General features: G+C 60.5%; 45 protein-coding genes and 1 riboswitch. Of the genes, 34 read left to right on the top strand and 11 right to left on the bottom strand.

The features are described from left to right. Positions 1 to 28: 28 nt before the first annotated feature. The 11 genes from KKO72_RS17685 (at position 29) to KKO72_RS17635 (ending at position 17,414) form a co-directional block, all read left to right on the top strand. Entirely contained in the window at positions 29 to 1,285 is a 1,257-nt protein-coding gene (locus tag KKO72_RS17685; protein WP_371736903.1) for a pyridoxal-dependent decarboxylase, exosortase A system-associated, read from the top strand. Between the two features lie 6 nt (positions 1,286 to 1,291). Beyond that, the gene (locus KKO72_RS17680; protein WP_214942028.1) at positions 1,292 to 3,253 is read left to right on the top strand and encodes a hypothetical protein; all 1,962 of its coding nucleotides are present in this window, start codon (positions 1,292 to 1,294) and stop codon (positions 3,251 to 3,253) included. A 64-nt stretch (positions 3,254 to 3,317) separates the two neighbouring features. After that, positions 3,318 to 4,640, top strand: coding sequence for a UDP-glucose/GDP-mannose dehydrogenase family protein (locus KKO72_RS17675; protein WP_214942025.1), 1,323 nt, complete (start codon positions 3,318 to 3,320; stop codon positions 4,638 to 4,640). A 71-nt stretch (positions 4,641 to 4,711) separates the two neighbouring features. Continuing rightward, entirely contained in the window at positions 4,712 to 6,082 is a 1,371-nt protein-coding gene (locus KKO72_RS17670; protein WP_214942023.1) for a TIGR03013 family XrtA/PEP-CTERM system glycosyltransferase, read from the top strand. A 13-nt stretch (positions 6,083 to 6,095) separates the two neighbouring features. Next, a complete protein-coding gene (prsK, locus tag KKO72_RS17665; protein WP_214942020.1) occupies positions 6,096 to 8,204 on the top strand; it encodes an XrtA/PEP-CTERM system histidine kinase PrsK in 2,109 nt (702 codons plus the stop codon). After that, positions 8,201 to 9,559, top strand: a complete 1,359-nt coding sequence (prsR, locus tag KKO72_RS17660) for a PEP-CTERM-box response regulator transcription factor (protein ID WP_214942017.1) — start codon at positions 8,201 to 8,203, stop codon at positions 9,557 to 9,559. The genes prsK and prsR overlap by 4 nt, the downstream gene beginning before the upstream one ends. A gap of 37 nt (positions 9,560 to 9,596) precedes the next feature. After that, positions 9,597 to 12,371 carry an XrtA/PEP-CTERM system TPR-repeat protein PrsT gene (prsT, locus tag KKO72_RS17655; protein WP_214942014.1) on the top strand — a complete coding sequence of 925 codons (2,775 nt, stop codon included), beginning with the start codon at positions 9,597 to 9,599 and terminating at the stop codon, positions 12,369 to 12,371. A gap of 143 nt (positions 12,372 to 12,514) precedes the next feature. Then, positions 12,515 to 13,192, top strand: a complete 678-nt coding sequence (locus tag KKO72_RS17650) for a hypothetical protein (RefSeq protein ID WP_214942011.1) — start codon at positions 12,515 to 12,517, stop codon at positions 13,190 to 13,192. 238 nt (positions 13,193 to 13,430) lie between these two features. Further along, a complete protein-coding gene (locus KKO72_RS17645) occupies positions 13,431 to 14,354 on the top strand; it encodes an HprK-related kinase A (protein ID WP_214942008.1) in 924 nt (307 codons plus the stop codon). Continuing rightward, complete coding sequence (locus tag KKO72_RS17640) at positions 14,336 to 15,370, top strand: nucleotidyltransferase family protein (protein WP_214942005.1); 1,035 nt, start codon at positions 14,336 to 14,338, stop codon at positions 15,368 to 15,370. Before KKO72_RS17645 ends, KKO72_RS17640 begins: the two co-directional genes overlap by 19 nt. A 79-nt stretch (positions 15,371 to 15,449) precedes the next feature. Then, complete coding sequence (locus KKO72_RS17635) at positions 15,450 to 17,414, top strand: ATP-binding cassette domain-containing protein (RefSeq protein ID WP_214942002.1); 1,965 nt, start codon at positions 15,450 to 15,452, stop codon at positions 17,412 to 17,414. A 56-nt stretch (positions 17,415 to 17,470) separates the two neighbouring features. Here the strand turns inward: KKO72_RS17635 and KKO72_RS17630 are convergent, their stop codons facing one another. Further along, complete coding sequence (locus KKO72_RS17630) at positions 17,471 to 17,959, bottom strand: MarR family winged helix-turn-helix transcriptional regulator (RefSeq protein ID WP_214941999.1); 489 nt, start codon at positions 17,957 to 17,959, stop codon at positions 17,471 to 17,473. A 119-nt stretch (positions 17,960 to 18,078) separates the two neighbouring features. After that, positions 18,079 to 18,831, bottom strand: a complete 753-nt coding sequence (locus KKO72_RS17625; protein ID WP_214941996.1) for a 4-hydroxy-tetrahydrodipicolinate reductase — start codon at positions 18,829 to 18,831, stop codon at positions 18,079 to 18,081. Between the two features lie 141 nt (positions 18,832 to 18,972). On the opposite strand from KKO72_RS17625, the gene KKO72_RS17620 reads away from it, so the two are divergent. Further along, the gene (locus tag KKO72_RS17620; RefSeq protein ID WP_214941993.1) at positions 18,973 to 20,310 is read left to right on the top strand and encodes a chloride channel protein; all 1,338 of its coding nucleotides are present in this window, start codon (positions 18,973 to 18,975) and stop codon (positions 20,308 to 20,310) included. Between the two features lie 159 nt (positions 20,311 to 20,469). Here KKO72_RS17620 and KKO72_RS17615 read toward each other — a convergent pair whose 3' ends face one another. Beyond that, the gene (locus KKO72_RS17615; RefSeq protein ID WP_214941990.1) at positions 20,470 to 21,330 is read right to left on the bottom strand and encodes a M14 family zinc carboxypeptidase; all 861 of its coding nucleotides are present in this window, start codon (positions 21,328 to 21,330) and stop codon (positions 20,470 to 20,472) included. Positions 21,331 to 21,414: 84 nt separating this feature from the next. On the opposite strand from KKO72_RS17615, the gene KKO72_RS17610 reads away from it, so the two are divergent. From KKO72_RS17610 to KKO72_RS17590, 5 genes are all read left to right on the top strand, one after another. Continuing rightward, positions 21,415 to 21,939 (top strand): flavin reductase family protein, encoded by a 525-nt coding sequence (locus tag KKO72_RS17610; RefSeq protein ID WP_214941987.1) that lies wholly within the window; start codon positions 21,415 to 21,417, stop codon positions 21,937 to 21,939. 113 nt (positions 21,940 to 22,052) lie between these two features. Then, positions 22,053 to 23,405 carry an HD-GYP domain-containing protein gene (locus KKO72_RS17605; protein WP_214941984.1) on the top strand — a complete coding sequence of 451 codons (1,353 nt, stop codon included), beginning with the start codon at positions 22,053 to 22,055 and terminating at the stop codon, positions 23,403 to 23,405. A 101-nt stretch (positions 23,406 to 23,506) separates the two neighbouring features. After that, positions 23,507 to 25,561, top strand: coding sequence for an elongation factor G (fusA, locus tag KKO72_RS17600; protein ID WP_214941981.1), 2,055 nt, complete (start codon positions 23,507 to 23,509; stop codon positions 25,559 to 25,561). A gap of 72 nt (positions 25,562 to 25,633) precedes the next feature. Beyond that, positions 25,634 to 26,182 carry a menaquinone-dependent protoporphyrinogen IX dehydrogenase gene (hemG, locus tag KKO72_RS17595; RefSeq protein WP_214941978.1) on the top strand — a complete coding sequence of 183 codons (549 nt, stop codon included), beginning with the start codon at positions 25,634 to 25,636 and terminating at the stop codon, positions 26,180 to 26,182. 10 nt (positions 26,183 to 26,192) lie between these two features. After that, positions 26,193 to 26,729, top strand: a complete 537-nt coding sequence (locus KKO72_RS17590; protein WP_214941975.1) for a DUF2799 domain-containing protein — start codon at positions 26,193 to 26,195, stop codon at positions 26,727 to 26,729. An 85-nt stretch (positions 26,730 to 26,814) separates the two neighbouring features. On the opposite strand, the gene KKO72_RS17585 is transcribed toward KKO72_RS17590, so the two are convergent. The 3 genes from KKO72_RS17585 to KKO72_RS17575 are packed head-to-tail and all read right to left on the bottom strand — an operon-like array spanning position 26,815 to position 28,636. Then, complete coding sequence (locus tag KKO72_RS17585; RefSeq protein ID WP_214941972.1) at positions 26,815 to 27,390, bottom strand: YceI family protein; 576 nt, start codon at positions 27,388 to 27,390, stop codon at positions 26,815 to 26,817. 44 nt (positions 27,391 to 27,434) lie between these two features. Beyond that, positions 27,435 to 28,007, bottom strand: a complete 573-nt coding sequence (locus KKO72_RS17580) for a YceI family protein (protein WP_214941969.1) — start codon at positions 28,005 to 28,007, stop codon at positions 27,435 to 27,437. 47 nt (positions 28,008 to 28,054) lie between these two features. Then, a complete protein-coding gene (locus KKO72_RS17575) occupies positions 28,055 to 28,636 on the bottom strand; it encodes a cytochrome b (protein ID WP_214941966.1) in 582 nt (193 codons plus the stop codon). A gap of 217 nt (positions 28,637 to 28,853) precedes the next feature. Between KKO72_RS17575 and KKO72_RS17570 the strand changes: the two genes are divergently transcribed. Further along, positions 28,854 to 29,714: a PAS domain S-box protein gene (locus KKO72_RS17570; protein WP_214941963.1), complete on the top strand. Its 861-nt coding sequence runs from the start codon at positions 28,854 to 28,856 to the stop codon at positions 29,712 to 29,714. A 114-nt stretch (positions 29,715 to 29,828) separates the two neighbouring features. On the opposite strand, the gene KKO72_RS17565 is transcribed toward KKO72_RS17570, so the two are convergent. The 4 genes from KKO72_RS17565 to KKO72_RS17550 form a co-directional block, all read right to left on the bottom strand. Further along, positions 29,829 to 30,083 (bottom strand): hypothetical protein, encoded by a 255-nt coding sequence (locus KKO72_RS17565; RefSeq protein WP_214941960.1) that lies wholly within the window; start codon positions 30,081 to 30,083, stop codon positions 29,829 to 29,831. A gap of 58 nt (positions 30,084 to 30,141) precedes the next feature. Next, positions 30,142 to 30,642, bottom strand: a complete 501-nt coding sequence (locus KKO72_RS17560; RefSeq protein WP_214941956.1) for a GNAT family N-acetyltransferase — start codon at positions 30,640 to 30,642, stop codon at positions 30,142 to 30,144. Positions 30,643 to 30,674: 32 nt separating this feature from the next. Next, positions 30,675 to 31,943 carry a CaiB/BaiF CoA-transferase family protein gene (locus KKO72_RS17555; protein WP_214941953.1) on the bottom strand — a complete coding sequence of 423 codons (1,269 nt, stop codon included), beginning with the start codon at positions 31,941 to 31,943 and terminating at the stop codon, positions 30,675 to 30,677. Positions 31,944 to 32,328: 385 nt separating this feature from the next. Beyond that, positions 32,329 to 33,522, bottom strand: a complete 1,194-nt coding sequence (locus KKO72_RS17550) for an acyl-CoA dehydrogenase (RefSeq protein ID WP_214941949.1) — start codon at positions 33,520 to 33,522, stop codon at positions 32,329 to 32,331. A 272-nt stretch (positions 33,523 to 33,794) separates the two neighbouring features. Here KKO72_RS17550 and KKO72_RS17545 point away from each other — a divergent pair, with 272 nt between their 5' ends. The 11 genes from KKO72_RS17545 to KKO72_RS17495 all read left to right on the top strand — a co-directional run bounded on the left by KKO72_RS17545 (position 33,795) and on the right by KKO72_RS17495 (position 46,721). Then, the gene (locus tag KKO72_RS17545; RefSeq protein ID WP_214941946.1) at positions 33,795 to 34,715 is read left to right on the top strand and encodes a LysR family transcriptional regulator; all 921 of its coding nucleotides are present in this window, start codon (positions 33,795 to 33,797) and stop codon (positions 34,713 to 34,715) included. Positions 34,716 to 34,902: 187 nt separating this feature from the next. Beyond that, positions 34,903 to 34,995: riboswitch (cyclic di-GMP riboswitch) on the top strand. A gap of 71 nt (positions 34,996 to 35,066) precedes the next feature. Continuing rightward, positions 35,067 to 37,376, top strand: coding sequence for a S8 family serine peptidase (locus tag KKO72_RS17540; protein WP_214941944.1), 2,310 nt, complete (start codon positions 35,067 to 35,069; stop codon positions 37,374 to 37,376). 47 nt (positions 37,377 to 37,423) lie between these two features. Continuing rightward, on the top strand, positions 37,424 to 37,729 hold the full coding sequence (locus tag KKO72_RS17535; protein WP_214941941.1) for a hypothetical protein: 306 nt from the start codon (positions 37,424 to 37,426) through the stop codon (positions 37,727 to 37,729). 71 nt (positions 37,730 to 37,800) lie between these two features. Continuing rightward, on the top strand, positions 37,801 to 38,934 hold the full coding sequence (locus KKO72_RS17530) for an aminotransferase class V-fold PLP-dependent enzyme (protein WP_214941938.1): 1,134 nt from the start codon (positions 37,801 to 37,803) through the stop codon (positions 38,932 to 38,934). Positions 38,935 to 39,046: 112 nt separating this feature from the next. Further along, a complete protein-coding gene (locus KKO72_RS17525; RefSeq protein ID WP_214941934.1) occupies positions 39,047 to 39,586 on the top strand; it encodes a MarR family winged helix-turn-helix transcriptional regulator in 540 nt (179 codons plus the stop codon). Then, positions 39,573 to 41,000, top strand: coding sequence for an efflux transporter outer membrane subunit (locus KKO72_RS17520; RefSeq protein WP_214941931.1), 1,428 nt, complete (start codon positions 39,573 to 39,575; stop codon positions 40,998 to 41,000). Before KKO72_RS17525 ends, KKO72_RS17520 begins: the two co-directional genes overlap by 14 nt. A gap of 95 nt (positions 41,001 to 41,095) precedes the next feature. Continuing rightward, positions 41,096 to 42,331 carry an efflux RND transporter periplasmic adaptor subunit gene (locus KKO72_RS17515; RefSeq protein WP_214941929.1) on the top strand — a complete coding sequence of 412 codons (1,236 nt, stop codon included), beginning with the start codon at positions 41,096 to 41,098 and terminating at the stop codon, positions 42,329 to 42,331. Positions 42,332 to 42,359: 28 nt separating this feature from the next. Beyond that, positions 42,360 to 43,928 carry a DHA2 family efflux MFS transporter permease subunit gene (locus KKO72_RS17510; RefSeq protein ID WP_214941926.1) on the top strand — a complete coding sequence of 523 codons (1,569 nt, stop codon included), beginning with the start codon at positions 42,360 to 42,362 and terminating at the stop codon, positions 43,926 to 43,928. A gap of 90 nt (positions 43,929 to 44,018) precedes the next feature. Next, the gene (locus KKO72_RS17505) at positions 44,019 to 45,716 is read left to right on the top strand and encodes a hypothetical protein (RefSeq protein WP_214941923.1); all 1,698 of its coding nucleotides are present in this window, start codon (positions 44,019 to 44,021) and stop codon (positions 45,714 to 45,716) included. A 13-nt stretch (positions 45,717 to 45,729) separates the two neighbouring features. Beyond that, complete coding sequence (locus KKO72_RS17500) at positions 45,730 to 45,897, top strand: hypothetical protein (RefSeq protein WP_158081268.1); 168 nt, start codon at positions 45,730 to 45,732, stop codon at positions 45,895 to 45,897. Positions 45,898 to 46,022: 125 nt separating this feature from the next. Then, positions 46,023 to 46,721 carry a glycine zipper 2TM domain-containing protein gene (locus KKO72_RS17495; RefSeq protein ID WP_214941920.1) on the top strand — a complete coding sequence of 233 codons (699 nt, stop codon included), beginning with the start codon at positions 46,023 to 46,025 and terminating at the stop codon, positions 46,719 to 46,721. A gap of 18 nt (positions 46,722 to 46,739) precedes the next feature. Here KKO72_RS17495 and KKO72_RS17490 read toward each other — a convergent pair whose 3' ends face one another. Beyond that, positions 46,740 to 47,210 carry an isoprenylcysteine carboxylmethyltransferase family protein gene (locus KKO72_RS17490; protein ID WP_214941917.1) on the bottom strand — a complete coding sequence of 157 codons (471 nt, stop codon included), beginning with the start codon at positions 47,208 to 47,210 and terminating at the stop codon, positions 46,740 to 46,742. Between the two features lie 238 nt (positions 47,211 to 47,448). On the opposite strand from KKO72_RS17490, the gene KKO72_RS17485 reads away from it, so the two are divergent. The 5 genes from KKO72_RS17485 to KKO72_RS17465 all read left to right on the top strand — a co-directional run bounded on the left by KKO72_RS17485 (position 47,449) and on the right by KKO72_RS17465 (position 51,885). Beyond that, positions 47,449 to 48,276, top strand: a complete 828-nt coding sequence (locus KKO72_RS17485) for an ABC transporter ATP-binding protein (protein WP_214941914.1) — start codon at positions 47,449 to 47,451, stop codon at positions 48,274 to 48,276. Next, entirely contained in the window at positions 48,269 to 49,165 is an 897-nt protein-coding gene (locus KKO72_RS17480; RefSeq protein ID WP_251140748.1) for an ABC transporter permease, read from the top strand. Before KKO72_RS17485 ends, KKO72_RS17480 begins: the two co-directional genes overlap by 8 nt. Continuing rightward, a complete protein-coding gene (locus KKO72_RS17475; protein WP_214941911.1) occupies positions 49,162 to 50,121 on the top strand; it encodes an ABC transporter permease in 960 nt (319 codons plus the stop codon). The genes KKO72_RS17480 and KKO72_RS17475 overlap by 4 nt, the downstream gene beginning before the upstream one ends. A gap of 31 nt (positions 50,122 to 50,152) precedes the next feature. After that, positions 50,153 to 51,169: an ABC transporter substrate-binding protein gene (locus KKO72_RS17470; RefSeq protein WP_214941908.1), complete on the top strand. Its 1,017-nt coding sequence runs from the start codon at positions 50,153 to 50,155 to the stop codon at positions 51,167 to 51,169. A gap of 62 nt (positions 51,170 to 51,231) precedes the next feature. Further along, positions 51,232 to 51,885 carry a TetR/AcrR family transcriptional regulator gene (locus KKO72_RS17465; protein ID WP_214941905.1) on the top strand — a complete coding sequence of 218 codons (654 nt, stop codon included), beginning with the start codon at positions 51,232 to 51,234 and terminating at the stop codon, positions 51,883 to 51,885. Positions 51,886 to 52,113: the final 228 nt, after the last annotated feature.

Here is a 52,113-nt window from a genome sequence, read left to right as displayed (position 1 = left end):
GCCCCACCCCCGTCCAGCCCCCTCAGACATGACCCTCACCATGCAAGACGCGCCACCCTCTTTGCCCCAGCATGCGCCCATGACCCAGTTTGTGGTGAGCCAGGGTGAGTTGATGCCCGGCGGTGACAGCCTGTCACGCTTGGCCGCGCGGGTCGGACAGACCCCGTTTTATGCCTATGGCCGCGCCCAGATACGCCAGCGTGTGGCCGAGCTGCGCCAGGCCTTGCCGTCCAAAATCAGGCTGCACTACGCCATGAAAGCCAACCCGATGCCCGCCTTGGTGGGTTTCATGGCAAGCCTAGTGGATGGCCTCGACGTGGCCTCGGCGGGGGAAATGAAAGTGGCGCTGGATGCGGGTGTCAACCCCAAGGACATCAGTTTTGCCGGCCCCGGCAAACGCGATGCCGAGTTGCGCCAGGCGGTGGCGGCCGGAGTGTTGGTGAACATCGAGTCGTTCCGCGAGGTGGATGTACTGGCCCAGGCGTCCCAGACCCTGGGTTTGCCCGCCCGCGCTGCGGTGCGCATCAACCCCGACTTTGAACTCAAAAGCTCGGGCATGAGAATGGGCGGCGGGCCACGGCCCTTTGGTGTGGATGTGGAGCAAGTCCCTGCCCTGCTGGCCAACTTGGGCCGCGCCGGTCTGGCGTTTGAGGGTTTTCACCTCTACCCCGGCTCACAAAGCCTGAGCACCGAGGCCATCTGCCAGGCGTTGCAGCAGTCGTTTGACTTGGCACTGCGCCTGTCGCAACACGCGCCCGACAAGGTGCGGGTGCTGAACTTAGGCGGGGGCCTGGGCGTGCCGTATTTCCCCGGGGACAAGCCGTTGCAGCTGGAGCCGATTGGAGAGCAGCTGGAACGCCTGCTACAACTTGCCCAGGCCCACTTGCCACAGACCAGTCTGGTGCTGGAACTGGGCCGCTACCTGGTGGCCGAGGCCGGTATTTACGTGACACGGGTGATCGACCGCAAGTACTCGCGCGACCAGCTGTATCTGGTGGCCGATGGTGGGCTGCATCAACACCTGGCCGCCACCGGCAACTTTGGCCAGCTGCTGCGCAAAAACTACCCTGTTGCCATCGGCAACAAGATGGGACATCCGGCCACACAGGTCACCACGGTGGTGGGGCCGTCTTGCACACCGCTAGATGTGCTGGCTGACCGGGTGCCGCTGCCCGAGGCGCAGGTGGGTGATCTGCTGGTGGTGTTCCAGTCCGGGGCGTATGGCGCCAACGCCAGTCCGCACCAGTTTCTGACACACCCGCCGTGTGTTGAAGTGCTGGTGTAACCCCAGATGCGACTGTCTGGCCTGCTCTGCTGGCTGCTAGCGGGTGTCTGCCTGGTGGCCGGAGCGGGTCTGGCCGGACATCACCCGGTGTCACCGATGCTGGCTCTGGTGCTGCTGTGTATGGCAAGCTGCCTGGTGGCCTGGCAACCCCGGCTATGGTTGTGGCTGGTACCGGCCTGCCTACCCTGGCTCAACTTTTCACCCTGGACCGGCTGGCTGATGTTTGAAGAGTTCGACATCTTGCTACTGGGCGCCCTGGCAGGGGGCTACGCCCAATTGGCATGGAACAAACCGGCAGGCCCCAAAAAGCTGCCCCGCAGTGCAGGGCACTGGCTGATGGTTCTAGTGCTGGCCTCAGGTGTGATCTCGCTGTGGCGCGGCCTGGCTGATGCGGGTGGGCTGTCTTTTGACTGGTTTGCCAACTACAGCGATGCATTGAACAGCTGGCGGATCTTCAAAAGCCTGGGCTTTGCCACCCTCTTTTTGCCGCTGCTGCGGCGTGAGTTGTCCCAGTCGACACGCCTGGCCACCACGACGCTGGCAACCGGTGTGGTCAGCGGGCTGGCACAGGTGGTGCTGGCCACACTATGGGAGCGGGCCGCTTTCCCGGGACTGCTGGATTTTTCCAGCCCCTACCGAACAGTAGCCTTGTTCTGGGAAATGCATGTGGGGGGTGCCGCCATCGACACCTATCTGGCGATGACCGCGCCCTTTGTGGTGTGGGCTTTGTATGCCACACGTCAACCCGCCTTGTGGGCCAGCCTGGCGATGCTGGCTTTTTGGGGTGGCTACATCTGTCTGACCACCTTTGCACGCGGCGTTTATCTGGCCGTGCTGGCACCGCTGTTGTTGCTGGCCGGTTTGCTATGGCTGCAAAACCAGGCTCGCCGTGGCCGCAGTGCCTGGCAGGGTCTGCGCCAACAGATGGGCGCACCGGGCTGGCGGCTCAAGGCCAGCGTGGTGTTGGTGCTGGCTTTGGTCCTGGAAGTGGTCGGTGTGCTCGAAGGCGGCAGTTTCATGTCGGAACGCCTGGCCAGCGCCGGACAGGATCTCTCCAGCCGGATGGCGCACTGGAAAAGCGGCGTTGGCCTGCTCAAACATCCGAGCGACTGGCTGCTGGGCAAAGGACTGGGGCGCCTGCCTGCCAACTACGCAGCCCAGGTACCTTTTGAGGAGTTTCCAGGTGACGCGAGGCATCAGCAGCAAACCCGGGACGGGCAAGCCGAGCAACAGTTTGTCACCCTCTATGGCCCCAAAACCCAGGAAGAACTTGGCGGCGTTTTCGAGCTGACCCAGCGCGTTGCGCTCACCGAACCCGAGTTTCACCGGGTGCGCCTGACCGTGCGGGTCAGACAGACGACCCGGATGGAGCTGTTTTTATGTGAACGCCACCTCTTGTACGACCGTGCATGCCAAGCCGCCTTCTTGCTTATCCAACCGGCAGAAGGTGTTGATTCCTTCGCCTGGCAGCCCATCACCGTGGCGCTGCAAGGCCCGTCTTTGGGCTCCGGGCGCTGGTTCGCACCCCGGCTCAAGATGTTTTCCATCTCAGTGATGGATGCCGGTGCTCAGGCCGATGTGGACAACATCGTGTTGACCGGCCGCAGACCACACAATCTGCTGACCAATGGCGATTTTTCTGCCGGTCTGGCACGCTGGTTTCCCGCAGCTCAGTCGTATTTTGTGCCATGGCATCTGGATAATCTGGTGCTGGAACTGCTGGTGGAGCGTGGTGGGCTAGGTCTGCTGGCATGTTTGCTGCTTATTGGTTATGCGTTGTGGCAGTTGGTGCTGGGGCGCGCCAGTTTGCAGCCAATAGCACCTTACCTGGCGGCATCTCTGGTGGCCGTTCTGCTGGTCGGACTGGTGAGCAGTGTGATGGACGTGCCACGGGTTGCGTTTCTTCTCTTCCTGCTGGTTTTCCTGACGATCTCATTGTCAGAGATGCCCCAGAACGCCGTGGGGTAGGCGGCATTAAATCGTTGTTTTGTTGTGATAATGTTCTGAAATAAAAGCTGTTTAGGGTTTGCTCATGAAAATCACCGTGATTGGCACCGGCTACGTTGGCCTGGTGTCTGGGACTTGTCTGGCTGAAGTAGGTAACGACGTGCTCTGCTTGGACGTGGATCCGGCCAAGATCAAAATTCTTGAAGATGGGGGCATCCCGATTTTTGAGCCTGGTTTGCAGGACATGGTCAAACGCAATGTGGCAGTTGGGCGACTGCACTTCACCACCGATGTCGAGCGCGCAGCGCACTTTGGCACGGTACAGTTCATTGCCGTGGGCACGCCGCCTGACGAAGACGGCTCGGCCGACATGAAATATGTCACCGCCGCCGCACGCAACATCGGCAAGTTCATGACGGACTACAAGGTGGTGGTTGACAAGAGCACGGTGCCCGTGGGTACAGCCGATGCCGTGCGGGCAGCTATTACCGATGAACTGCAAAAACGCGGCGTTGACACGCCCTTCAGCATCGTCTCCAACCCCGAGTTCCTCAAGGAAGGCGCAGCCATTGAGGATTTTATGAAGCCCGATCGGATCATCGTCGGTTGTGACGACGAGCAGGCCGCCCACAATATGCGGGCCCTGTATGCCCCGTTCCAACGCAACCACGACCGGATGATCCTGATGGACATCCGCAGCGCGGAACTCACCAAATACGCCGCCAACGCCATGCTCGCCACCCGCATCAGCTTCATGAACGAACTGGCCAACCTGGCCGAGAAACTCGGTGCTGACATTGAACATGTGCGCCGGGGCATCGGCTCGGACCCGCGCATTGGCTACGATTTCTTGTACGCCGGTGCCGGTTACGGTGGCTCGTGTTTCCCCAAGGACGTCAAGGCATTGATCAAAACAGCCGCAGTGGATGCGGGCATCCACCTCAAAGTTCTTAACGCGGTGGAAGAAGCCAACGACCTGCAAAAACATGTTCTGGGCAACAAGATCAAGGCGCGTTTTGGCGCTGATCTGACGGGCAAACACTTTGCGCTGTGGGGCCTGGCCTTCAAGGCCAACACCGACGACATGCGCGAAGCCACCAGCCGCGAAGTGATCAAGGATCTGATCGCTGCTGGCGCCACCGTCACGGCCTACGATCCAGTGGCCGGCACCGAGGCCAGACACTGCTTCCCCAATGAGCCGCGTTTAAGTTATGCCGACAACCAGAATGCTGCCCTCGACAATGCGGACGCACTCGTCATCGTCACCGAATGGAAGGAATTTCGCAGCCCCGACTTTGACAATCTGAAAGCCAAACTCAGGAACCCGATCATTTTTGATGGCCGCAACCTCTACGACCCAAAAACGGTGCGCGGGTTGGGGTTTGAGTACTTGGCCATTGGGCGCTAGGGACGTGCTGTCGGCGCGCCATTCGGCGCGCCCAACAAACGGCCGACCTGGTTGATGCTGCAGAGGACTCCATGATCAAAATATTCAACCACTATTTTCACAAACGAACCCTGTTCCAGATTGGTCTGGATCTGTTGCTGTTGCTGTTGATTGCCTTGATCACCTCAACAGCGCATGAATCACAACACACCGTCCTGGGGTCCAAAGCCGCCATGACCTTTTTGGTCCTGACCGGCGCCATGATGGTTCTGAACGCCAGTCTGGGTTTTTACCAACGTGTACATAACCGCTCATTAGGACAAACCAGCGCACGCGCGGTGCTGGCCTTGTTGTGTATGGCTCCAGTGATTCTGGGCTTGGCGACCCTCTATTTCGATGCAAGATCTTTCGCCTTGACCCTTCTTTCCGCGATTGCGCTGATGTTGCTGCTACGTGTGTATGTGATGCATTTCACACCACGTAACCTGATGCGCCAGCGCGTCCTGGTATTTGGCACGGGCTCACGCGCCCGCTTGGTGGGCACCGCCTTGCTCAAGTCCGACCCGACCGTGGACCTGGTTGGTTATTACGCCGGCCCGAACGAACAAGAAGCCATGGTGTCCGCCTGGGGCTTGCTGTCCATGTCGAATTCACTGACCGACATCGTCAAGGACCAACAGGTTGATGAGATTGTGGTGGCCCTATCCGAGCGGCGTGGTGGCAGCATGCCGCTGCGTGAGTTGCTCGACTGCAAGCTGCAGGGGGTCAAAGTGGTGGACATTGCCACCCACTTTGAGCGAACCCTAGGTCAGATCCGGCTGGAGTCCCTGTCAGCCGGTTGGTTGATTTTTGGTGATGGTTTTGGTACTGGCTGGTTCAGGGCCTTCATCAAACGGGTGTTTGACATCGTCTGCGCCAGCATCCTGATAGTACTGGCTTTGCCGGTGATGCTGATCACCGCGCTGCTGATCGTGCTGGAGGATGGTTTCCCAATCCTGTATTTTCAAGAACGTGTGGGACAGAACGGACGGCTTTTTAATGTGGTGAAGTTTCGCAGCATGCGCACCGATGCCGAGAAGGATGGCAAACCCCGCTGGGCAGCGGCCAAAGACGACCGTGTGACACGTGTTGGCCGGGTGATTCGCAAGCTGCGTATTGACGAGTTGCCGCAATTGTTCAGCGTGCTGGCTGGCGCCATGAGCATGGTCGGCCCGCGCCCGGAGCGCCCCTTCTTTGTCGACAAGTTGACGCAGGAAATTCCATACTACGCGATCCGTCACAGTGTCAAACCAGGCGTCACCGGCTGGGCTCAGGTGCGCTACCAATATGGCTCTTCGGTTGAAGACGCGGCCGAGAAGTTGCAGTATGACCTGTATTACGTCAAGAACCACTCCTTGCTGCTGGACATCGTGGTGATGTTCGAGACCATTGGTGTGGTGGTGATGCGCAAGGGCGCTCAGTAGGCCTTCGGCCATCATGAACAGCGGCAACCTCGATTTGACCGCCTGGAGCGGTGGGCTGGCTGGGGTGTGCTACACGGTCTTTGCATTGCGCTTGCTGCAATCGGGCTACCTGAAGACGCTGCAAGAAACCTCCAAGCTTGCAGTGCTGGGCGCGGTGTTGCTGAGCGCCTTGTGGGGATGGTCCACGTTGCTGCAGATGCAAACACAAGCACCGCTGCTGCCTCTGCTGACCATCCTGCTCGACCAGTTGCGTTACGCCGCGTGGTTCGCTTTTCTGCTGCTCCTGCTGCGGACCAACCGTGCTGGCAAGGCGTCGACTGGCTATAGCCTGATCATCTGGGCCGTACTGCTGGCCGTCTCTGGCCCTTTGTCTCTGGTATTGACCGCCCTGGAAACATCCAGCGTGGGAGAGCCCACACGCTGGATGTTGTTCAGCGCCATGGCCATGCCGGTATTTGCCCTGGTGCTGCTCGAACAGGTTTTTCGCAACGCAACGGAAGATTCACGCTGGAACATCAAGCCTCTGTCGCTTGGGTTGGCAGGCAGCTTTCTATTTGATCTGTATTTGTTTTCTCAAGCGGTGTTGTTCAACCGCCCGGACGAGGACGCCTTGAGCATCCGTGCTGGTGTGCACGCCCTGATGATGCCGCTACTGCTGCTCTCAAGCACCCGACGCAGCGACTGGATCGCCAAAATCCAGCTTTCCCCCAAAGCAGCGTTCCATTCGGCCACGCTGTTGATCGCTGGCGTCTACCTCATTTTTATATCTGGCGTGGGTTACTACGTACGCTACTTTGGCGGCGAATGGGGACGCGCGCTGCAGTTGGGCCTGGTGGTGTTCGCCCTGATTGTGCTGATGATGCTGGCGCTATCAGGGACCATGCGGGCCAAGCTTAAAGTGTTCCTGGGCAAACATTTCTTCCGTTACAGGTACGACTATCGCGAGGAATGGCTGAAGTTCACCCGCGCTCTGTCAGCCAGCAGTTCGCCGCAGGAGCTGGGTTCTCAGGTGGTGCGCGGCCTGGCCGAGATGGTGGAAAGCCCGGCTGGCGGGCTGTGGTTGCGTGCCCAAGGCGAGGCCGCTTTCACCCAGACTGCACGCTGGAACCTGGCCCCCACAGAAGACAAGGAGCCCTTGGACACGGCGATGTGCCAGTATCTGGCCGATGGAGGCAGGCTCATCAACCTCGAAGACTACCGTTCGGCCTCCAGGCGCTACGGCAGCTTGAAAATTCCCGTCTGGCTGCAGGAACTGCCGCAGGCGTGGCTGGTGGTGCCACTGATGGTGGGTGAAGAGCTGACTGGCTTTGTGGTACTTGCCAGCGCACGCACCTTGTTTGATGTGAACTGGGAGGTCAATGACCTGTTGAAAACAGCCAGCAAACAAGCCGCCAGTTATCTGGCCCAAATGCAGGCGACTGAAGCGCTGCTGGAAGTGCGCAAATTTGACGCTTTCAACAAGATGTCGGCGTTTGTGGTGCACGACCTCAAAAACATCGTGACACAACTCTCGCTCATGATGAAAAATGCCAAACGGCTGGGTGACAACCCAGAATTTCAACAGGACATGTTGATGACGGTGGAGAACTCGCTGGACCGCATGCGCCAGCTGATGTTGCAACTGCGGGAAGGCGCTACTCCACCGGGCAAGGCTTTTGGTGTCAACCTGAGTGCCATCGTCACGCGGGTGCAAGCAGTAGCGAAGGCACGCGGGCGCACGCTTGAAGTGTTGGCACTTGAACCGGTCGATACCCGCGGACACGAAGAGCGGCTGGAGCGCATCATCGGACATGTGGTGCAAAATGCCTTCGATGCGACCGACCCCAGCGGCCATGTCTGGCTGACATTGGAGCGCGCTGGTGGTCAAGCCAGCATTGTGGTGAAGGACACCGGCCAGGGCATGACGCAGGACTTCATCCGCGATCGGCTGTTCAAACCGTTTCAAACCACCAAACAGGGCGGCATGGGTATCGGTGCTTACGAAAGTTTCCAATATGTGCAAGAGTTAGGTGGCAAGATTGACGTCCAGAGCGAAGTGAATCAAGGCACCACCGTGACCCTGCTGTTGCCACTGTTTGAGACCCAGAAAAATTCCGACCTACATTCCCTGGAAAGCGCATGACCTCCGAAAAATCTCGCCCCTTGATGATTGTTGAAGACGATCTGGCGCTGCAAAAGCAAATCAAGTGGTCACTGGACCGCTTTGACACCGTTACCGCCAGTGACCGCGAAACGGCCTTGCTACAGTTACGCAAGAGCCTGCCAGCGGTGGTGACCATGGACTTGGGCCTGCCACCTGATGCCGACGCTGTGTCAGAGGGCTTCAGGCTACTTGAACAGATCATGGCATTTGACCCGGACATCAAGGTCATTGTGCTGACAGGTCAGAATGACCAGGCCAACGCGCTACGCGCCGTGGCCATGGGGGCCTACGACTTTTTTGCAAAACCTTTTGAACCCGAACTACTGAACCTGACGGTGGAGCGTGCTTTCCGCTTGTTTGAGTTACAGGCCGAAAACAAACGCCTGCGCGCTCTGCATCAGCCGGACGCGCTGGCAGGCCTGACCACCCGTGACCCACAGATGATGCGCATCTGCCGCACCATTGAAAAGGTCGCAGCCAGCAACGCCACCGTCATGCTGTTGGGTGAAAGTGGCACCGGTAAAGAGGTGTTGGCACGCGGGTTACATCAGGCGTCGCCGCGGCGGGCCGAGAAGTTTGTGGCCATCAATTGCGCCGCCATTCCTGAGAATCTACTGGAGAGTGAGCTCTTTGGTTATGAAAAGGGCGCTTTCACCGGGGCTGCCAAAACCACGCTGGGCAAGATCGAGACCGCCAATGGCGGCACCTTGATGTTGGATGAAATTGGCGATTTGCCCTTTCATTTGCAGGCCAAGCTGCTCCGTTTTTTGCAAGAAAGAACGATTGAACGGGTCGGTGGTCGACAGGAAATTGCCGTGGATGTGCGCATCGTCTGTGCCACCCACCAGGACCTCATGGCTCTTGCCAAGGAAAACCGGTTCCGAGAAGATTTGTATTACCGCTTGGCAGAAATTGTGGTCAACATCCCGCCACTGCGTGACCGTGTGGGTGACTCAGCGCTGCTGGCGCACGCCTTTGCCCGTCGATTTGCGCAGGAACAAAACCGGGCTTCGCTGACGCTCAGTGAAGATGCGGTCAAGGCCATCGAGCAACACCCCTGGCCCGGCAACATCCGCGAGTTGGAAAACTGCATCAAACGCGCTGTCATCATGGCCGATGGTAACCAGATCACCCGCGAAGATGTTGGCCTGCAGGCGGCCAGTGACGCGCTGGACACCTCGCTGGATTTGCGCGTCATCCGCGACAACGCTGAAAAAACAGCCATTCTGGCGGCACTGGGCCGCGTGAACGGCAATGTGCTCAAAGCTGCGGAGTTGTTGGGTGTAAGCCGCCCCACGCTGTACGATTTGATGCACCGGCTCGGGTTGAAATAAGTTCTTCGTTCACATCATTTCCATCCAGGGGTCTGCCATGAGAATCACAAAATATCCTACACGTGCTGCACTGTCAGTGCTGCTGGTGTCTCTGCTGTTGGTGGCTTGTGGCGACAAGCCCGAAGCCATGATCAGCTCTGCCAAAGACTATCTGGCCAAGAATGACAGCAAGGCCGCAGTCATCCAGATCAAAAACGCGCTGCAAAAAAAACCGGACATGCCAGAGGCGCGCTTTTTGCTAGGCAAGACTCTATTGGAAAGTGGTGACGTGGCGGGCGCAGAAACCGAGCTGCGCAAAGCTCTGGCACTGAACTTTCCACAAGACCAAACCCTCCCCTTGCTGGCCACCGCACTGCTGGCCCAAGGTCAAGCCAAAAAGCTGACCGATGAATTTGGGAAAGCCAGCTTGACAGATAAGACCGCGCAAGCCTCACTGCTGACCAGTCTGGCTGGTGCCTACGCAGCGCAGGGGCAAATAGAGCCGGCACAGACTGCACTGAGTGCGGCTTTAGCAGCTGCGCCGGACTACGCACCTGCCAAGCTGATTCAAGCACGCCAGAAAGGTGGCCAACGCGACTTTGATGGCGCGCTGGCCATTGCCGATGAAGTCATTTCCAAAAACCCGCAAAGTTTTGAAGCCTGGAAGCTCAAAGGTGACCTGCTGCGTTACGCCAAAAACCAACCGACCGAGGCTTTGGCGGCCTACCGCAAGTCGGTCGAGATCAAACCTGATTTTCTGGCAAGCCAGGCTGCTGCCGTCACCTTGTTGTTACAACAGAACAATTTGCCTGGTGCAGCCAGCCAGATTGAACAGTTGAAAAAAGTCGCAGCCAACCACCCCCAGACCAAGTTCTTGGAAGCCAATCTGGCCTATCAGAAAAAGGACATGAAGGCCGCACGCGAGTTGACGCAGCAGGTTTTGAAAGCTGCGCCCAACAGTGTGCAAGGACTACAACTGGCTGGCGCCATTGAGCTGCAACTCAACTCGCCATTGCAAGCTGAGGTCTATTTGAACAAGGCGCTACAAGCTGCACCCAACCTGCCGCTAGCCCGCCGCTTGCTGGTGATGACTTATCTGCGATCCGGCCAGGCCACCAAAGCACTGGACACCCTGAAGCCGGGTTTGGTCGGTGACAATATCGATCCCGGTCTGTATGCCGTTGCGGGCGAGGTGTACCTGCAGAACAATGACGTGAAGAAAGCTGAGGAATACTTCACCAAGGCCACGCAACAAGACCCAAAAAACGCCAGAAACCGCACCTCGCTGGCGCTGACCCATATGATTAACGGCCAGGTGGACAACGCGTTTGGTGAGTTACAGAACATTTCGGCATCCGACAGTGGCATCACAGCCGACTTGGCTCTGATCAGTGCCCATTTACGCCGCCAGGAACTCGACAAAGCACTCAAAGCCATCGATGCCCTTGAGAAAAAGCAAGCCGACAAACCTCTGGCAGCCAATCTGCGCGGACGGGTCCTGCAGGCCAAGCGTGACTTGCCTGGCGCCCGCAAGAGTTTTGAACGGGCTTTGCAGATTGACCCCATGTTCTTCCCGGCTGTCGCCAGCTTGGCGGGCTTGGATCTGGCTGACAAAAAACCGCAAGATGCCAAAGCACGCTTTGACGATGTGCTGGCCAAAGACCCCAAAAATGGCCAGGCGCTACTGGCGCTCGCTGAGCTAGCTGGCAGAACAGGCGCCAGCAAGGACGAGGTCGGCAAACTGATCACCAACGCTGTTTCAGCTAACCCCACAGAGGCGGCGCCACGCCTGCTGCTGATTGACTTCCATTTGCGCAACAAGGATGTGAAACTGGCAACGTCAGCTGCACAAGATGCAGTCGCCACGTTGCCAAACAGCCCGGAACTGCTGGACGCTTTGGGCCGCACCCAGCTTGCTGCAGGTGAATTCAACCAGTCCATTGCCAGCTTCAACAAACTGGCTGGCTTGCAACCGCTGTCACCACAACCCTACTTGCGCTTGGCCGATGTACACATGGCCAACAAAGACAAAGTCGCCGCCGCTGCCAGTCTGCGCAAGGCGTTGGATATCAAGCCTGACTTGCAGGCGGCCCAGCGCGGCAGCATCCTGCTGGACATGGATGGCAAAAACATCAGTGGAGCCTTGGCCACAGCCAAGACCATGCAAAAACAAGGCCCCAAGGATGCGGTGGGATATGTATTGGAAGGTGATATCAACGCCTCCCAGAAGAACTGGAGTGCGGCCGCCAACGCCTATCAGACAGGTCTGAAACAAGCCAGCTCTGCCGAACTGGCCGTCAAGTTACATTCGGTGTTGTTGGCAGCGGGCAAAACAAGTGAGGCCGAGAAGTTTTCCGCAACTTGGCAAAGAGACCAGCCCAAAGACGCCGTCTTCTTGTTGTACCTGGGTGACGGTGCCATCAACCGCAAAGACTATTCGGGCGCTGAGAAGTTGTACGCCCATGTGACTCAACTGCAGCCCAACAACGCTGTCGCCTTCAACAACCTGGCCTGGGTCACAGCACGGCTCAACAAGGACGGTGCCATCGCCTTGGCTGAAAAGGCCAATGCCCTATCACCTAACCAACCAGCCTTTATGGACACCCTAGCGGTGTTGCTGTCAGACAAGGGCGACTACACCAAAGCGTTGGAAGTGCAAACCAAGGTAGTCACACTGCAACCTGAGAATCCGATATTCAAGCTGAACTTGGCCAGAATCCACATCAAGGGTGGCAAGAGAGACCTAGCCAAGGTGCAACTGGATGAACTTTCAAAGCTGGGGGATAAGTTTGGGGGGCAGAAGGAAGTGGCCGAATTAATGAAGTCTTTGTGACTTGGGTCTGCTGTTTGTAACTGTCGGTATTATTTACATACAACCCGGTTTTAACGGGCGATATATTGAAAAGTCCTGCAATATCAACAATGTGTGGCCGTTGGCGCACAATTTGCTTGATCAAGCGAATACGAGGTGAGCTTATGAACGAAACACAAACTGAATCTTTGCCACAGCCCGTTGAGTCAACTCAAGCGACTGGTATTGCACGTCGGCGGTTGTTGCGTGCTGGCTTGGCTGCTGGGCCTGTGGTGCTGGCCTTGAGCGGACGATCAGCCATGGCATGCACCGGCTCAACACCGCCCAAAGGACTATCTGCCGCCGCTTGGGCTTCCTTTGAAGCAAATGGTGGCTGTGCGGCCAAATCGTTCTCTGTACCTGTCAAACAATATGCGCTTTGCGGAACTCCACATTCTTGGGACCCCAAAACCAATCCGGGATGTGTCAAAAACTGGCCAATATCCAAGTGCACTCCGTTTAACGCCATTAACAAGAAATCGATGGGGCAGATTTATAGCAATCAGATCCCGAGTTGCAACCCTAACGACATTGATACCAATCACACGGCGGGTTGGAATTCAGGCACAAGTTTTTACAACGCTTTGAAGTGCGGCCCATCAACGTCTATCAGCTCCATCCTGATCAACGATCCTAGCTCATTGAATGCCTATATTTGCGCCGCCTACTTGAACCATTGCACAAACTCCGAATACGCATTGTCGCTTCAAGATATCGTGGACGTTTACAACAGAAAAATCGGAAGCAAGCGCAACTGCTCGGATGATGAATGCAAGAGATTTCTCGCGCAAACAATGGGTTGATACCGTCTGTTGATTCTTTGGCAGATTTGACCAGCGTTCAATTCAGCGGAGAAGATCAAGTCGTCTTGTTCATGCCCGATTCAGGAGATGTTTTCAGGTGCAGCGCCTCACGCTGGCTTGAGTTGCGTAACAGCCGGTCCAACGAATCATCGGATCTCAAAGAACTGCTGGTCAAGTTAGGAATTTGGGCTGACAACTGAGTCTGAAATCTGCTTCGTTTTGCACTGACAATGACAACATGACGTCAGCGCCAGTCGCCAACTATTCCGAACTTCAAGTTGCCAACGCATTGGGTGGTGAGGGTTTTGGACTTGAACTAGGTCGCTTTCGCTGCCTGCTACGGTCTGACTCTGATCTGATCGCTCCGCGCCTGCGACTGCTTTATCAGGATTATTTTGCACACCTGTCGCCAACCGGCTTTTACGACTTCCGCGTTAGCCTGAACAGAACTCGTCAATCTTTTTGGAAACCCTGGGAGATTGAGTTTGACTGGGCAGGAAACAGCGCACTGCAGGCGCTGCCTCTGGCTCACGCCCATCCCCTGTTTGAATGGGGCCTGAACTGGTGTGTGGCAACTGCCAGCGGTGCACACACCGTGATCCACTCGGCAGTGGTGGAGCGTGATGGATTGGCAATGGTGTTGCCTGGGTCACCCGGATCGGGCAAAAGTACCCTGTGTGCCGCGCTGGCGTTGACCGATTGGCGCTTGTTATCGGACGAGCTGACGATCATCTCGCAGCTAGATGGCAAGGTGCAGCCGGTGCCACGCCCCATCAGCTTGAAGAATCAGTCCATCGACATCATCAAGGCCTTTGTGCCGTCTGCTGAACTGACCCCCCCTGTGGTCGCTACCCACAAAGGTGCGATTGCTTACGCCCGACCACCCAGAAGTGCTGTGCAGGCCAGCCACCAGACGGCTCCCGTGGGGTATGTGGTGTTTCCGAAGTTTGTACCGGGTGCACAACTGGACTTTGAGCCTTTGAGCCGCGCCGAGGCTTTGTCAGAACTGATGGAAAACACCTTCAACGTGGGTTTGCTTGGCGCTGAGGGGTTTGCGTCTTTGGCCCGGGCGATTGCCGATGCCAAGTGTTACGCGGTGGAATACGGTGATCTTGCGTCGATCGTGAACTGGGTGAACACAACATGCCGACCCAGCGCCTGATACACCTGCTTAATGCGCCCCAGAGTGTCTCGGAGGTAACTGATGCGCAGTGGAATGGAGTCGTCGAGGCAGGACGCAAAAATCAATTACTTGGCCAGCTGGCGGCAGCGCTGCGTCGTGCGGGTGTGTTCGAGCTGATTTTGCCTGCCGTTCAACGGCATCTGGCGCTCGATGAACTGACCGCCCGGCGACGCGGTGAAGCAGCCTTGTGGGAACTCAAAGGCATGCGCCGGGCAATTGACCCCAGCATCCCCCTGGTGGTGCTCAAAGGCTGCGCCTACATGGTGGCGGGTGACACCAATGCCGGTGGTCGGCTGTTCTCGGACGTGGATCTGATGGTGCCGCGCGCCAATCTGGACGCCGTGGAGTCCTCTTTGATCAGCGTTGGCTGGAAGCCCAGCCTTGTGAATGACTACGATCTGGCGTACTACCGCAACTGGATGCACGAGGTGCCGCCGATGGAGCATGTGCGCCGCCACACCGTGTGTGACCTGCACCATGCGATCAACCCGCCGGTGTCACGCTACTACATTCCTCCGGAAAAGCTGTTTGCGCACCTGGTGGAAGTGTTGCCCGGTATCCACGTGTTGTCACCTACCGACCGGGTCATTCACTGCGCCCTGCATTTGCTGCAGGAAGGTGAACCCAAGAAGTTAATCCGTGACTTGTACGACTTGCACTTGTTGCTACAGCAGCACTTTGGCGCAGACCAGGGCCTGACGCCACTGCTTTTGCGGGCCGATGAACTGGGCGTAAGTGCACCAACAAGAACAGCGGTCGCTGCCGCGCAGAGCCTGTTCATTGACAACACAACAGCGCAGGTCCCCAAAGGCTGGTTGCAAAAGCAGGTAGAAATAGCGGCTTTGAGCACTCTGGACAAAGGCCATCTGTCAGGTGAACTGGCCGGTTGGGCGGTGCTTGCCCATTCCCATTGGATGAAGATGCCCTTGCGCCTGCTTGTGCCGCATCTGACCCGAAAAACTTGGCAGACCTGGTTTCCGGACAAGGAAGTCTAGGTGTCCTGCCAACTGACAGCTGGCTCGACAACGAGCGGTTGACTCGTCCAACAGCCCGCCAGCGGATAATCCCGCCCCTATGGCACTCATCACACTTCTAGACGCCCAGCTGGCATTCGGGCACGTGGCCCTGCTCGACCACGCTGATTTTTCCGTTGAAACGCAGGAGCGCGTTGGGCTGATTGGCCGCAACGGCGCGGGCAAGTCCAGCATGCTCAAAATCCTGGGTGGTCTGGACAAGCCCGACGACGGCACGACGCAGGTACAGAACAACATCCGCATTGCCTACGTCGCGCAGGAGCCGCAGCTTGACGCTGAAGCTACTATTTTTGAAGCTGTCAGCGAAGGTTTGGCAAGGGTCAGAGCCCTGATTGATGAATATTCCGAGGGGCATGGCGATCTGGACGCGATGCAAAGCGAGATCGAGTCGCTGGACGGCTGGAACTGGGAACAACGTGTGGGTGAAACCCTGCACCGCCTGCACCTGGAGCCCGATGCCATCGTGCGCACCCTCTCCGGCGGCAACAAGAAGCGTGTCGCCCTGGCGCAGGCACTGGTGGCCGCACCCGACGTGCTGCTGCTGGACGAACCCACCAACCACCTGGACCTGGACAGCATCGAGTGGCTGGAAGGCCTGCTGTGTGAGTTCAAGGGCAGCATCATCTGTATCACCCATGACCGCTCCTTCCTCGACAACGTGGCAACTCGCATCGTTGAATTGGACCGTGGAAAATTGCTCTCGTACCCCGGCAATTTCGCAGCCTACCTGGTCCAAAAAGAGGAGCAGCTGGCGCAAGAGGCGGTGATCAACGCCCGTGCCGATAAACTGCTGGCGCAGGAGGAAATCTGGATCCGCAAGGGTGTGGAAGCACGCCGTACCCGCGCCCAGGCCCGCATCGTGCGCCTGGGTGAGTTGCGCGCCAAACACCAGGCGCGTCGCGAAGCGGTGGGCAGTGTCAACATGGATGTGGTCACCGGCGGCGCCAGCGGCAAGCTGGTCGCTGAACTGACCCATGTGTCCAAGAGTTTTGGCGAGCGCAAGATCGTGGATGATTTTTCGGCCACCATCCTGCGTGGCGACAAGATTGGTCTGCTCGGCCCCAATGGCGCCGGCAAAACCACCCTGCTCAAGCTGATTCTGGGTGAGCTCCAAGCCGACCCGGCACCCGCCAACTCCCCCGCGCCCGAGCCCGGCCACAGCCCCTGGGGCACGGTGCGCCAGGGCGCCAACATCTCGGTCGCCTACTTTGACCAGATGCGCAATGCGCTGGATCTGGACGCCACGCTGGAAGACTTCATCAGCCCCGGCTCCGAGTGGATCGAGATCGGCAACCAGAAAAAACACGTCAAGAGTTACCTGGGTGATTTTTTGTTCTCCCCCGCACGTGCCAACTCACCAGTGCGCAGTCTGAGCGGTGGCGAGCGCAACCGCCTGCTTTTAGCGCGCCTGTTTGCCCGACCGGCCAATGTGCTGGTGCTGGATGAGCCGACCAACGACCTGGACATCGACACCCTCGAACTGCTCGAAGACCTGCTGCAAAACTACGACGGCACGGTGTTTCTGGTCAGCCATGACCGCACCTTCCTCGACAACGTGGTCACCAGCACCATCGCTTATGAAGGCGACGCCAAGTGGCGCGAGTACGAGGGCGGCGTGACCGACTGGCTGGTGCAGAGCAAACGTGCTGCCGAGATCGCAAAGAGCAAAGGCCAAAAAGCCCCCAAGCCCTTTCATTACGAGCGCGAACAGCTCTCAAAAACGCAGCAAACCAAGCCACCTGAGGCACCCGCCCCAGCGCCTGCAGCCCCAGCACCCAAGACGCGCAAGCTCAGCTTCAAGGAACAGCGCGAACTCGATGGTCTGCCTGACCTGATTGCCAAGCTGGAAGCCGAGCAGGCCGAAGCGGTGGCCTTGCTGGCCGACGGCAGTCTGTATGCAGTGGACAACGCCCGCGCCCTGAAACTCGCCGCGCGCAGCGCCCAGATTGACGAAGAGCTAATGGCCGCACTGGAGCGCTGGGAAATTCTGGGCAACCCCGCTTGACCTGAACCTAGCGCAAGGCCTGCGTGCGCGGCAGCTGGCGGCGGCAAACCCTCAGATCACAAGTCCGCCAGGGGAATACCACCGGCTGACTCGTCCACCCGCAAAAGTGCAATCAGCTCGGCCAGGTCATGGTCCAGCTGTTGCAAGGTGTGTTCAGGCAACTGGGCCAAGGCATCGGGCAGCACACCCTCAAACGGTCCCGGAGACTTGGCCAGCAAGGCCTGCGCTGGGGGCAAGATAAACAGCTGAACCTGGCGTTTGTCAACCTGGCCTTTGTCGGCGCGGATCAGGCCCTTGGTCTGCAGTCCTTTGACCAGATTGCTGGCGGTGGACTGGTGTACATCCATGCTGCGGGCCAACTCACCCAGACCCACGCCGGGCTGGTCGCGGATCACACTCAAGGCCCAGACCTGGGCGCCGCCTAGGCCCACCTGTTTTTCGACTTGTTTGAAATGGGTGCGCACGGCGTTGAACACAACGCGGAAACGGCGCAACACCTGGGTCGATTGCGCCGACTTGGCGCGAGAGGCTTCCGAGGGTGACATAAACAACGGCAAATGATGAAACAGGCGCCATGATAGTGGCCTGACTGCCCCACAGCCACTGGTCGGCACCCGAGCAGAGCAGAGCAGAGCAGAGCAGAGCAGAGCCGAGCCGAGCCGTGTCAGGCGGGCGGCGCCTGAAGCAGCTCCTGGCGCACCAGGCGCATCATCAGGTCGTCAAAGGTGTAAAACCCGTTCTCACATTCGGAGAGCTGTTTCAGCGCAAATACGGCACCGGTACCAAAGGCACGCCGCTCGATCGAGTTGTGGATCAGGCGCACGGTCTGGTGTGGAAAACCAAAAATCACCTCGTGGTGGCCAATGATGCCGCCCAGTCGCAGCGAGGTGATCCGATCATCTTCCACCTGCAGGCTTTGTGCGATCTTGCGTGCGGTGCCGGAGACTTCTGGTTTGTCGCGAAAGTGCTGCTCCAGGATCTCGACATCGGCAAACGGTGCGATCCGGCGCAGCAGTTTGGCTGCCAGAATCAGGAAGTTGATGCCTAAGGTGATGTTGGGGGAGCACATCACCCGGGTGTCACGCCCCAGATCACGCGCAAAGTCCAGGTCAGCTGGGCTGTAGGCCGAAATCGCGCTGACCAACATGATGTGGCGCTGGCGCAGTGCTTCACCATAGGCGTGCAGGCTCTCGGCCTGTGAGAAATCCACCAGCGCATCCACCGGGTGGGCATCGAGCCAAGCTGCCCAGTCCGACGCACCCAGCCCCACCAGCGGGATGCTGGTCTCGGGCACAGTCTGCGCCGCCGGGCTGGTCGACTTGCGCACCACCCAGGCCAACTCAAAACCGGGGGTGTCATGCAACACCCGCGCCACCGCCTGCCCAGCCTTGCCGTAACCCACCAAACCAACTTTCATGTTGTCACCTCCTGTCGTGTTGTGTGTTGTGACGCCAGCATCGGTGCGCCAAGGCCCAATATAACAAACTACATTTGTATCAATGTATCATCCCCCCATGCACTGTGATGGTATGCGGCGTTGCGCCCACTCCCCCAAACAATGAACCTCGACGAACGCAGTTCCACCCTCCTGCAGGCTTTGCGCCACGACCTCTCCAACTGGCAACTCTGGGCAGCACGCGCGGTGGTGATTGGTTTTGCCGCATTGGCGGGCCTGACCGTGGTGGCCCTGACCTGGCTGACCGAACGTGCCTTCGGTCTGTTTGAGCAGTTACACAGCGTGGTGGCCTGGGCCCCGTTGGTGTGGACCCCGCTGTGCACCGCTGCCATTGTTTGGGTGATGCGCCGGTACGCCATGGGCGCGTCGGGCTCTGGCATCCCGCAAGTCATGGCTGCGATGGACGGCTCTGTGGCACCAGAGCAGCGCCATCTGTTTGTGTCGCTCAAACTGACCTTGAGCAAAATGGCCCTGACCAGCTGCGGCCTGCTGGGTGGTCTGTCGCTCGGGCGCGAAGGACCCAGCGTGCAGATTGCCGCAGGTGTCATGCACCACGCCCGGCGTTACCTGCCCGCCAATGCCCCGGTGTCGCACAACGGCCTGCTGATGGCGGGTGGCGCCGCGGGTATTGCGGCGGCCTTCAACACACCGCTGGGCGGCATCATGTTTGCGATTGAGGAGTTGTCGCGCCGCCCGGAACAGCGCAACACCGGTTTGCTGCTGGCCGCCATTGTGCTGAGCGGCTTGATGGCCGTCTCCGTCTATGGCAACGCCACCTACTTTGGCGTGATCCGGGTGGACCAGCTGAGCCTGGCGCTGCTGTGGCCGGGTCTGCTGGTGGCGCTGGCCTGCGGTCTGGCCGGTGGCTTGTTTGCCCGGGTGCTGTTGCTGTCGGTGCGTGGTAGCTCGGCAGATTGGTTCAGCCGCTGGCGGCAAAGCTCACCAGTGGCTTTTGCCGCCGCCTGTGGCCTGGTGGTGGCAGTGATCGGGCTGGTCAGCCACGACAGCACCTTTGGCACCGGCTACCACCACAGCCGCAGCCTGCTCGAAGGCGGGGGTGAAACCACGCCGCTCTACACCCTGCTGAAATTCCTGGCCACCTGGATCACCGCCTGGTCAGGTGTGCCCGGCGGCATCTTTGCACCGGCCTTGTCGATTGGTGGCTCTCTGGGCAATGACGTGGCCCAACTCACCCACTATGCCAATGCACCGACCCTGATCGCGCTGGGCATGGCGGGCTTTCTGGCGGCAGTGACCCAGGCGCCTCTGACCGCCTTCATCATCGTCATGGAGATGGTGGACGGCCATGCCCTGGTGTTGAGCCTGATGGCCACCGCGCTGGTGGCCAGTGGTGTGTCGCGCCTGCTGTCGGCACCGCTGTACCAGGCGATGGCCCACTTGCAGCTACAACGCCTGCCCCAGCACAAACCACCCACCTGAGCTGCAGCCCCACAACAGCCGACCAAAAAAAGGAGCCCCGCGGGGCTCCAAACTCGTCTGTCTTTCCGCTGACTGCCACCGGAACGACCTGCAAAGTATATTTGCACAAATTTATTTAGATCCAAGGGTAAACCCTTGGTGTGCGACACCCCTGGCAGTTCAGGGCGTGGTCAGCGGCACCTGAGCCAGTGCGGGTCTGTCCTGCGGCTCGGGAAGGGGCAGTGTTTTGTCCATCCAAAGCCGCAGATCACGCCACATCTTGGCCATCTCGTCGCTGCTGGGTGTGCGCAAGGCGTTGGGCAACTCGACCGTGACCACCGGAATGCCGCGCTGTACCCCGCTGTAGTTGCCCAGGGAACCCGGGAACACACCCACCTGGTCCAGGTACAAGCGCCCCAGGCGCGTGGGCGGCAACACTGGGCCGTCAAAGTCCAGCACCCCATACGGCGCGTGGATGCTGACGATCAGTTGCGGGTCAAAGCGGCCGATTTCGTCAAACAGGTACTTGGCCTCGGGCTCGCTCAAAGGGCTGGGGCCGGGCCAGCGGCGCGGGTCCTTGCGGGTGCGCTGCTCCCAGTAGACCTTGGTCTCACGCTGCCAGTTGGGGGTGGGGAAGTTGCGGTTCAGGTCCACCCCGTGGGCGTTCATGCGCCAGGGTGTGCGCCGCGCCAAACCGTCTGGGTTGAGCACCGGGACAAAGCGCCAGTGGGTCTGCGCCGGTGCTGCCTGCGCCATCTGCAACCAGTGCAGCGCCACCGACGCGGCCGACAACTCGTCACCATGCATGGTGGCCAACACCAGTACCCGACGTTGCGCCTGTGGCGTGGCCAGATCACGCACCAGGATGGCCCGCCCCTGCACACTGCGTGCGCCGCTGGGCCGCAGCTGAGCGGCCTGGCACAGGGCCGGTGAGACATTCGGGATTTTGGTATAAAAATCGGTACAAGCCCTTGCAGCATAAGGGCTTGCAGCTATTAAAAACGCAACGCCCAGGGCGTGTGACTTCAAACGGATCAACATGCCAAGGATTCTAAGAAAGCTTTTTGATGGGCCGATAAGCCCGCCAAACACGCCAGAGCGCCGTTTTCGGGTAGATTCAGCGCGATGTTTTCAAGTTCACACCGCGCCCAGGCGCAAGCGCCCGCTTTCTCCAGCACCGAATTTCGCACCGCCCTGGGCATGTTTGCCACAGGGGTGACCATCGTCACCGCCCGCACACCGGCGGGGGCGCTGGTCGGGCTGACCGCCAACTCGTTCAACTCGGTGTCGCTTACACCCCCGCTGGTATTGTGGAGCCTGTCACAGGCCGCCAGTTCGATGGAGGCGTTTGCCCAGGGTTCCCACTACGCCATCAACATCCTGGCGGCTGACCAGCAAGCGCTGGCGCTGCGGTTTGCCTCGCGTAGCGCCGACCGTTTTGCCGACCTGGAGTTCACCGAGGGCCACAACGGCGCCCCGTTGATCAGTGGCAGCGTGGCCAGTTTTGAGTGTTTCAACCGCAGCCGTTATGCCGAAGGTGACCACGTGATTTTTGTCGGCGAGGTGGAGCACTGCAGTTGCCGCGCCGGCGCCTCACCGCTGCTGTACCACGGTGGCAAGTTTTACACAGAGCACCCTCTTTACTATTGATAACATAGTAATTAGCCCTTATGCAATAAGGGCTAGAGGTCGATTTTTCTTAAAATCTGCGGCACCCTTGTGCCTGTGCACAACGGCCTGACGATGCTTGACCGGAGCCCAACATGCAGTTCCTGAAGCTCTCCGAACTCATGGCTGCACTCAGCCACGCGCTGGACATCACCGAAGGCCAGCCTGAGGGCCACTGCGTGCGCTGCTGCTGGATCGGCATGCACATCGGCCAGAAGATCGGCCTGGACAACGACGCACTCTGGACGCTCTACTACACCCTGCTGCTCAAGGACCTGGGTTGCTCCAGCAACGCGGCACGCATCTGCGAGCTCTACGTCACCAACGACCTGCAGTTCAAACGCGACTTCAAATGGGTGGACGGCAGCCTGCCTCAGGTGCTGCGTTTTGTGCTGCGCCACACCGGGCCGGCTACGGGTCTGCGTGAACGGCTCAAGGCGCTGGGCGGCATCCTGAGCCACGGCGACGAGATCGCCCAGGAGCTGATCCAGACCCGCTGCACCCGTGGTGCCGATATTGCACGCCAGCTGCGCTTTCCCGAAGCGGTGTCGGCAGGCATCCACGCGCTGGACGAGCACTGGGATGGCCGTGGCCGCCCTGACAAGTTGGTGGGCCAGGCCATCCCGCTGCCAGCGCGGATTGCGCTGCTGGCCCAGGTGATTGATGTGCACCACGGCGCCCAAGGCCGCCACACGGCCTTGGCCGAAGTCAAGGCACGTGCGGGCAGCTGGTTTGACCCGGCGCTGGTGGCCGCTTTTGAGTCTGTGGCACAGGCCGACAGCTTCTGGCAGGTTCTGGCGGCCCCGGCAGTCCAGGTGGAACAGGCGGTGTACGCGCTGGAGCCCGGTGGCCATGAGGTCAGCATCACCGAAGACTACCTGGACGACATTGCTGAAGCCTTTGGCCAGGTGGTGGATGCCAAGAGTCCGTTCACCGCTGGCCACAGCGCCCGCGTGGCCCTGTACACCGCGCTGCTGGCTGAGTCGATGGATGTGCCCGAGGCGCGGCGGCGCTGGCTCAAGCGTGGCGCGCTGTTACACGACGTGGGCAAATTGGGGGTGAGCAACAGCATTCTGGACAAACCCGGCAAGCTTGATGCGGCAGAGTGGCAGGCGGTGCAAAAACACGCCAGCTACACCGAAGCCATCCTGAGCCGGGTGCGCATTTTTGACGAACTCGCACGTGTGTCGGCGGCGCACCACGAGCGCCTGGACGGCCAGGGTTACCCGCGCGGCCTGCTGGCCCAGGACATCACGCTGGAGACCCGCATCATCACCACCGCTGACATTTTTGACGCCATCACCGCCAAGCGCCCCTACCGCGATGCGGTGCCGCTGGCACAAACCCTGGCCATCATGCAAGACAGTGTGGGCAGTGCGATTGATGCTCGCTGTTTTGACCAACTGCAACAGGTCATCACGCAAAACCGGGCACTTTTTCCGCCTTGAGGCAAGCATTTTTTGACGTTTGCTCAACTTTTAAAACAATTGTCAAAAAGTGAAGCGCCAGCGTAAACTCGTGACTCATTCCAACCTTTCACGAGCTTTGTATGAGCCTCCCATCCAGCGAAAACATCCGTGCCGTGGCCCTGGTGGGTCACGGGTCTGTGGGCAAAACAACTCTGGTGGAGAGCCTGCTGGCTGCCACCGGCGCCATCACCAGCCGGGGCGCGGTGGACAAGGGAAACACCGTCTGTGACTTTGACCCGATTGAAAAACAGCTCGGCCACTCGCTGCAGTCGGCCCTGGTCAGCCTGAGCAGCAACAACACCCACATCCACCTGCTCGACACCCCCGGTTACCCTGACTTTGCCGGGCAGGCCATCAGCGCACTGGCTGCGGCTGACACCGCGCTGATTGTCATCAGCGCCCAGACCGGCATCGAACTCACCACCGAACGCATGTTCACTCTGGCCGGTGAACGCGGTCTGTGCCGCATGATCCTGATCAACAAGATCGATGCCGACAACATCGACCTGGGCGCGCTGGTGGACAACATCCGCGAACGTTTTGGCAAACAATGCCTGCTGCTGGACCTGCCCAGCCACCACGCACAAGAGGTGGTGGAGCTGCTGGGCCACGACGATGGCGAAAGCGACTTTGCCAGCGTGGCCGCCGCCCACCGCGCGCTGATCGACCAGCTGATCGAGGAGGACGACGAATTGATGGCGCGTTACCTCGAAGACGGCACCGACCCCAGCCCGCAGGAGTTGCATGCGCCGTTTGAGAAAGCGCTGCGCGCCGGGCACCTGATCCCGATCCTGTTTGTCTCGGCCAAAACCGGCGCTGGTGTGCCTCAGCTGCTGGACGCCCTGGTCAAGCTGGCACCAAGCCCAATGGAGGGCAACCCGCCGCCCTTCTACAAGGGTGAGCCTGGGGCTGAGCCCAGCGCTTTTGCCGCCCAGCCCGACCCCAGCCTGCATGTGCTGGCCCATGTGTTCAAGGTGGTGATGGACCCGTTCATCGGCAAGGTCTGTGTGTTCCGCGTGCACCAGGGCACGGTGCGCAAGGACAGCCAGCTGTTTGCCGGGTCCAGCAAACGCCCGTTCAAGGTCAACCACCTGTACCAGCTGCAGGGTAAGGAGTATGTCGAGGTGGAGGCGCTGGTGCCCGGTGACATCGGTGCCGTGGCCAAGGTCGACGAGATCAGATTTGACAGCGTGTTGCACGACTCCCACGACGAGGACCACATCCAACTCAAACCGCTGACCTTCCCGCAGCCGATGCAGGGCCTGGCGGTGCAGACCCAGCGCAAAGGCGACGAGCAACGTCTGTTCGAGATCCTGCACAAGCTGGAAATGGAAGACCCCTGCTTCACGGTGGAGCGCCACCCGGGCACCAACGAGACCGTGATCCGTGGCCTGGGCGACATGCACCTGCGCGCCAAGATGCTGCGCATGCAGCAGCAGTTCAAGCTTGAACTCAGCACCAGCGAACCCCAGATCGCTTACCGCGAAACCATTCTGGGCCAAGCCGAAGGCCACTGCCGCCACAAGAAACAAAGTGGCGGCGCCGGTCAGTTTGGCGAGGTGATGTTACGCGTGGCACCGCTGGCACGTGGCGCCGGTTTCGAGTTTGAGGACGTGGTCAAGGGCGGCGCGATTCCGGGCGTGTTCATGGCCGCGGTGGAAAAAGGGGTGTTGCAGGCGCTCAGTGAAGGTGCAGTGGCGGGTTTCCCGGTGCACGACCTGCGGGTGACGGTGTATGACGGCAAAACCCACGCAGTGGACGGCAAGGAGGTGGCCTTTGTGGCCGCCGCCCGCAAGGCCACGCTGGAAGCCGTCCGTGCCGCCTCGCCGGTGGTGCTGGAGCCAGTGGTGAGCATCGAGGTGGTGGCGCCGGAGTCCAGCATTGGTGATTTGACCGGCGACCTGGCCAGCAAACGTGGCCATATCACCGGCACCCAGCCGCGCCCGATGGGCACGGTGGCCATCAGTGGTCAGATGCCGCTGGCCGAACTGGGTGACTACCAGAGCCGATTGAAGTCACTCACCGGCGGCCAGGGGTCGTACAGTCTGGCCTTTTCACACTACGCCCAGGTGCATGAAGACATGCAGGCCAAGCTGACAAGCCAATTCAAGCCCGGCAACCTGACCGACGATTGATGACATTTGTCAGCCCACGGGTCGGCGCAAGCCACTAAGATCGCGCCGACCTGTTCACCACACCTTGCAACCGTGCCACACCACACCCTTCTCATCTACTCCACCGTTGACGGCCACACCCGGCATATCTGCGAACGCATGAAATTTGTTTTGACGGCGCTGGGGCAACAGGTCAGCCTGGTGCCGCTGGACCAGGCCGAATCGCTGGATCTGGCGTCGTTCGAGCGCATTGTCATCGGCGCCAGCATCCGCTACGGCAAACACCGCCCGCAGGTCGCCCAGTTCATCAACAAACACCAGCCGCTGCTGGAGCGCAAGGCCAGCGCCTTGTTCAGCGTCAACGTGGTGGCGCGCAAACCCGAGAAAAACCAGCCACACACCAACCCCTACATGGTCAAACTGCTGCGGCAACTGAGCTGGAAGCCGCAGCTGGCGGCTGTGTTTGCCGGGCGGCTCAACTACCCGGCGCTGGGTTTTGTGGACAAGCAGATGATCCGTTTCATCATGCTCATCACCAAAGGCCCGACCGACGCCACCAAGGCCTTTGAGTTCACCGACTGGGCGCAGGTGGAAGCCTTTGCCCACCAGGTGGGTGCCCTGCCGCTGCCGTCCCAGGCCTGAGCGCTGCGCCATGTTCCTGCACCGAGCCCTGAGTCTGCTGTTGTTGAGTGCGCTGCTGGCTGGGTGTGCGTCGATGTCGGAGTCCGAATGCCAGGTGGCCGACTGGGGCCGTGTGGGGCGCAATGACGGTGCGCGGGGTGAGCCCGAACGCAGACTGGCGGATTACACCGAAGACTGTGGCAAAACCGGGGTGGTTCCCAACGCGCAGGCCTATCGCCAGGGTTGGGACACCGGTATCCAGCGTTTTTGCACAGCGGCCAACGGTTGGCAACAAGGGCTGCAAGGACGTGCCGACAAAGCACAGCTGTGTGCGACGCAGCCCGGCGCGGAAGCTTTTACGCGTTATTTGAACGCGGGTCTGCAGGTGCACCAGACCCAGGAACGCATGCGCCAGAACACCCAGGAAATCCAGCGCCTGCACAAGAAGCTGGAGTCTGCGGCCAGTGACGACGAGAAGCGCCGTATTCGGCGCACTCTGCAAGACATTGACCAGGACCAGTTCAGGCTGCGCATGTACATGGGCCAGCAGCAGATGCTGGCGCCCTGAGCAACCGCAGGTTGCTGCGTCTTCTATAGCTATCAGCCCTTATTAAATAATGGCTATAGGCTGATTTGATACCTGATTTGGCAGATTACTGCTTGATGGCTTCGACCTGCACCACCAGGTGCACGTTCTTCGGGAAACCCCATTCAATGCCGTAGTTCATGCCGTATTGGGTGCGGTCCAGCGTGCCTTCAAAGTCGCCGCCGCACACTTCGCGCTTGAGCATCGGGTTCTCATAACAATTGAAGTTGGTGGCCTTCAGGGTCAGCGGGTTGGTTTTGCCCAGCAGCGTGAGTGTGCCGGTCACCTCAGCCACCTTGTCGCCGTTGAAGACAAACTTGTCTGCGGCAAACTTCATGGTCGGAAATTTTTCCACGTCAAACAACTCTGCACTTTGCAGGTGTTTGTTGAACATGGCCAAACCGGTGCTGATCGAGCTGGTGTCCACCACGATCTCGACCTTGCCGGTCTTGGCGGCGCGGTCCAGCTCCACGCTGCCTTCCTTCTTGTCAAAACGGCCCCGGTTGGTCGAGGTGCCAAAGTGGCCGATCTCAAACGTCACATAGGTGTGGGTTGGGTCAATGGCGTAGCTGGCAGCCTGGGCAGACATGGTGCTGGCGAGCAAAACAGCGGCAGCAGCGGCGGGGATGAGGGACAAACGCATGGATAAAAACTCCTGGAGGGTTGAAGGGAAAAAGACAAAAATGTTTACAGCTTGCCCACGCCGCTGAGCGCCAGCTTGAACTTGACCTGAACGTCGTCGGCCACCATCGAGGTGTCGGCCCAATCACCTTCACCAATCTTGAAGGCCAGGCGCTTGATCGGCACCACACCGGTGGCCACGGTCACCGCACCCGTTTGTGTCATGGTCACAGGCACCAGCACCTCACGCACCTGGCCTTTGATGCTGAGTTGGCCAGCCAGCTCATACTTGCCAGCACCCAGGGCTTTGAAAGCGCTGGAGGTAAACGTGGCTTGCGGGAACTTCGGGGTGTTGAACCAGGGCAGCGTGGGCAAGGCGCTGTCGGCCTCGACATTGCCCATGGTGGCGCTGCCCATGTCCACGGTGAACGCCACCTTGCTGGCCGCCAACTTGGCCGCGTCAAAACTGACCTGGGCATCAAAACGTTTGAACTGGCCGCTGACCGGCACCCCCATTTGTTTGGCCACAAAGCTGAGTTCACTTTGCGCGGGCAAGAGTTTTTGCTGGGCCGCCGCTGGCAGGGCGACACTGGCCACCAACAAGGTGGCCAAAACAGGAAGCAGGGTCTTGGTGTTCATAAGAGGATCAAAAAAGGAATAGGAAATAACTCGACCAGGCCCAGGGATCAGCCCCGACCCGGCAACATGCGCAACATCAGGCCATCGCGGTCCAGCCAATGATGTTTCAGGGCCGCACCGATGTGCAGCGCCGCCAGCGCAATTAGCGCCCAGGCCGACAAGCCGTGCAAGGGTTTGATCAGTTCAGCCAATGCCTTGTCGGCGCCCACAAAGTCTGGCAGGGGCAACACACCAAACAACACAATCGGGTAGCCCGCTGCCGAGCTATAAGCCCAGCCCAGCAAAGGCACCGCCAAAAATAGGGCGTACATCAGATGGTGGGTGGCGTGGTAGGCCTGCATCTGCCAGCCCGGCATGGCCAGCGTGACGGTCTGTGGCAACGCGGGTGGACGGTGTGTGACACGCCACACCACACGCAGGACTGTGAGCAACAGGAAACACACACCGGCCCATTTGTGCCAGTTGTAGAGTTTCATGCGGGTGGGTGAAAAGGGCAGGTCAGCCATGTACAGGCCCATCCCAAACAGGGACAGAATGACCAAGGCCAGCAGCCAGTGCAAGACGATGGCCACCGGGCTGTAACGGGGCTGGCCTATCAGGCCGGCAGAAGACGATGAGGAACGGGTCAAAACTATTCTCCAAGGAAGGTCAGCAGGCCAGGACCTGCGTCGGATCGCAGTTTAGAAGTCGCTCAGTGCAAAAAAGTTCAACGAAATTGTTTGCTGCATTCATTTATTTTGACCAAGCAAGACGAAGTGACCGATACTGGCGGGGTGAAACCACGCCAGAAATGCTTTGACCTAAAAAAACAGCTCTTCAGGGATGTTGATGTCATGGAATACCCACATGCCTGAAGCCAAAAACACCCCCGACCCCGTCCTGCCCATGACGGATCAGAAACGACTGGCACTGCTGGAAGCGGTGTTTGAGGAAACGCCTGACGTGATCCTGCTCAAGGACGCCAAAGGCAATTTTTTGCTGTGCAACCGCACGCTGGCGCGCCTGTACAACACCACCCCCGAGGCCATGGTGGGCAAACACGACGGTGACTTTGGTGTGCCCAAAGAGCTGGCCGACGGTTACCGCGCCAATGTGCTGGCGATCATGGCGCGCGGTGAGACCGAGGTGGTGCTGGAAGACAGCCGCAATGCGGTCACTGGCGAGATCCGCCACTTCAAGTCGATCAAACGCCCGTTCAAGGATGCCGAGGGCAACAAGCAGATTCTGGTGATTGCCCACGACATCACCGACCTGGTGCGGGCACAACAACAGGTGGCGCAGAGTGAACAACGCCTGCAAGAGGTGCTGGCCGCCACCCGTGAAGGCATCTGGGACTGGCATGTGGCCAGTGGCCGCGTGGTGCACAACCAGCAGTGGTTTCGCATCCTGGGCTTTGCACACGGTGAACTCACCGGCCATGTGGATGCGTTTTCAGCCCGGCTGCACCCCGACGACAAGGCGCTGGTGTGGCAGCGGCTGCGCCAGTTGCTCAGTGGCAAGGACGAGTACTACCGCTCTGAGCACCGCATGATCCGCAAGGACGGCTCGGTCATCTGGGTGCTGGACCGCGGTCGCGTGGCCGAATACGACGCCCATGGCGCACCGGTGCGGGTGGTGGGCGCCTATGTGGACATCAGTGAACGCAAACGCCATGAGGCGGAACTGCGCCAAGCGCTGGAGCTGGCCAAGTCACGACCGAGCGATTGATTTAAGCCGCTGCTCATGCGCTGCTGAATCCACTTGTCACTGCGGCCATGCTGCTGCCAAGTCTGGCGGGCGCGGTTGAGCGACAAGGCGGGGTCAGCCAGCTCCGGCATACGCTCATAACCCACCTTGGCCAGCCAGAGTTTGATGGGTTCGGCTTTTGGGGCTGGGGATGGATTGGACGATACGCAGCAAGCTTTCTGCAGTGGCGCAATCGGTGAGCCGCTGTTTACCGTCGGCCGCAGGTAATTTCAACTGTCGACAAACTGTCGACAGTTCAGCGCCGTCCTCCGACTTCACGCGAAGTTTCATCTTGAACCAGTAGTCGCGGGCGTTTTCGCTCTCCGTCAGCACCTGCACCACGTCAATCACAGAAAACCACCTCCAAAATCACCCACCCCTGCAGTGCAGCAAACCACTGACCCGCACACTAGAACAAAGCCGCATTGGCCTTGAGTTGCTCGGGGCCGAACCGGTAAATGGTCATGATGTCGACACTCTGGGCACCCAGATGGCGGTAGAACTGGATGCTGGGTTCGTTCCAGTCCAGACAACCCCATTCCAGCCGCTGGCAGCCACGCGCCAGCGCCAACTTGGCCATGAAGACCATCATGATCTTGCCCAGACCTTTGCCGCGCATGGACTCATGCACCAGAAAGCTGTCGATGTACAGGCCGGATTGCCCGATGAACGCCGATGAGGTCTGGCAAAAGTAGGCAAAGCCGACCGCCTTGCCGTCGTACTCACCAAAAATGGCTTCACCCTTGCCTTGACTCAACAGCTGGCGCAGACCCGTTTCGGTCGCGCTGATCTTGTCGCGCATCTTCTGAAAAGTACCCAGCTGGTGCATGAAGTCCAGCAGCAGAGCCGCGTCATCGGGTGTGGCAATGCGCAGCGAAAATCGGGGGTCTTGGGTAGCGATGGTCTTCATGGGGTGGCGTGGAATCCGGCTTGAACACCTGCTCAGACCACACCACGATCCCGCAGGGCGGTGATCTGCGTGGCATCCAGCCCAAGCTCTGCCAGCACTTCATCGGTGTGCTGGCCCAATTGCGGCGGCGCGCGGTGCAGCACAGGTGGTGTGGCCAACAGGCGCAACGGGCTGGCCACGGTATTGACCGTGGTTTGGTTAGATACGTTTTTAATAGCTTCTTGCCATTTTTCCATAAGGGCTAGAGGCTGTTTTATCACTAAACAACGTGCTAACACCTGAGGATCAGTAAAAGCTTGTTCGATGGTGTTGATCGGGCCGCATGGCACGGCCTTGTCTTCCAGCAGTCTGATCCAGTCCGTCGTGCTGCGGCTGCGGGTGACCGGCAGCATCAGGGCCACCAGCGCCTCTCTGTTTTTGACGCGCAAGGTGTTGCTGCGAAAACGTTCGTCCTGTACCCACTCGGGTTGACCCGCAGCCTCACAAAAACGGGCGAACTGACCGTCGTTGCCAATCGCCAGCAGCATGTTGCCATCCAGGGTGTCAAAGGTCTGGTACGGCGCCAGACTGGGGTGGGTGTTGCCCTGGCGTTGGGGCACCTTGCCGGTGTTCAAAAAGCCAGCGGCCTGGTTCGCCAGCACCGCCATGCCCACGTCCAGCAAGGCCATGTCGATGTGCTGGCCTTCGCCCGTTCGGTGGCGCGCCTCGATAGCAGCCAGGATGGCGCTGCAGGCGTAGATGCCGGTCAGCACGTCGATTAATGCCACACCCATGCGCATCGGGCCGCCGCCGGGTTGGTCATCAGCGTGGCCGGTGATGCTCATCAGGCCGCTCATGGCCTGGATCATCAGGTCATAACCAGCGCGCTCGGCATACGGGCCGGTCTGGCCAAAGCCGGTGACCGAGCAGTAGATCAGGCGGGGGTTGATGGCTTTGAGGCTCTCGTAGTCCAGCCCGTATTGTTGGAGGCCGCCCACCTTGAAGTTCTCGACCAGGATGTCGCTGCTGGCTGCCATCTGGCGGATCAGCGCCTGGCCTTCTGGCTGGGCCATGTCCAGGGTGATGGCGCGTTTGTTGCGGTTGCAGGCGGTGAAATAAGTGGCATCCGGCGTGTCGTTGCCGTCGGCATCTTTGAGGAAGGGCGGGCCCCAGTGGCGCGTGTCGTCTCCAGCGCCGGGGCGCTCGACTTTGATCACATCGGCACCCAGGTCCGCCAGCATCTGGGTGCACCAGGGGCCCGCCAACACGCGCGACAGGTCGAGAACTTTGAGGTGGCTGAGGGCGGCTTGCTGGGTTGTCATGGTTTGCTTCTGTTATTCGTTTGAAGTCAGGGGGTCAGTCGTTGACGGATCGTTGTTTGTGGCTGGCCACGCGGGCTTGGGCAGGGCGCCTCAACGCGCTGCGCTTTGCGAAGTCGGCCCCCTGCCCAAGCCCGCATGGCCCAAACGGCGGATGGGTTCGTCGCGCAGAAAACCAGATGCAGGCGGACAAGTTGGCTCCAAGCCCGGTTTCCAAAACCTTCGCTGACACAAAACGCCCAGCGGCGTGCGTTGGGTGTCTGACGCAGCGAAATAAAGGAGGAGGCTTGGGGCTAACCCAAGCCGGGGGACATTCGCGGAGTCAGGCACCCAATGCATGCAGCGGGTCAAAGCTGACAACGCAGGTGTCACCTACTGTTCCTAAACGTCAGCAAAACGCCTGAATCCCCGTCTGCGCCCGCCCCAGGATCAGCGCGTGGATGTCGTGGGTGCCTTCGTAGGTGTTGACCACCTCCAGGTTCACCAGGTGCCGCGCCACACCAAACTCGTCACTGATGCCGTTGCCACCCATCATGTCGCGCGCCAGGCGGGCGATGTCGAGGGCTTTGCCACAACTGTTGCGCTTCAGGATCGAGGTGATCTCGACCGCCGCCGTGCCCTCGTCCTTCATCCGACCCAGCCGCAGGCAACCCTGCAGGCCCAGCGCAATCTCGGTTTGCATGTCAGCCAGCTTTTTCTGGATCAACTGGTTGGCGGCCAGCGGGCGGCCAAACTGTTGGCGGTCCAGCACATACTGGCGCGAACGCAACCAGCAGTCTTCCGCCGCACCCAAAGCACCCCAGGCGATACCGTAGCGAGCGCTGTTGAGGCAGGTGAACGGGCCTTTGAGGCCTTGCACCTCGGGGAAAGCGTTTTCTTCGGGGCAGAACACCCCGTCCATCACGATCTCGCCGGTGATGCTGGCGCGCAGGCCGACCTTGCCGTGGATGGCCGGGGCGCTCAGGCCTGGCGCGCCCTTTTCCAGCACAAAACCTCGTATTGGCCCCACCGTGCCACTCTCAGACACCTCTTTGGCCCAGACCACAAACACGTCGGCAATCGGGCTGTTGGAGATCCACATCTTGTTGCCCGAGAGCTTGTAGCCGCCAGGCACTTTGACCGCGCGACTGAGCATGCTGGCCGGGTCACTGCCGTGGTTGGGCTCGGTCAGGCCAAAGCAGCCAATCCATTCACCGGTGGCCAGTTTGGGCAGGTACTTCTGGCGCGTGGCTTCGTTGCCAAACTCAAAAATCGGCAACATCACGAGTGAACTTTGCACACTCATCATGCTGCGGTAGCCACTGTCGACGCGCTCGACCTCGCGTGCGATCAAGCCGTAGGCGACGTAGTTCAGCGCCGGGCCGCCATACGCCTCAGGGATCGTTGGCCCCAGCAGGCCGAGTTCACCCATCTCGCGAAAGATGGCGGGGTCGGTCCGCTCCTGGCGAAAGGCCTCGATTACACGCGGCTGCAACTTGTCCTGGCAATACGCGGCGGCGGCGTCTTTGACCATGCGCTCGTCGTCGGTGAGCTGCTGTTCCAGCAAAAAAGGGTCTTGCCAATGGAAGGTCGCGTGAGCCATGGGTGTCTTTCGGTGGATGGTGAAACGGGTGCGCACAAGGCAAAGCACAGAGCTTGGCGGCCATGGTAGCGCGCAGTCCGGTGCATCACAAACGATTTGTTGTCACCCAGATATGTGATTCATTCATGTATGGGTTTGACACGAGTCTCTGTTTTCACCTAAGCATGTCGGATCAATTGCGTTCTAGCCCTCTACTCATAAGGATGTAACGCTATATCAAATGAACAGACTCACTGCCCGCTTTGATGGCATTTGTGTATATTGCACATATCATGCGCAGAAAAATCCCATCCCTTCAAGCCCTGGCCTGTCTTGAGGCTGCTGCTCGCCATCAGAGTTACACCCGCGCCGCCCAAGAGCTAGCGCTGACCCAGGGCGCGGTGTCGCGCCAGCTGACCGCGCTGGAAGATTTTGTCGGCGTCGCCCTGTTCAAACGCACCCGCCACGGCGTGACGCTGACCGAACGTGGCCGCGACTACGCTGCGCAAGTGGCCGTCCGTCTGCAGGCGCTGGAGCAGGACACGCTTGATGTGATGAGCCACCAAAGTGGTGCGCTCAACCTGCCCCTGGCAGCGGTGCCGACCTTTGCCACCCGCTGGCTGATTCCGCGCCTGCCGGACCTCAAACGTCATCAGCCCGAGCTGACCGTGCATCTGGAAACGCGCACCCGCCCCTTCATGTTTGCCGACACCCCGTTTGATGCCGCACTGTATGCCGGCACGCCGGAGCAAGTTGCGCAGTGGGCGGGCACCCGGGCCATCAAGCTGCTTGACGAGGTGGTGCTGCCGGTGTGTGCACCCAGCCTGCTGCAAGGTGCAAGCAGCCTGTCGCCCGAAGCGATTGCGGGCCTGCCGCTGTTGCAACAAAGCACCCGGCCCGATGCCTGGCGGCAGTGGTTCGAGGCGCAAGGTGTGGCCGCAACCCAGGCGCTGTCGGGCGCCCGTTTTGAGCTGTTTTCGATGACCGCCGCCGCAGCCGTGCACGGCATGGGCCTGGCGCTGGTGCCCAGGCTGCTGGTGGAGGACGAACTGGCGCGCGGTGAACTGGTGGTGGCCAGCCCACAAGCGCTGGCCAGCGGGCGCGTCTATGTGCTGGTCTGCCCCGAGCGTGACGACCAGCCACCGGCCTTGCAGATGTTTGTGGACTGGTTGTTGCAAGCTGTGCAGGTGGCCAATACGCCCATATCTCCTTAGCCCACCCTTTTCTTCTAAATACAATAAACAATTACAAATAACAATAAACATTAATATCCGTCATTTTTTCTTGGTTTTTATCAACATTTTTGCCGGTTCGGGTGCAAACCCATAGACTCACCTCGCTTTTCTCTGGAATTGCAATTTTTCGTTGTCGGCCGTGGATGCTCTGAAAGAGCCCCCACCCCTCTGACACAGGCAAACCTGACGAAAGTCAGGGACGCAAAGCCACCGGGCTTCGGCACTGATCGCACAGTGCCATGCCAGCGGGGTTGCCGGAACCGGGCCACCGACATGGTCCGGCTTTGGTGTTGCGTTGCTTTTTGGTAACTGAACCTTCAAGGATGCAATATGTTCAAACTCAACTACGTCACGGCAGCCGGTCTGGCAGCCCTTTGCGGCCATGCACTGGCTCAGGAAGACCCCTTGTCGCTGGAGCTGGCCGAAGAGGACAGCACCGAGTTGCGGGCACTGGCCACACCCACACCGGTCACCTCGGGCGCCACACTGGTCAAGGCGGCACCGACTGCCGCAGAAAAGACGGCCCGCTCTTATCAGGGCTGGCTCAACCAGATCAACAAACCCTACGCCAACCAGTTGGCCACCGGCAATGGCACCGGTGTGACGGTGGGCGTGGTGGATACCGGGGTGCAGGTGAACCATCCGTCCTTGAAGGGCCGGGTTGTGGCCACCTACAACGCCTTCAACGGCGGCACCGATGTGACCGATCAAGTGGGACATGGCACCCACGTGTCGGGCATCATTGCGGGCAGCACCACCAGCGGCGGTTTGCTGGAGGGCGTGGCGCCCGGTGCCAAATTGGTGATGGCCAAGGTGTTCACCACCGGCAGCTCCAGCAGTGTGACCATTGGCAAAGGCATTGATTGGGTGGTGAATGTGCAAAAGGCACCCATCCTGTCGCTGAGCTTGGGCTCCAACGCCGCAGCCATGCAGAGCAACATCCAGAACGCGGTGACCAAGGGCACCTTGATCACCGCTGCGCTGGGCAACGATGGCCGGGCCAGCGGCAGCTGGCCTGCCGCGTTTGCCAAAGCCACTTGGGCCAAGGGGCAGATCATTGCGGTGGGTGCGCTCGATGCCAACAACCGGCGCGCGTCGTTCAGCAACTACGACCCAACCCTGGCCAACTGGACGGTGTTTGCACCTGGCGTTAATGTGGCTTCCAGCTACTCCACCCCCTATGCGCAGAGCAGCTACGCCTACATGTCGGGCACCTCGATGGCCACGCCCATTGTGGCGGGTCAGGCGGCCTTGATCAAAAGCAACTGGAATTTCCTGCCCGCCACAGACATCGCCCAAATCATTTTCCAGTCGGCCACCCATTTGTGCAGTGACCCAGTGAGTGCGGCAGTCTGTGCTGCCCGCAAAACGCCCGACAGCATGTACGGCTGGGGTCTGGTCAATGTGGGGGCCTCGTTGCAGCCGATCGGCGGCCTGAATGTCGGCACCAAAACCGGCGCGGTGGTGAGCTACGCTGGTTCCTCGCTGGCCAGCTCCAAGGCCGGTCTGGCCTCGGGTTTAAAAGGAACCAACACCCTGGCGGTCGACAAGTTCAACCGGGCTTTTGTGGTCAACCTGTCCAGCGCCGTGAGCTCAGCTACGGTCAAGACCACCGCCACACCCACGGCAGCCGCCTCCACCATCAGCGCCAACGGTGTCAAGTTCTCAGCTGAATACGCCGAGTCCACCCTGGTGCAGAACTTGTGGAGCAGCACCAACGCCACGTCTTCCAACAAGCTGGGGAAAATGAGCTACAGCTTTTCCAATGACCGGGGCACCTCTTACGGTTTTGGCACCGGCGGGACGGCCGCCAGCTTTTTTGGCCTGCAGTCCACCGGTTTTGCGCCTTTGAGCCTGAATGGGGAAGGCAGCCGCTTCAGCGCACCTTACTTTGAGCTGGCCGAGTCGGCCACCCATTTTGGCTACGGCAGCACCCTCAAGAACGGAACCATTGTGCGTTTTGGCATGGTGTCGCAGAACAGCGCCAACGCCTCGTCCCTGCTGAACCTGTCTGCGCCGGTGATCGCCCGCTCGCTGGCGACCATGGAATTGCAGAAGAGTTTTGGTGATGTCACCGGTGTCATGACCATCGGTCGGCTGCAGGAAGACAATTCGGTGCTGGGTATGACCGGTTCGGGCGCCTTGGGCCTGGGCGCACGGGCCAGCACCAGCTTTGTGACCCTGGCGGGTTCCGTGCCCATTGCCCCCAAAAGCCATTTTTCAGCAATGGCCACGCTGGGACGCACCGCCGCCTATGAGAACGCCCGCAGCTCTTTGATTGACGGCGCCAGCGCCTCCAGTTCCATGGCCTGGAGCCTGGGCTTGGCCAGGCAGGACATCCTGCGTGACGGCGACCAGCTGGGCTTCACGCTGTCCATGCCTTTGAAAACCACGTCCGGCAGCATGCAGGTGACCACTGCGGTGGCCCAGAGTCAGGAAGACGGTTCGCTGCAATACGCCACCCAATCACTCAACCTGCGCCCCACTGGCACCCAGCGCGACCTGGAACTGGCCTACAGCACCCCCATGCGCCTTGGCGGGCGGCTGACGGCCCTGGCGCAAGTCAAGTTGCAACCCGGTCACGACGCCAGTGCACCCACCCAGTTTGGCCTGGGTGTGCGCTACGTGCACGGCTTCTGATCACCCAGCGGCCGCAGCACCCGCCGACCACTCCAGGGCTGACAGGCATGAAAACGATGTCCTGCTTGTTCGCTTGCTGCCTGTGCCTGGCGGCCTCGGCACAAGGTGTTGCTGGTGCCCCCTTGATTCTTCACACAGGCGACTCGGCCAAAGGGGACTCCTGTGAGTCGGTGGCGCTGACCATCGTTGGCCAATCGTTTGCGCATGCCGAGCAGCTTGCCAAACAGCACCAGTTGCTGCTGCGGCGCTATCGCCAGGACCAACACAGCTACCCGGGCACCATGGATGTGCGGCCTGACCGGCTGAACATCGACCTGCAGAAGGGCCGGGTGTTTGCCGCCCGGTGTGGCTGATACAGGCGAAAAGGCGGGCCCGGCCCAGCGTGCTAAGCTGACACTTCCTATCTTTTTTGGAGTGTTTTCCCATGCCCGGTCTTCTGCCCAACATCGATCCCGACGGCCTGCTTGAATTCTCGGTGGTCTACACCGACCGCGCCTTGAACCACATGTCCCAGCGCTTTCAGGGCGCCATGCGTGACATCTCCAGCATCCTCAAAGAGGTCTACCACGCCAAGTCGGCGGTGATTGTTCCCGGCAGCGGCAGCTTTGGCATGGAGGCGGTGGCGCGGCAATTTGCCACTGGCAAAAAGGTGCTGGTGATTCGTAACGGCTGGTTCAGCTACCGCTGGACCCAGATTTTTGACATGGGCCAGATCCCGGCTGCGTCCACCGTGCTCAAGGCCCGGCGCACCAGCGACCACAGCCAGTCACCCTGGATACCCTGCCCAGTCGACGAGGTGGTGGCCACCATTCACGCACAAAAACCCGACGTGGTGTTTGCCCCGCATGTGGAAACCTCGTCTGGCATGTTGTTGCCTGATGATTACCTGCGCCAGGTCAGTGAAGCGGTGCACGCGGTCGGCGGCCTGATGGTGCTGGACTGTGTGGCCTCGGGCACGATCTGGGTCGACATGGAAGCCACCGGCATCGACGTGCTGGTGACCGCACCCCAAAAGGGCTGGAGTGGCTCACCCTGCTGTGCCATGGTGATGCTGAGCCAGCGCGCCCGCAGCGCGATTGAGGGCACCACCAGTTCCAGCTTTGCCTGCGACCTCAAAAAGTGGCTGCAGATGATGGAAGCCTATGAAAACGGTGGCCACGCCTACCACGCCACGATGCCCACCGACGCGCTGATCAGCCTGCGTGATGTGATGCAGGAAACCCGTGCCTACGGTTTCGAGAAAGTACGCGCCGAGCAACTCGCGCTGGGCAGCAAGGTGCGCGCCCTCTTGGAAAGCCGTGGTTTCCCGAGTGTGGCAGCCGAGGGCTTCAAGGCGCCCGGGGTGGTGGTGAGTTACACCACCGACCCGGACATCCAGAACAGCAAGAACTTTCTGGCGCAAGGCCTGCAAACCGCCACCGGTGTGCCGCTGCAGTGTGACGAACCCGCCGACTTCAGAACCTTCCGCATTGGCCTGTTTGGCCTGGACAAGCTGCACAACGCCGACCGCAGCGTGGCGCAGCTGGCCGCCGCATTGGACCAGATGGGCATCGACTGACAAGCAAAGCTGGCACCCGGTGGGTGCCACAACCCCTTTGGCGAAGGGGTCTTGATTGCCTCGGCAAAGGATGACTTGACAATCATTGCCTAGGCAATCATAATCCCGGGCCATGACCACCAAGCCCGCACCCCAAGCCACCACCGCGCCTGAAGCCACACCAGCGCCCGCTGTGGCGTTCTACAACGCACAGTCTTACGACCCCAACGACAGCGTGGGCTACCTGATGCGCCGCATTCTGAACCTGGTGGGTGAAGGTGTGGCGCGCGAACTCGAACCCACCGGGCTGACCAACGCGCAGTGGATGCCGCTCTTCAAGCTGTACCGCGGCAGTGCCACCACCGTGGCCGAACTGGCGCGTGAATGTGGTCACGATGCGGGCTCGACCACACGCATGTTGGACCGGCTGGAGATCAAAGGTTTGTGCCAGCGGGTGCGCTCGCAGGAAGACCGCCGGGTGGTCCACATCGAGCTGACACCGGCCGGCATCGCGGCCGCCCAAGACATCCCCGTCACCCTCAGCAAGATCCAGAACGACTATCTGGCCGGTTTCTCGCTGGAGGAATGGCAAACCCTCAAAAGTTACCTGCGCCGCATTCTGGACACCGCCCAGACTTTGCAGGCCGAGAAAGAACCCCATGACAAAAAATAACAAACACCTGTTGGCCGCCACCTTGCTGCTGGGCAGCCTGGCGGGTTGTGCCGACTTCTCGGGCATCACGGCCCAGTCCACATTGCGCAGCGCCACCGACGTTGGGCTGGCCAGCGCGGCCACCAACCCGGCACCTGCGGTGGACGCTCAGTGGTGGCGTGCCTTTGGCGACGACACCTTGGATCAGCTGGTGGCGCAGGCGCTGCAAGCCAACCCCAGTCTCAAACTGGCCCAAACCCGGATCGCTGCGGCCCAAGCCGCCAGCCAGCTCAGCGACGCCGCACGCCAACCCCAGCTCAATGCACAACTGAACCTGACCCAACAGCTCTACACCGCCAACGGCGCCATTCCTGCACCACTGGCCGGCACCGTGCGTGGCAGCGGCACCGCCCAGCTGGCAGGCAGCTGGGAACTCGACTTTTTTGGCAAGAACCGCGCTGCCTTGCAAGCCGCACTGGGTAACGAGCGCGCCGCCCAGGCCGATGCCCAGGCCGCCCGCGTGCTGCTGGCTGCCCAGGTGGCGCAGAGCTACTTTGCCTGGGTGGGTCTGACGGAACAACGCCATGTGGCCAACCGCACACTGGCCCAGCGTGAACAGACGCTGCAGCTGGTGCAAGACCGCGTCAAGGCTGGGCTGGACACCCCGCTCGACCTGCGCCAAGCCCAGGGCGCCCTGCCCGACGCGCGCCTGCAACTCGAAACGCTGGACGAGCAGATCACCCTGACACGCAACGCGCTGGCGGCGCTGATTGGCACACCAAATCAGCCTCTAGCCCTTGCACCTAAAGCGTTGTCCGCCATCAAACCCATAGCACTTGGCCACCAGCTCGACACCAACCTGTTGGGCCAGCGCGCCGATGTGGCCGCCGCCCGCTGGCGGGTGCAGGCAGCGGAAAAGAGTGTGGACAGTGCCCGCGCCCAGTTCTACCCCAACATCAACCTCACCGCCTTTGCCGGGTTCTCCAGCATCGGCTTCGACAAGTTGTTCAAGTCGGGCAGCGAGCAGTGGGGTGTTGGCCCGGCGCTGAGCCTGCCGCTGTTTGACAGTGGCCGCCTGCGTGCCAATCTGGGTGGCAAAACCGCCGACCGCGACGCGGCGGTGGAAAGCTACAACAGCGCAGTGATCAACGCGGTGCATGACGCGGCCGACCAATTGGCCTCACGCCAGGCGATCACGCGCCAGCAGGCCGAACAGGCGCAAACCGCCCAGGCCGCGCAAGACGCCTATGCCGCCGCGCAACAACGTTTTCGCAGTGGTCTGCTCAACGCCCAGCAGGTCTTGAGTGCCGAAACAGCAGTGCTGGCGCAGCGCCGCCAGGCGACCGAGTTGGCCACCCGCTCGTTGCAAAACCAGGTGGCACTGGCCCGCGCCCTGGGCGGCGGCTTCAGCCCGAGTGCCGATCTGCCCAACTAGACACTACTTTTTAGATAGCTATTAGCCCAACCCATACAAGGGCTAGAGCCCATTTTTATTCAAATATTTGACCGCCATCGACAGGAATCACCATCATGACTGACACCCCGAACACCTACGCAGCCAGCAGCAGCAAGGCCAACCAACGCAAACGGGGCCTGACCCTTCTGGCAGGCGTGGTCGCCGTGGCCGGTCTGGGCTGGGGCACCTATGAGTATTTGGTGGCAAGCCACTACGAGGAAACCGACAACGCTTATGTGCAGGGCGACGTGATCCAGATCACGCCGCAGATCGGCGGCACGGTGTTAAGCATCCTGGCCAACGACACCGACTTTGTCAAAGCCGGGCAAACGCTGGTGCAGCTGGACCCGGCCGACGCCAAGGTCGCGCTCGACCAGGCCCAGGCGGCACTGGCCCAGGCAGTGCGCCAGGCGCGCACGCTGTACGCCAACAACACCACGCTGAGCGCCCAAATCGCCCTGCGTGAGGCCGACATCAGCAAGGCCAAGGTGGACGTGGCGCGCGCCAGCGACGACCTCAAACGCCGCCAGTCGCTCAGCGGCAACGGCGCGGTGTCCCAGGAAGAACTGCAACACGCGCAACAACAGCTGGAAAGCGCCCAAAGCACCCTGGCTGCCGCCCAGGCCGGCGTGGTCACCGCCCGTGAACAACTCAACAGCAACCAGACGCTGACCGAAGGCGCCAGCGTCGAGCAGCAACCCAGCGTGCAGTTGGCCGCAGCCCGCCTGCGCGAGGCCTTTCTGGCCACCCAACGCACCGCTTTGCTGTCGCCAGTGGATGGCTACGTGGCCAAACGCACGGTGCAATTGGGCCAGCGCGTTGGCGCAGGCACACCGCTGATGTCGGTGATTGCGCTGAACAATGTCTGGGTTGAGGCCAACTTCAAGGAAGTGCAGCTGCGCAACATCCGCATCGGCCAGCCGGTCAAGCTGGTGGCTGATCAATACGGCAAAAAAGTCAGCTACACCGGCACCGTGAGTGGTCTGGGTGCAGGCACCGGTGCCGCGTTTTCGCTGTTGCCGGCACAAAATGCCACCGGCAACTGGATCAAGGTGGTGCAACGCGTGCCGGTGCGTATGGCGCTGGATGCCAAACAGCTGGCAGAGCACCCGCTGCGTGTGGGTCTGTCGATGACCGCCGAGGTGGATGTCAGCAACACCGATGGTCTGGCCCTGGCCGATGTACCGCGCGTGGCCACCCCCACGACCGCGCTGACCTACACCGATGAAGCCGCCAATGACTTGGTGAAGCGTGTGATTGCAGCCAACCTGGGCCACGCGTCCTCCACCAAGGTCCAGGCCAAGCTCTGAGCCGTCCACTTCTTTTTTGGCATCCCCCATGTCTTCCTCCACGCCCGCTGCCGCTTACAAGCACCCACCGCCGCTGAGCGGCTCCGCCCGTCTGTGGGGCACGTTGGCGCTCTCGGCGGCCACCTTCATGAACGTGCTGGACACCTCGATTGCCAACGTGTCGCTGCCAGCTATCGCCGGGGACCTGGGCGTGAGCCCGAACCAGGGCACCTGGGTCATCACCAGTTTTGGTGTGGCCAACGCGATTGCGGTGCCGCTGACCGGCTGGTTATCACAGCGTTTTGGCCAGGTGCGCCTGTTTGTCACCAGTGTGCTGTTGTTTGTGCTGACCTCCTGGTTATGTGGCCTGGCGCCCAACATGACCACGCTGATCCTGTTTCGGGTGTTGCAAGGCCTGGTGGCCGGGCCGATGATCCCTCTGTCGCAAGCACTGCTGCTCTCAAGTTACCCACCGGCCCTGGCCGGGGTGGCGATGGCGCTGTGGTCAATGACGACGCTGATCGCCCCGGTGATGGGGCCGCTGCTGGGGGGCTGGATCACCGACAACATCTCCTGGCCCTGGATCTTTTTCATCAACATCCCGGTCGGTTGTGGCGCAGCCTTCATCACCTGGAGCATTTTTCACAAACGTGAGACGCAGACCAAAAAACTGCCGATTGACTCGGTCGGCCTGGCACTGCTGGTGATCTGGGTGGGTTCGCTGCAGATCATGCTCGACAAGGGGCAGGAGCTGGACTGGTTCCACTCGCAGGAAATTGTGGGGCTGGCGGTGGTGGCGGTGGTCGGGCTGTTGGCCTTCCTGATCTGGGAGCTGACCGAGGAGCACCCGGTGGTCGACCTGACCCTGTTCAAACGGCGCAACTTCTGGGCCGGTGTGCTGGCCCTGTCGGTCGGTTACGGGCTGTTTTTTGGCAATGTGGTGTTGCTGCCACTGTGGCTGCAGCAGTACATGGGTTACACCTCCACCAAAGCGGGCATGATCCTGGCCCCGGTGGGGCTGGCAGCGCTGCTGCTGTCACCGGTGGTGGGTAAAAACATCTCCAAGTTTGACCCACGCCACTTTGCCGCGTTTGCCTTCATGGTGTTTGGGCTGGTGTTGTGGATGCGCTCCAATTTCAATACCCAGGCCGACTTTGGCACCATCATGGTCCCGACCCTGATCCAGGGTATCGCGATGGCGTTTTTCTTCATCCCGCTGATGACGATCACACTGTCGGGCCTGTCGCCCGACCGCATTCCGGCCGCTTCGGGTTTGTCGAACTTTGTGCGCATCACCGCAGGCTCGTTTGGCACCTCGATTGCCACCACGCTGTGGCAGGACCGCGCTGCCTTGCACCACGCGCAGCTCAGTGAATACGTCAACCTGGGCAGCAGCGCCACCAACAGCACCTTGTCGGGGCTGGCTGCGGGGGGCCTGAGCCATGACCAGGCGCTGGCCACCATTGACCGCTTGGCCAACCAGCAGGCCTATATGCTGGCGGCCAACGACATCTTTTTTGCCTCGGCCGTGGTGTTTCTGGCGATGATCCCGCTGGTGTTTCTGACGCGCCATGTGCGCGGTGGTGGTGGCGCCGATGCGGCGGCAGGGGCACACTGAAGGCCAGGCGCTGGCACAAACAAACCCTTTCAACTTCAGCTTGGGGCGAGGCTGCCGATAAGTCAAGAACAGCCTGCAAAAAACCCGTTGATGTTGACCCTGAACCCACCTTCACTGCCTGCCACCTGGATCAACCAGCGCCTCACCAACACCACGGCGACCGCTGTGGCGGTCAAAAGTGCCAACGCCCTGACATGGGTGCCCCCCACCAGCACGCTGGTGTCGGTGAACTCGCCCGATCAAGTCGCAGCAGACGTAGAGCCCTTCCTGCACGTGACACAGATACCCGCCAGCTTGAACGCCACCGAGGCAACCTATGGCCCGCAGGGCCTCATTCGTGTGAAGGGTGGGCAGATGCAGGTGTGGGAGCAGGCATCGAACAATACCCTGGGGCAGTTGATGGGGCGCAACACCACTCAGCTGACCGCTCAAGCGCGGCTAGCCGGCCTGGGTGGCGCACTGCTGGAGCAGGTGGGCAGCCATGGCAGCAGCTACCGGCAATCCGTCGTGAATGTGCGTGCACCGGATTCAGCTCAGAAAATTCAGACGACGGCGGCGAATGCCCTGGCGGGATTCCAGAGCACGCCGACTGCCAGGGTGGAACTGAGCATCCAGACCCAATCCGGTGCCCAGGTCCGCCTCGCCATCGTTGACCAAAGCGAGCAAGGCCTCAATGGCACAGGCATCTCGGTCGAAGTGATCGTGGAGGGTGAACTCAGCGAGGCAGAGCGAGCAGCACTGACGTCCCTGGCCAGCGGGTTTGAAAAAGCCATTCAAGGTCTTGCAGGGGATGCCACACAGGTCGATCTGGCCGGACTGACCCAGTTTGACAGCAAGGTGATTGCCAAGCTGGAACTGACGACCAGTATCTATGGCCGCGACGAACACGGTCTGCGTTATGAAAAGCTGGGGGCCAGTTTCAAGGCAGATGCCAACACCCAGGAGATCCAACTCAGGCGCCCTGACGGCGATGTGAAGATGAGCACGGATTTGCGCCAGCCAGCGCTGTGGGGCAGTGGTGAACAAAAAGCCCACGCGGTGCGCCAGTACCTGCAACAGATTGACCAAGCGGCGCAACGTGGGCACGCCAGCGCTGATCTGGTGGACATGTTCAAGTCCACGTTCGTGGCCATGAACGCCGGATATGGCTCGCAAGAGCTCAGCGACACGACCCGTGCAGCGCGGGTCGCGGCGCCTGTCGACCCGCGCACCGATGCCGAGGCCCGGAGCGACGCCGACAAAAGCTGGCTGACGGGTCTGGCTGACTTTGATGCCAAGCTGAGTGCCACACCGCGTGCCTCCAATCCACGCAAAACCATGGAGCTGGACAGCTTTGTCTACGCCATCAACCAGACCACGGCGGTCTCTGGCAGCTCCCGGGACAACCGGGCCATCACACAAACCCAAACCGCAGAACTCAGTGCGGCTTACCACCAGTCACTTAATTCGTCAAAGCCGCCTGTGCTGGAGGATGAGACCGCCTCCCAAAACTACACCTACCACCAGATTGAGGACAACAACAGCAGCCAAGTGCAACTGGCGTACGAGAAAGATACACTGGTCGACGCCACGCTGACACAGTCCTCCTCGCAGTCCCAGCGTGTGCAAAAGTACGAGTTCGCCAAGCTGATCGAAGATCGCGTGACACCGCCCGAGCTGCGTCTCAAACAGACGGATTTGCGGCCTTTGCTTCAACAGCTCGAGGAGCAGCAAGCGGCCCGCAAGATCACGGATGAAGAAAAGCAGAAGCTGCTCACCAGCTGGCACGCCATGGTTTTCATGGCTTAACTAGGCACACACCTTGGATAAACGTCGTTTTGTTGAAAAAACCAGCTGGTTGCGGCCCTACACCCGCTGGGCCACACGGGTGTCGCTGAGCGCCCCAGACTGGTTGCCAGGCTGGCTGCGTTTTGCGCCCCTCAAACTCTCTGCACTGATCTTGCGCAGCTACCACCGCAGCATGCGTTGAACTCAGGCTGCAGCGGGTCCTACGCCCGGACACACTCTTTACGGCCCCTTTACAGCAGCGACGTCTAAAGCACGGGCCGCCCAGGCAGCATGAAGACCTGTTCAACACATTGCAAGGTCACCCTCATGAAGCAACGCCTGCTGTTCCTCGCCGCTCTGGCTGCCAGTGCCTCTGGCATGGCGCAAGACGTGGGCCGTGTTATCTCTTCCACACCGATGCTGGAGCAGGTGGCTGTGCCACGCCAGGTGTGTTCGGTGCAACAGGTGGCAGTACAACAACCCAAGTCGGGCGCTGGCGCGGTCATCGGTGCCATTGCCGGCGGCGCTGTGGGTAACGCCATTGGCAATGGCGGTGGTCGGACGGTGGCCACCATGGTGGGGCTGATGGGCGGCGCCATCCTGGGTGACCGTATCGAAGGCACGTCAGCACCACAATTGCAAAATGTGCAGCGCTGCACAACGCAGACCACGTATGAGAGCCGTGTCGCCGCTTACAACGTGGTCTATGACTACGCGGGCAAACGCTACCAAGTGCAAATGCCGCATGACCCGGGCCGCACGATCCCGCTGAACATCAGCCCGGTAGCTGGCAGCGTGGCATCGGCGCACAACATGTACACCACGGTGTATGACAGCACACCCCGTTATGTGCCACAGGCACCGGTGCTGCTGGCGCCAGCGCGTCACCTGTACCCGGTCATCCTGACCCAGGACAGTCCCCGGGAGCACCGCATGGATCGCCGCTGGGATCGCCGCGACGACCGCAGGGACGACCGGCGTGATGACTGGCAAAACCACCACCGAGATTGGAACGATGGCCGCTGAGGCCATCACCCAGGGACCTCAGAACAACCAGGGCACAAAACGCTTATTGTGCTGGCGGTAGCTGGCGTAAAGAGGATGGTGCTCGCACAACCAGTCCTCTTCCAAACGCGCCTTGGTCAGCAACACGCCGAACAGCGCCACCCAGATCAGCCACGCCAGCGCATGAGCTGGCACCAGTGCCAGCGCTGCTGCCAGCAGCAACACGGTCGTGTACATCGGGTGGCGGATCAGCCGGTACGGCCCGGTGGTCACCAGTTGGCCATGGGTTTTGGGTTCGGGGTGAACATTGAAGTTGCCCAAGCGGTTGTGCCACAAGGTCCAAGCGCCGAGCCCGCCTGACAGGCCCACCAGCAACCAGCCCGGCAGTGTCATGCCAGCTTGCATCAGCGTGGGTGTTGCCATCAGCGCCAGCCAGAGCAACAAACAAAACTGCAGCAACACCAGTACCGCACCGCCAACACGCCGCGGCGTGACACCGAATGGCAACATGTCTGCCCCCTTTGTAGAACAGAGCGTGATTGTGACCACGCTGGCCGCCGGAGCAACATGGCGCTGGACGCCAGCAAATAAAACATCCTCTGCGCGTTTGTCCCGATGTGGGGTCAGGTGTTTCACCCCAAACTCACTGGCACGAAACTCGCTAAGCCTCCTGTCATAAGTTGACCAACTGGTTAGATTCTTGAAAACAAGGCTGCTTTTTGGTGCAACGTTCCCTTTTTCCGTGCCCATGAAACACCCTCAAGCTTCATCACCACTGTCCCAGCTCAGCCCACCCCCAGGGGGACGGCTGGCAGTGGCGATTCGACAGGCCAGCGTGGTGTACCCCACTGCCGATACACCGGTACATGCACTGGACAACATTGATCTGGACATCCGTGAAGGGGAGTTTGTCTCGCTGATTGGCCCCTCGGGCTGTGGCAAGACCACGCTGATGCGGGTGATTGCCGATCTGGAGCCGATCAGCGCCGGCCAGGTGCTGGTCAACGGGGTCAGCCCGCATGAAGCGCGCCTAGCGCGTGCCTACGGTTATGTGTTTCAGGCACCCGCCTTGTTTCCATGGCGCACGGTGCTGGCCAATGTGACGCTGCCGCTGCAGATCCAGGGGCGCTCCAAGGCCGACAGCAAAGTGATCGCCATCGAGCACCTGGAGCGTGTGGGGCTCAAAGGTTTTGAGAACAAATACCCCTGGCAACTCAGCGGCGGCATGCAGCAGCGGGTGTCCATCGCCCGGGCGCTGTCGTTTGAGCCCAAGATATTGATGATGGACGAGCCCTTTGGTGCGCTCGACGAAATCACCCGCGACCGGCTCAATGAGCAGCTGCAGCAGCTCTGGCAGCGCGAACGCCGCACCGTGGTGTTTGTGACCCACTCGATTGCCGAGGCGGTCTACCTGTCGACCAAGATTGTGGTGATGTCGCCGCGCCCCGGGCGCATCGTCAAGGTGATTGACTCACCGCTGCCCAACGAGCGGCATCTTGGCCTGCGCGACACACCTGAATTTGTGGCGGTGGCGCATGAGGTGCGCGAAGCCCTGGCTGACGGACACCATGGCTAAGCCAGCCGGTTTTGTGAGTCAAACAGGCCACAAGGCCTTTCCGGTGCTGGTCATCCTGCTATTTATTTTGGTATTGTGGTATGTCGCTGCGGTGGCCATGAACGCGCCTGGCGCGATTGAGCGGGTGCTGCCGACCGACACGCCCTGGACTTGGCAACAGCTGCTGGCAGCCACCATGGACATGCAGCGCCCGGTCTTGCCGACACCGCACCAGGTGGCGCGTGATTTCTGGAGCAGCCTGGTGGACTGGCCCATCAACTCACCACGCAACCTGCTGTTTCATGTGGCGGTGACGGCTGAATCCACCCTGTGGGGCTTTGTACTGGGCACCCTGCTCGGGCTGGTGCTGGCGGTGCTGATCGTCCATTCACGCACGCTGGACCGCGCCTTGCTGCCCTGGATCGTCGCCTCGCAAAGTGTGCCGGTGCTGGCGATTGCGCCGATTGTGCTGGTGATCCTGGGTAGCCTGGGCTTCTCGGGCGTGGCGCCGAAGGCCGTGATCGCGATGTATTTGTGCTTCTTCCCGGTGACGGTGGCGATGGTGCAGGGCCTGCGCTCACCCCAAAAGATTGAGACTGAGATGCTGCACACCTACGCCGCGAGCAAGTGGCAAGCTTTGTGGTTGTTGCGGCTGCCCGCCTCCCTGCCGTTTTTGTTCCCGGCGCTGCGCGTGGGCATTGCCGCTGGACTGGTTGGCGCCATGGTGGCCGAGTTGCCGACCGGTGCGGTGGCCGGCCTGGGTGCACGGCTGCTGACCGGCTCCTACTACGGCAACACGGTGCAGATCTGGTCGGCACTCGTGATGTCGGCCTTGCTGGGGCTGACGCTGACACTGGCGGTGGCTGGGGTGGAAAAACTGGTGCTGAGTCGCCGCGGGGGCCAGACATGAAACTCTCGCTGGTCAAAGCCCTGGTGTTTGCGGTGTGCAGCCTGGCGGGGGCGTGTTTGTTGTTCATCCATCCAGCCGCACAAGGAAAGCTGCCCGAAGGCGGCTCACCAGATGCGGTGTTCTGGTTGGCCGGTCTGGTCATCGCGGCGCTGGCGGTGGAGTCGGTGCGCCTGTTGGCCGCCCTGGATGGCAGCCGCTGGCTGGGCACGGCCACCGCAGCGCTGTTTGGCCTGTGGGTCCTCTACTTCTGGCAGCTGCTGGTGGTGGCGTTTGAGGTGCCACGTGTGTTGTTGCCACCGCCGGGTCTGATCCTGCAGTCCCTCGGTGAACACAGCGAGGTGTTGTGGGGTGACTTTGTGCAAACCGTGCTCAAGGCGGTGTTGATTGGCTGGGCACTTGGCTCGGGCCTGGGTTTTGCCGTGGCGGTAGCGATTGATCGGCTACCGTTTTTGCAGCGTGGCCTGCTGCCGCTGGCATCTCTCACCAGCACCGTGCCGCTGGTGGCGGTGGCCCCAATTGCGGTGATGTGGTTTGGCTTCGAGTGGCCGTCCAAGGCCGCGGTGGTGGTGCTGATGACCTTTTTCCCGATGATGGTCTCGACCCTGGCCGGGCTCAAAGCAGCGGGCAAGCTGGAGCGCGAGCTGATGTTCAGTTATGCCGCCAGTTACGGCCGCACCTTGCTGGCGCTGCGTCTGCCAGCCAGCATGCCTTTTATTTTTGGGGCACTCAAGGTCAACGCCACGCTGGCGCTGATTGGGGCCATCGTGGCCGAGTTTTTTGGCTCACCCACCGCCGGGCTGGGTTTCAGAATTTCGACCGAGGCCTCGCGCATGAACATGCCCCTGGTCTGGAGCGCCATTGTGGTGGCGGCCGTGACCGGTTCACTGGTCTATGCACTGCTGGTGCAGTGTGAGCGACGGGTGGCGTTCTGGCACCCCTCGGTGCGCGGACTCTGACGATTTTTTTCAACCCCAAGGAGCTTTTGCCATGAGTCGTTCTTCCAAGTTCTCCAGCGGCCTGATGGCTGCGGTGCTGGCCGTGTGTGGCGTGACTGCCAGCATGGGCGCCAGCGCGGCCGACAAGGTCACCGTGCAGCTCAAGTGGCTGCCACAGGCGCAGTTTGCCGGTTACTACGTGGCGCAAAGCAAGGGTTATTACAAAGACGCCGGTCTGGATGTGACGATCAAACCCGGTGGCCCCGACATCTCGCCGGTGCAGGTGATTGCCGGCAATGGCGCCGACGTGGTGGTGAACTGGATGCCTGACGCGCTGGCTGCGCGTGAAGCCGGTGTGCCGCTGGTCAACATCGCCCAGGTGTTCAACCAGTCCGGCCTGATGCTGACCTGCAAAAAGGCCAGCGGCGTGAGCAGCCCGAAAGACTTCAAAGGCAAGACCCTGGGTGTCTGGTACGGCGGCAACGAGTACCCGTTCCTGAACTGGATGGCCAAGCTCGGCTACAAGCCCGGCATCGATATCAAGATCCTCAAACAAGGCTTCAACGTCGACCCGCTGTTGCAAAACCAGGCCGCCTGTATCTCGACCATGATCTACAACGAGTACTGGCAGGTGGTGGACGCAGGTGTCAAGGAGAGCGACCTGGTCACTTTCTTCTATGAGAAAGAAGGCGTGGCCTCGCTCGAAGACGGCCTGTATGTGATGGAAGCCAAACTCAAAGACCCGGCTTTTGTGGCCAAGATGGGCAAGTTCCTCAAAGCCACCTTCAAGGGCTGGAACGACGCGGTGAAAAACCCGGCCGAGGCCGCCAAGATTGTGGTCGCCAACGACCTATCGGGCAGTGCTTCTGAGAAAGTGCAGCAACGCCAGATGGAAAACGTGGCCAAGCTGATCAGCAACGCGGGTACCGCCAAGATCGGTTACCTGGAGCCCGCAGCTTATGAACGCACGGTCAAGGTGCTGCTGGCCGCAGGCAGTTCACCGGTGATCAAGAAAGATCCGGGCCAAGCTGCCTACAGCCACGTGGTGTGGGAAGCATCGGCCAAGTAAGGCGCCTGCTTTTACACTTCTGGGGTCTTATCCGGCAGGGTAAGACCCTTTTTTGATTGACCATGACACCGCTCCAACGCAGCCAACTCCAGCCGACCCTCGACGACAGCGCCAAGGGCCAGATCCGCCAGGCCAACGAGGCGCGCATTTTGGCGGCGGCAGAGCGGGTGTTTGCCGGTGCCGGTTTTGGTGGCGCCACCATGGCCGCGATTGCCGACGAGGCCGGTTTGCCCAAGGCCAACCTGCACTACTACTTTGGCGCCAAACAGGATCTGTATCGCGCGGTGCTGGCCCACACCCTGCAAGACTGGCTGGTGCCCACCGAAGTGTTCACCCCCGAGGCCGATCCCCGAACCGCGATCGAGACCTATATCCGCGCCAAGATGGCGCTGGCGATGGCGCGGCCCCACGCCTCACGCGTGTTTGCCAATGAACTCTTGCACGGCGCGCCGGTGGTCAAACAGCTGCTGACCACCGAGCTGCGCCCCCTGGTGCTGGCCAAAGCCGAGGTGATCAACCAGTGGGTGCGCAGTGGCCGTTTGGCGCCAGTCGACCCGATCCATTTGTTTTTCACCCTGTGGGCGGCCACCCAGACCTATGCCGACTTTGAGGTGCAGGTCTGCGCGGTGCTGGGGCAAACCGAGTTCACCCCGGACGAACAAGCGCGTGCCACCGAACATGTGGTGAGCCTGCTGCTGCGTGGCTGTGGTTTATAAGAAATTGGCTACCAGCCCTTTTACAAAAAGGACTGGTAGCTCTGTTTACTGTAGCTTTTTGGTGCCCACATCTGCTGGGCCATTGCCCTCACTGATCCCCATCCAGGGCCACACACCAACAGCCCAACAGCCAAAACCTCGTGCCAGATGACGTAAAGTGCAAGCCTGCGCCCAAGCGTTGCGACCCTGCTTTTTATCCGAGGACCACCCCCATGCCCAGCCCCCGAC

The sequence above is a fragment of the Rhodoferax sp. U11-2br genome, assembly GCF_018619435.1.
In the GTDB taxonomy this organism is placed as follows: Bacteria; Pseudomonadota; Gammaproteobacteria; order Burkholderiales; family Burkholderiaceae_C; genus Rhodoferax.
This window is presented reverse-complemented; position numbering and strand designations above follow the sequence as displayed.

Bases quoted from the DNA above. Each gene is read 5' to 3' on its own strand.
- KKO72_RS17685 (WP_371736903.1), top strand. From the start codon at position 29: ATGACCCTCACCATGCAAGACGCGCCACCCTCTTTGCCCCAGCATGCG.
- KKO72_RS17680 (WP_214942028.1), top strand. From the start codon at position 1,292: ATGCGACTGTCTGGCCTGCTCTGCTGGCTGCTAGCGGGTGTCTGCCTG.
- KKO72_RS17675 (WP_214942025.1), top strand. From the start codon at position 3,318: ATGAAAATCACCGTGATTGGCACCGGCTACGTTGGCCTGGTGTCTGGG.
- KKO72_RS17670 (WP_214942023.1), top strand. From the start codon at position 4,712: ATGATCAAAATATTCAACCACTATTTTCACAAACGAACCCTGTTCCAG.
- prsK (WP_214942020.1), top strand. From the start codon at position 6,096: ATGAACAGCGGCAACCTCGATTTGACCGCCTGGAGCGGTGGGCTGGCT.
- prsR (WP_214942017.1), top strand. From the start codon at position 8,201: ATGACCTCCGAAAAATCTCGCCCCTTGATGATTGTTGAAGACGATCTG.
- prsT (WP_214942014.1), top strand. From the start codon at position 9,597: ATGAGAATCACAAAATATCCTACACGTGCTGCACTGTCAGTGCTGCTG.
- KKO72_RS17650 (WP_214942011.1), top strand. From the start codon at position 12,515: ATGAACGAAACACAAACTGAATCTTTGCCACAGCCCGTTGAGTCAACT.
- KKO72_RS17645 (WP_214942008.1), top strand. From the start codon at position 13,431: ATGACGTCAGCGCCAGTCGCCAACTATTCCGAACTTCAAGTTGCCAAC.
- KKO72_RS17640 (WP_214942005.1), top strand. From the start codon at position 14,336: ATGCCGACCCAGCGCCTGATACACCTGCTTAATGCGCCCCAGAGTGTC.
- KKO72_RS17635 (WP_214942002.1), top strand. From the start codon at position 15,450: ATGGCACTCATCACACTTCTAGACGCCCAGCTGGCATTCGGGCACGTG.
- KKO72_RS17630 (WP_214941999.1), bottom strand. From the start codon at position 17,959: ATGTCACCCTCGGAAGCCTCTCGCGCCAAGTCGGCGCAATCGACCCAG.
- KKO72_RS17625 (WP_214941996.1), bottom strand. From the start codon at position 18,831: ATGAAAGTTGGTTTGGTGGGTTACGGCAAGGCTGGGCAGGCGGTGGCG.
- KKO72_RS17620 (WP_214941993.1), top strand. From the start codon at position 18,973: ATGAACCTCGACGAACGCAGTTCCACCCTCCTGCAGGCTTTGCGCCAC.
- KKO72_RS17615 (WP_214941990.1), bottom strand. From the start codon at position 21,330: ATGTTGATCCGTTTGAAGTCACACGCCCTGGGCGTTGCGTTTTTAATA.
- KKO72_RS17610 (WP_214941987.1), top strand. From the start codon at position 21,415: ATGTTTTCAAGTTCACACCGCGCCCAGGCGCAAGCGCCCGCTTTCTCC.
- KKO72_RS17605 (WP_214941984.1), top strand. From the start codon at position 22,053: ATGCAGTTCCTGAAGCTCTCCGAACTCATGGCTGCACTCAGCCACGCG.
- fusA (WP_214941981.1), top strand. From the start codon at position 23,507: ATGAGCCTCCCATCCAGCGAAAACATCCGTGCCGTGGCCCTGGTGGGT.
- KKO72_RS17590 (WP_214941975.1), top strand. From the start codon at position 26,193: ATGTTCCTGCACCGAGCCCTGAGTCTGCTGTTGTTGAGTGCGCTGCTG.
- KKO72_RS17585 (WP_214941972.1), bottom strand. From the start codon at position 27,390: ATGCGTTTGTCCCTCATCCCCGCCGCTGCTGCCGCTGTTTTGCTCGCC.
- KKO72_RS17580 (WP_214941969.1), bottom strand. From the start codon at position 28,007: ATGAACACCAAGACCCTGCTTCCTGTTTTGGCCACCTTGTTGGTGGCC.
- KKO72_RS17570 (WP_214941963.1), top strand. From the start codon at position 28,854: ATGCCTGAAGCCAAAAACACCCCCGACCCCGTCCTGCCCATGACGGAT.
- KKO72_RS17560 (WP_214941956.1), bottom strand. From the start codon at position 30,642: ATGAAGACCATCGCTACCCAAGACCCCCGATTTTCGCTGCGCATTGCC.
- KKO72_RS17555 (WP_214941953.1), bottom strand. From the start codon at position 31,943: ATGACAACCCAGCAAGCCGCCCTCAGCCACCTCAAAGTTCTCGACCTG.
- KKO72_RS17550 (WP_214941949.1), bottom strand. From the start codon at position 33,522: ATGGCTCACGCGACCTTCCATTGGCAAGACCCTTTTTTGCTGGAACAG.
- KKO72_RS17545 (WP_214941946.1), top strand. From the start codon at position 33,795: ATGCGCAGAAAAATCCCATCCCTTCAAGCCCTGGCCTGTCTTGAGGCT.
- KKO72_RS17540 (WP_214941944.1), top strand. From the start codon at position 35,067: ATGTTCAAACTCAACTACGTCACGGCAGCCGGTCTGGCAGCCCTTTGC.
- KKO72_RS17535 (WP_214941941.1), top strand. From the start codon at position 37,424: ATGAAAACGATGTCCTGCTTGTTCGCTTGCTGCCTGTGCCTGGCGGCC.
- KKO72_RS17530 (WP_214941938.1), top strand. From the start codon at position 37,801: ATGCCCGGTCTTCTGCCCAACATCGATCCCGACGGCCTGCTTGAATTC.
- KKO72_RS17525 (WP_214941934.1), top strand. From the start codon at position 39,047: ATGACCACCAAGCCCGCACCCCAAGCCACCACCGCGCCTGAAGCCACA.
- KKO72_RS17520 (WP_214941931.1), top strand. From the start codon at position 39,573: ATGACAAAAAATAACAAACACCTGTTGGCCGCCACCTTGCTGCTGGGC.
- KKO72_RS17515 (WP_214941929.1), top strand. From the start codon at position 41,096: ATGACTGACACCCCGAACACCTACGCAGCCAGCAGCAGCAAGGCCAAC.
- KKO72_RS17510 (WP_214941926.1), top strand. From the start codon at position 42,360: ATGTCTTCCTCCACGCCCGCTGCCGCTTACAAGCACCCACCGCCGCTG.
- KKO72_RS17505 (WP_214941923.1), top strand. From the start codon at position 44,019: ATGTTGACCCTGAACCCACCTTCACTGCCTGCCACCTGGATCAACCAG.
- KKO72_RS17495 (WP_214941920.1), top strand. From the start codon at position 46,023: ATGAAGCAACGCCTGCTGTTCCTCGCCGCTCTGGCTGCCAGTGCCTCT.
- KKO72_RS17490 (WP_214941917.1), bottom strand. From the start codon at position 47,210: ATGTTGCCATTCGGTGTCACGCCGCGGCGTGTTGGCGGTGCGGTACTG.
- KKO72_RS17485 (WP_214941914.1), top strand. From the start codon at position 47,449: ATGAAACACCCTCAAGCTTCATCACCACTGTCCCAGCTCAGCCCACCC.
- KKO72_RS17480 (WP_251140748.1), top strand. From the start codon at position 48,269: ATGGCTAAGCCAGCCGGTTTTGTGAGTCAAACAGGCCACAAGGCCTTT.
- KKO72_RS17475 (WP_214941911.1), top strand. From the start codon at position 49,162: ATGAAACTCTCGCTGGTCAAAGCCCTGGTGTTTGCGGTGTGCAGCCTG.
- KKO72_RS17470 (WP_214941908.1), top strand. From the start codon at position 50,153: ATGAGTCGTTCTTCCAAGTTCTCCAGCGGCCTGATGGCTGCGGTGCTG.
- KKO72_RS17465 (WP_214941905.1), top strand. From the start codon at position 51,232: ATGACACCGCTCCAACGCAGCCAACTCCAGCCGACCCTCGACGACAGC.